The organism is Maricaulis maris, from assembly GCF_049116555.1.
Lineage (GTDB): Bacteria > Pseudomonadota > Alphaproteobacteria > Caulobacterales > Maricaulaceae > Maricaulis > Maricaulis maris_C.
This window is the reverse complement of the sequence record NZ_JAGDYT010000003.1, coordinates 150,012-205,034: the sequence shown is the minus strand read 5'-3', so window position 1 is coordinate 205,034 and position 55,023 is coordinate 150,012. Positions and strand designations below refer to the sequence as shown.

At 63.1% G+C, this 55,023-nt stretch carries 58 protein-coding genes and 1 tRNA gene (1 of these 59 cut by a window edge); 38 read left to right on the top strand and 21 right to left on the bottom strand.

The features are described 5' to 3' along the window. Positions 1-156, top strand: partial view of an RluA family pseudouridine synthase gene (locus tag JXQ94_RS05665; protein WP_421922838.1) — the final stretch only. 837 nt of this gene lie to the left of the window's left edge; 156 of the gene's 993 nt are visible here — the last part of the coding sequence; the start codon falls outside the window, past its left edge; it ends in the stop codon at positions 154-156. Between the two features lie 104 nt (positions 157-260). Then, complete coding sequence (locus JXQ94_RS05660; protein WP_421922837.1) at positions 261-1,001, top strand: hypothetical protein; 741 nt, start codon at positions 261-263, stop codon at positions 999-1,001. Between the two features lie 19 nt (positions 1,002-1,020). Here the strand turns inward: JXQ94_RS05660 and JXQ94_RS05655 are convergent, their stop codons facing one another. After that, on the bottom strand, positions 1,021-1,341 hold the full coding sequence (locus JXQ94_RS05655; RefSeq protein WP_421922836.1) for a DUF1244 domain-containing protein: 321 nt from the start codon (positions 1,339-1,341) through the stop codon (positions 1,021-1,023). A gap of 40 nt (positions 1,342-1,381) precedes the next feature. Between JXQ94_RS05655 and JXQ94_RS05650 the strand changes: the two genes are divergently transcribed. The 4 genes from JXQ94_RS05650 to JXQ94_RS05635 are packed head-to-tail and all read left to right on the top strand — an operon-like array spanning position 1,382 to position 4,181. Then, positions 1,382-2,176 (top strand): HAD-IA family hydrolase, encoded by a 795-nt coding sequence (locus JXQ94_RS05650; RefSeq protein ID WP_421922835.1) that lies wholly within the window; start codon positions 1,382-1,384, stop codon positions 2,174-2,176. Further along, on the top strand, positions 2,173-2,940 hold the full coding sequence (locus JXQ94_RS05645) for an ATP12 family chaperone protein (protein WP_421922834.1): 768 nt from the start codon (positions 2,173-2,175) through the stop codon (positions 2,938-2,940). Before JXQ94_RS05650 ends, JXQ94_RS05645 begins: the two co-directional genes overlap by 4 nt. Before the next feature lie 51 nt (positions 2,941-2,991). Further along, positions 2,992-3,660: a 2OG-Fe(II) oxygenase gene (locus JXQ94_RS05640; protein ID WP_421922833.1), complete on the top strand. Its 669-nt coding sequence runs from the start codon at positions 2,992-2,994 to the stop codon at positions 3,658-3,660. Between the two features lie 5 nt (positions 3,661-3,665). After that, positions 3,666-4,181 carry a GrpB family protein gene (locus tag JXQ94_RS05635; protein WP_421922832.1) on the top strand — a complete coding sequence of 172 codons (516 nt, stop codon included), beginning with the start codon at positions 3,666-3,668 and terminating at the stop codon, positions 4,179-4,181. On the opposite strand, the gene JXQ94_RS05630 is transcribed toward JXQ94_RS05635, so the two are convergent. Then, on the bottom strand, positions 4,174-4,962 hold the full coding sequence (locus JXQ94_RS05630) for a hypothetical protein (protein ID WP_421922831.1): 789 nt from the start codon (positions 4,960-4,962) through the stop codon (positions 4,174-4,176). The genes JXQ94_RS05635 and JXQ94_RS05630 overlap by 8 nt on opposite strands. Positions 4,963-4,975: 13 nt before the next feature. Further along, on the bottom strand, positions 4,976-6,070 hold the full coding sequence (locus JXQ94_RS05625) for a GNAT family N-acetyltransferase (protein WP_421922830.1): 1,095 nt from the start codon (positions 6,068-6,070) through the stop codon (positions 4,976-4,978). 146 nt (positions 6,071-6,216) lie between these two features. Here JXQ94_RS05625 and JXQ94_RS05620 point away from each other — a divergent pair, with 146 nt between their 5' ends. The 3 genes from JXQ94_RS05620 to JXQ94_RS05610 all read left to right on the top strand — a co-directional run bounded on the left by JXQ94_RS05620 (position 6,217) and on the right by JXQ94_RS05610 (position 10,454). Continuing rightward, positions 6,217-7,749, top strand: a complete 1,533-nt coding sequence (locus JXQ94_RS05620) for an acyl-CoA carboxylase subunit beta (RefSeq protein ID WP_421922829.1) — start codon at positions 6,217-6,219, stop codon at positions 7,747-7,749. A 49-nt stretch (positions 7,750-7,798) separates the two neighbouring features. After that, positions 7,799-9,058 carry a hypothetical protein gene (locus JXQ94_RS05615; protein ID WP_421922828.1) on the top strand — a complete coding sequence of 420 codons (1,260 nt, stop codon included), beginning with the start codon at positions 7,799-7,801 and terminating at the stop codon, positions 9,056-9,058. A gap of 142 nt (positions 9,059-9,200) precedes the next feature. Beyond that, a complete protein-coding gene (locus JXQ94_RS05610) occupies positions 9,201-10,454 on the top strand; it encodes a serine hydrolase domain-containing protein (protein ID WP_421922827.1) in 1,254 nt (417 codons plus the stop codon). A 57-nt stretch (positions 10,455-10,511) separates the two neighbouring features. On the opposite strand, the gene JXQ94_RS05605 is transcribed toward JXQ94_RS05610, so the two are convergent. The 4 genes from JXQ94_RS05605 to JXQ94_RS05590 form a co-directional block, all read right to left on the bottom strand. Beyond that, positions 10,512-11,717: an efflux RND transporter periplasmic adaptor subunit gene (locus JXQ94_RS05605; RefSeq protein ID WP_421922826.1), complete on the bottom strand. Its 1,206-nt coding sequence runs from the start codon at positions 11,715-11,717 to the stop codon at positions 10,512-10,514. A gap of 9 nt (positions 11,718-11,726) precedes the next feature. Beyond that, on the bottom strand, positions 11,727-14,105 hold the full coding sequence (locus tag JXQ94_RS05600; RefSeq protein WP_421922825.1) for an ABC transporter permease: 2,379 nt from the start codon (positions 14,103-14,105) through the stop codon (positions 11,727-11,729). 17 nt (positions 14,106-14,122) lie between these two features. Then, on the bottom strand, positions 14,123-14,872 hold the full coding sequence (locus JXQ94_RS05595) for an ABC transporter ATP-binding protein (RefSeq protein WP_421922824.1): 750 nt from the start codon (positions 14,870-14,872) through the stop codon (positions 14,123-14,125). A gap of 75 nt (positions 14,873-14,947) precedes the next feature. Next, positions 14,948-15,889, bottom strand: a complete 942-nt coding sequence (locus JXQ94_RS05590) for a fatty acid desaturase family protein (protein WP_421922823.1) — start codon at positions 15,887-15,889, stop codon at positions 14,948-14,950. Between the two features lie 358 nt (positions 15,890-16,247). On the opposite strand from JXQ94_RS05590, the gene JXQ94_RS05585 reads away from it, so the two are divergent. Together JXQ94_RS05585 and JXQ94_RS05580 are read left to right on the top strand one after the other, a co-directional pair. Further along, positions 16,248-16,766 carry a hypothetical protein gene (locus JXQ94_RS05585; RefSeq protein WP_421922822.1) on the top strand — a complete coding sequence of 173 codons (519 nt, stop codon included), beginning with the start codon at positions 16,248-16,250 and terminating at the stop codon, positions 16,764-16,766. 307 nt (positions 16,767-17,073) lie between these two features. Further along, complete coding sequence (locus tag JXQ94_RS05580) at positions 17,074-17,526, top strand: hypothetical protein (RefSeq protein ID WP_421922821.1); 453 nt, start codon at positions 17,074-17,076, stop codon at positions 17,524-17,526. Between the two features lie 33 nt (positions 17,527-17,559). On the opposite strand, the gene JXQ94_RS05575 is transcribed toward JXQ94_RS05580, so the two are convergent. After that, on the bottom strand, positions 17,560-18,423 hold the full coding sequence (locus JXQ94_RS05575; RefSeq protein WP_421922820.1) for a hypothetical protein: 864 nt from the start codon (positions 18,421-18,423) through the stop codon (positions 17,560-17,562). A 69-nt stretch (positions 18,424-18,492) separates the two neighbouring features. Here JXQ94_RS05575 and JXQ94_RS05570 point away from each other — a divergent pair, with 69 nt between their 5' ends. The 5 genes from JXQ94_RS05570 (at position 18,493) to JXQ94_RS05550 (ending at position 22,811) form a co-directional block, all read left to right on the top strand. After that, on the top strand, positions 18,493-18,948 hold the full coding sequence (locus tag JXQ94_RS05570; protein ID WP_421922819.1) for a potassium channel family protein: 456 nt from the start codon (positions 18,493-18,495) through the stop codon (positions 18,946-18,948). A 96-nt stretch (positions 18,949-19,044) separates the two neighbouring features. Further along, positions 19,045-21,054 carry a biotin carboxylase N-terminal domain-containing protein gene (locus JXQ94_RS05565; protein WP_421922818.1) on the top strand — a complete coding sequence of 670 codons (2,010 nt, stop codon included), beginning with the start codon at positions 19,045-19,047 and terminating at the stop codon, positions 21,052-21,054. A gap of 30 nt (positions 21,055-21,084) precedes the next feature. After that, complete coding sequence (locus JXQ94_RS05560) at positions 21,085-21,624, top strand: DUF805 domain-containing protein (protein WP_421922817.1); 540 nt, start codon at positions 21,085-21,087, stop codon at positions 21,622-21,624. Between the two features lie 90 nt (positions 21,625-21,714). After that, positions 21,715-22,167, top strand: coding sequence for a DUF805 domain-containing protein (locus tag JXQ94_RS05555; RefSeq protein WP_421922816.1), 453 nt, complete (start codon positions 21,715-21,717; stop codon positions 22,165-22,167). A 113-nt stretch (positions 22,168-22,280) separates the two neighbouring features. Next, positions 22,281-22,811, top strand: coding sequence for a hypothetical protein (locus JXQ94_RS05550; protein ID WP_421922815.1), 531 nt, complete (start codon positions 22,281-22,283; stop codon positions 22,809-22,811). Here the strand turns inward: JXQ94_RS05550 and lipB are convergent. Then, on the bottom strand, positions 22,808-23,494 hold the full coding sequence (lipB, locus tag JXQ94_RS05545) for a lipoyl(octanoyl) transferase LipB (RefSeq protein ID WP_421922814.1): 687 nt from the start codon (positions 23,492-23,494) through the stop codon (positions 22,808-22,810). The two genes, JXQ94_RS05550 and lipB, sit on opposite strands and share 4 nt — an antisense overlap. A gap of 82 nt (positions 23,495-23,576) precedes the next feature. Here lipB and JXQ94_RS05540 point away from each other — a divergent pair, with 82 nt between their 5' ends. Both JXQ94_RS05540 and JXQ94_RS05535 read left to right on the top strand, forming a co-directional pair. Next, positions 23,577-23,825, top strand: a complete 249-nt coding sequence (locus tag JXQ94_RS05540; protein WP_041637474.1) for a FliM/FliN family flagellar motor switch protein — start codon at positions 23,577-23,579, stop codon at positions 23,823-23,825. A 63-nt stretch (positions 23,826-23,888) separates the two neighbouring features. Then, positions 23,889-23,975 (top strand) — tRNA-Leu (locus JXQ94_RS05535). An 86-nt stretch (positions 23,976-24,061) separates the two neighbouring features. Here JXQ94_RS05535 and JXQ94_RS05530 read toward each other — a convergent pair. Next, complete coding sequence (locus JXQ94_RS05530; RefSeq protein ID WP_421922813.1) at positions 24,062-25,000, bottom strand: hypothetical protein; 939 nt, start codon at positions 24,998-25,000, stop codon at positions 24,062-24,064. A 229-nt stretch (positions 25,001-25,229) separates the two neighbouring features. Between JXQ94_RS05530 and mgtE the strand changes: the two genes are divergently transcribed. From mgtE to JXQ94_RS05505, 5 genes are all read left to right on the top strand, one after another. Then, positions 25,230-26,621, top strand: coding sequence for a magnesium transporter (gene mgtE / locus JXQ94_RS05525; protein WP_421922812.1), 1,392 nt, complete (start codon positions 25,230-25,232; stop codon positions 26,619-26,621). A gap of 51 nt (positions 26,622-26,672) precedes the next feature. Next, complete coding sequence (locus JXQ94_RS05520; protein WP_421922811.1) at positions 26,673-27,617, top strand: Kelch repeat-containing protein; 945 nt, start codon at positions 26,673-26,675, stop codon at positions 27,615-27,617. Positions 27,618-27,695: 78 nt separating this feature from the next. Continuing rightward, complete coding sequence (locus JXQ94_RS05515; RefSeq protein WP_421922810.1) at positions 27,696-29,729, top strand: glycoside hydrolase family protein; 2,034 nt, start codon at positions 27,696-27,698, stop codon at positions 29,727-29,729. Positions 29,730-29,807: 78 nt separating this feature from the next. After that, the gene (locus JXQ94_RS05510) at positions 29,808-30,980 is read left to right on the top strand and encodes an isovaleryl-CoA dehydrogenase (protein ID WP_421922809.1); all 1,173 of its coding nucleotides are present in this window, start codon (positions 29,808-29,810) and stop codon (positions 30,978-30,980) included. Between the two features lie 111 nt (positions 30,981-31,091). Beyond that, entirely contained in the window at positions 31,092-31,592 is a 501-nt protein-coding gene (locus tag JXQ94_RS05505; protein ID WP_421922808.1) for a lysozyme inhibitor LprI family protein, read from the top strand. Here the strand turns inward: JXQ94_RS05505 and JXQ94_RS05500 are convergent. From JXQ94_RS05500 to JXQ94_RS05490, 3 genes are all read right to left on the bottom strand, one after another. Next, positions 31,577-33,331 (bottom strand): patatin-like phospholipase family protein, encoded by a 1,755-nt coding sequence (locus JXQ94_RS05500; RefSeq protein ID WP_421922807.1) that lies wholly within the window; start codon positions 33,329-33,331, stop codon positions 31,577-31,579. The genes JXQ94_RS05505 and JXQ94_RS05500 overlap by 16 nt on opposite strands. Before the next feature lie 127 nt (positions 33,332-33,458). After that, positions 33,459-34,094 (bottom strand): hypothetical protein, encoded by a 636-nt coding sequence (locus JXQ94_RS05495; protein WP_421922806.1) that lies wholly within the window; start codon positions 34,092-34,094, stop codon positions 33,459-33,461. Positions 34,095-34,282: 188 nt separating this feature from the next. Next, a complete protein-coding gene (locus JXQ94_RS05490) occupies positions 34,283-35,122 on the bottom strand; it encodes a DUF5694 domain-containing protein (RefSeq protein ID WP_421922805.1) in 840 nt (279 codons plus the stop codon). Between the two features lie 130 nt (positions 35,123-35,252). Here JXQ94_RS05490 and JXQ94_RS05485 point away from each other — a divergent pair, with 130 nt between their 5' ends. From JXQ94_RS05485 to JXQ94_RS05440, 10 genes are all read left to right on the top strand, one after another. Further along, on the top strand, positions 35,253-36,860 hold the full coding sequence (locus JXQ94_RS05485; RefSeq protein ID WP_421922804.1) for a carboxyl transferase domain-containing protein: 1,608 nt from the start codon (positions 35,253-35,255) through the stop codon (positions 36,858-36,860). 81 nt (positions 36,861-36,941) lie between these two features. Continuing rightward, the gene (locus tag JXQ94_RS05480; protein ID WP_421922803.1) at positions 36,942-37,529 is read left to right on the top strand and encodes an NAD(P)H-dependent oxidoreductase; all 588 of its coding nucleotides are present in this window, start codon (positions 36,942-36,944) and stop codon (positions 37,527-37,529) included. 139 nt (positions 37,530-37,668) lie between these two features. Beyond that, entirely contained in the window at positions 37,669-38,310 is a 642-nt protein-coding gene (locus JXQ94_RS05475; RefSeq protein ID WP_421922802.1) for an SOUL family heme-binding protein, read from the top strand. A 92-nt stretch (positions 38,311-38,402) separates the two neighbouring features. Beyond that, positions 38,403-38,723, top strand: coding sequence for a hypothetical protein (locus JXQ94_RS05470; protein ID WP_421922801.1), 321 nt, complete (start codon positions 38,403-38,405; stop codon positions 38,721-38,723). A 120-nt stretch (positions 38,724-38,843) separates the two neighbouring features. Then, the gene (locus JXQ94_RS05465; protein WP_421922800.1) at positions 38,844-39,236 is read left to right on the top strand and encodes a hypothetical protein; all 393 of its coding nucleotides are present in this window, start codon (positions 38,844-38,846) and stop codon (positions 39,234-39,236) included. Between the two features lie 198 nt (positions 39,237-39,434). Continuing rightward, complete coding sequence (locus tag JXQ94_RS05460; RefSeq protein WP_421922799.1) at positions 39,435-40,229, top strand: enoyl-CoA hydratase-related protein; 795 nt, start codon at positions 39,435-39,437, stop codon at positions 40,227-40,229. Positions 40,230-40,301: 72 nt separating this feature from the next. Next, on the top strand, positions 40,302-41,099 hold the full coding sequence (locus tag JXQ94_RS05455; RefSeq protein ID WP_421922798.1) for a DUF817 domain-containing protein: 798 nt from the start codon (positions 40,302-40,304) through the stop codon (positions 41,097-41,099). A gap of 42 nt (positions 41,100-41,141) precedes the next feature. Further along, positions 41,142-43,145 (top strand): acetyl/propionyl/methylcrotonyl-CoA carboxylase subunit alpha, encoded by a 2,004-nt coding sequence (locus tag JXQ94_RS05450; protein ID WP_421922797.1) that lies wholly within the window; start codon positions 41,142-41,144, stop codon positions 43,143-43,145. A gap of 200 nt (positions 43,146-43,345) precedes the next feature. After that, on the top strand, positions 43,346-44,302 hold the full coding sequence (locus JXQ94_RS05445) for a hypothetical protein (RefSeq protein ID WP_421922796.1): 957 nt from the start codon (positions 43,346-43,348) through the stop codon (positions 44,300-44,302). 130 nt (positions 44,303-44,432) lie between these two features. After that, entirely contained in the window at positions 44,433-45,188 is a 756-nt protein-coding gene (locus tag JXQ94_RS05440) for a hypothetical protein (RefSeq protein ID WP_421922795.1), read from the top strand. Here JXQ94_RS05440 and JXQ94_RS05435 read toward each other — a convergent pair. Continuing rightward, complete coding sequence (locus tag JXQ94_RS05435) at positions 45,175-45,642, bottom strand: hypothetical protein (RefSeq protein ID WP_421922794.1); 468 nt, start codon at positions 45,640-45,642, stop codon at positions 45,175-45,177. The genes JXQ94_RS05440 and JXQ94_RS05435 overlap by 14 nt on opposite strands. A gap of 95 nt (positions 45,643-45,737) precedes the next feature. Between JXQ94_RS05435 and JXQ94_RS05430 the strand changes: the two genes are divergently transcribed. Then, the gene (locus JXQ94_RS05430) at positions 45,738-46,175 is read left to right on the top strand and encodes a DUF1489 family protein (RefSeq protein ID WP_421922793.1); all 438 of its coding nucleotides are present in this window, start codon (positions 45,738-45,740) and stop codon (positions 46,173-46,175) included. Positions 46,176-46,184: 9 nt separating this feature from the next. Here the strand turns inward: JXQ94_RS05430 and JXQ94_RS05425 are convergent, their stop codons facing one another. From JXQ94_RS05425 to panC, 3 genes are read right to left on the bottom strand one after another with little or no spacing between them, the layout of a single operon-like run. Next, complete coding sequence (locus JXQ94_RS05425) at positions 46,185-46,622, bottom strand: hypothetical protein (RefSeq protein WP_421922792.1); 438 nt, start codon at positions 46,620-46,622, stop codon at positions 46,185-46,187. A 7-nt stretch (positions 46,623-46,629) separates the two neighbouring features. Continuing rightward, positions 46,630-47,400: a glutaminyl-peptide cyclotransferase gene (locus tag JXQ94_RS05420; RefSeq protein WP_421922791.1), complete on the bottom strand. Its 771-nt coding sequence runs from the start codon at positions 47,398-47,400 to the stop codon at positions 46,630-46,632. Between the two features lie 49 nt (positions 47,401-47,449). Beyond that, entirely contained in the window at positions 47,450-48,316 is an 867-nt protein-coding gene (gene panC / locus JXQ94_RS05415; protein WP_421922790.1) for a pantoate--beta-alanine ligase, read from the bottom strand. Positions 48,317-48,340: 24 nt separating this feature from the next. Here panC and JXQ94_RS05410 point away from each other — a divergent pair, with 24 nt between their 5' ends. From JXQ94_RS05410 to JXQ94_RS05395, 4 genes are all read left to right on the top strand, one after another. Beyond that, on the top strand, positions 48,341-49,024 hold the full coding sequence (locus tag JXQ94_RS05410) for an SPOR domain-containing protein (RefSeq protein ID WP_421922789.1): 684 nt from the start codon (positions 48,341-48,343) through the stop codon (positions 49,022-49,024). A gap of 60 nt (positions 49,025-49,084) precedes the next feature. Then, entirely contained in the window at positions 49,085-49,972 is an 888-nt protein-coding gene (locus JXQ94_RS05405; protein ID WP_295693517.1) for a division plane positioning ATPase MipZ, read from the top strand. 92 nt (positions 49,973-50,064) lie between these two features. After that, entirely contained in the window at positions 50,065-50,448 is a 384-nt protein-coding gene (locus JXQ94_RS05400; protein ID WP_421922788.1) for a J domain-containing protein, read from the top strand. A 71-nt stretch (positions 50,449-50,519) separates the two neighbouring features. Then, positions 50,520-50,741, top strand: a complete 222-nt coding sequence (locus JXQ94_RS05395; protein ID WP_421922787.1) for a hypothetical protein — start codon at positions 50,520-50,522, stop codon at positions 50,739-50,741. Here the strand turns inward: JXQ94_RS05395 and dprA are convergent. From dprA to JXQ94_RS05375, 4 genes are all read right to left on the bottom strand, one after another. Further along, positions 50,720-51,883 (bottom strand): DNA-processing protein DprA, encoded by a 1,164-nt coding sequence (gene dprA / locus JXQ94_RS05390; RefSeq protein ID WP_421922786.1) that lies wholly within the window; start codon positions 51,881-51,883, stop codon positions 50,720-50,722. The two genes, JXQ94_RS05395 and dprA, sit on opposite strands and share 22 nt — an antisense overlap. Beyond that, a complete protein-coding gene (gene plsY, locus JXQ94_RS05385; RefSeq protein ID WP_421922852.1) occupies positions 51,880-52,521 on the bottom strand; it encodes a glycerol-3-phosphate 1-O-acyltransferase PlsY in 642 nt (213 codons plus the stop codon). Before plsY ends, dprA begins: the two co-directional genes overlap by 4 nt. Positions 52,522-52,610: 89 nt before the next feature. After that, the gene (locus JXQ94_RS05380; protein ID WP_421922785.1) at positions 52,611-53,888 is read right to left on the bottom strand and encodes a dihydroorotase; all 1,278 of its coding nucleotides are present in this window, start codon (positions 53,886-53,888) and stop codon (positions 52,611-52,613) included. Then, positions 53,885-54,847 (bottom strand): aspartate carbamoyltransferase catalytic subunit, encoded by a 963-nt coding sequence (locus JXQ94_RS05375; protein ID WP_421922784.1) that lies wholly within the window; start codon positions 54,845-54,847, stop codon positions 53,885-53,887. Before JXQ94_RS05375 ends, JXQ94_RS05380 begins: the two co-directional genes overlap by 4 nt. Positions 54,848-55,023: the final 176 nt, after the last annotated feature.

The window sequence follows — 55,023 nt, the reverse complement described above, 5'->3', positions numbered from 1 at the left end:
TGTCTGCACGCGCGCCGACTGGAAGTTCCCCGCCCCGGCGGCAAGTCGCTGGTCCTCACTGCCGATCTGCCACCCGCGTTGAAGAAGATCTATGACACGCTCGGCTTCTCGGTGAAGGAGATAGACGAGGCGATGATCGAGGAAGATCTGGCGTAAGCGGGCCGGAACACATCACGCGGTTTCACAACTTCGCCAATTCGAGCTTTCGGGCGTCGACAGTGCTGCCCACGAGTGGTGTCCTGCGCGCGACAGGGGGCATCATGGCAACATGTTTCACACACACGCTGATCGCAGGGCTGGCTCTGGGGCTGGCAGGCAGCGCATCAGCTGCGGGTCAATCCATCGGCGAACGGGTCAATCGCGCGGAACTGGCCGAGGGCGGGTTCAATCTCGGCCTCTTCAATGATGGTGAGCGTGACGGCTTCATGCGCTATGGCTGGTATTCCGACGATGATGGCGTGCATTTGTGGGATCGCTCCATGATTGTCTCGCGCAGCGATTATGAGAGCTTCTCGGCACGTCTGGACCTTCAGGACCTGACGCCTGAGCATGTCGGGCTGCGGTATCACAGTGGCACTCGCTACTATCTGGTCGACGCCGCGTTCGCAGAGGGCCAGGTGACCGGAATGCGGAGTCTGCACGGTCCCGCGGAGGCCCCCCAGTCTGCCCCGATCGATCATGCCGTTCATGATGGCGCGATGGTCCGGGGCGCCTTTTTCATGCTGGCGCCCGTGCTGGACATGGAGCCGGGCGACAGGGTCAGCTTCGACTGGTGGGTCCCGATGCGGGATGTCTATGAAGCGGTCACGCTGACCGCCATGGAAATCATCTCCATCGACACGCCGGCAGGGCGTTTTCAGACTGTTCGGATTGAGCAGCGCGGCGGAACACCGGCCAATGACATCTATGTCGACGAAGCGAGCGGGCGTGTCGTGCGTATCGATGTGGTCGGACAGCCCGTTCAATATCTCGCTCTGCCGGACCAGGATAGCGCCGGCTAGCGATCGGCGAGGCCGCTGCTCAACCTTGCTTCGCCGCCTGCCTGGCCTTGAAGGCTTCGACCTTTTCCGGGCTGGTCTCGGTCTGGTATTGCGCCTTCCACTCGGCTGGCGGCATGCCGTAGACGCGTTCACGGGCCTGGTCCCGGGTCACGTCGATGCCGCGTTCGGCCGCCGCTTCGCGCCACCAGTCACCCAGGCAGTTGCGGCAGAAATCGGCCAGCAGCATGAGGTCGATATTCTGGACTTCCTTGTGTGCATCAAGGTGCGCCACGAGCCGGCGGAAAGCGGCGGCGTCCAGCGCTGTGCGTTCGGTCTCGGTGATGTTTTCCGGCAAGGTCATGAAAGGGCGTGCTCCGCTTGGCCTGTTACGCATAGCTAGCATGAGGCGGGGCCTGCTTGCCAAGCCGCGCGCAGCCGCCTATGTCGCGGCCAAGCAGACGGAGCCTCGCGGCGTGAGCACACCCCTGAAACTTGCGATCTGGGACATCGACGGCACGATTGTCGATAGTCGCCAGGTAATCCAGACAGCCATGGACCGGGCCTTTCGTCGGGCCGGGCTGGGCGGGATTGAATATGATCGGACCCGCACGATTGTCGGATTGGAGCTGACCGAAGCGGTTACCCGCCTCGCGCCGCCGGACTATCCGGCTGCCAAGGCGGTCGAGCTGGCCACCTTCTACAAGGAAGCCTTCGTCGAGCACCGGGCTGAAGCCGGCTTCCAGGAACCACTCTATGACGGAGCCCGGGAGACGATCGAGCGGCTCGCCGATGAGGGCTGGTTGATGGGCGTGGCGACCGGCAAGGCGCGTCGCGGGCTGGACATCGTCTTTGGTCATCATGATCTGCACCGCTATTTCGATACCTTGCAAACCGTGGATGGCGGTGCCGGCAAACCGCATCCGCGCATGGTTCTGGACGCATTGCGCGAAACCGGGACGGATCCCTTTCAAGCCGTGATGATCGGCGATACCCGGTTCGACATGGAGATGGGCCGCAATGCCGGTGTCCATACGCTGGGCGTCAGTTGGGGGTTTCACACGCCTGACGAGATCGAGGCGGGTGGCGCTCATTCCGTCCATCATGATTTTGCGGCGCTGGACGCCGAGCTGGACGCCTTCGCCGCGCGCGTGACGAGCGGCGAAGCGGCCGGCAAAACTGAAGGAGTTGAGGCGTGACCGAGAATTATGAAACCAAGCCCGGCGTGAAAATTCCGGCGCGCGAAAACTCGCTGCCCAAACGATTCTACAAAGAGGTGAGCATCGCTGAAGCGGAGGGGGGCTATGCGGTACTGCTCGACGGTCGTCCCGTGAAATCGCCGGCCAAGCAGGGCCTGACTTTGCCGACCCGGGCGATGGCCGAGCTGGTCGCCGGCGAGTGGGCGGCCCAGGGCGAGCGCATCGATGCGCCGGCCATGCCAGCCACCCGGCTCTGCTTCGTCGCCATCGACCTCATCCCGGGCGCCCGTGACGCGACGATCGCCGAGGTGACAAAATATGCATCGACGGATCTGGTTTGCTTTCGCGCACCAGAACCGCCCGAGCTGGCGGCGGCCCAGGCGGCATCCTGGGATCCGGTCATAGCCTGGGCCCGGTCAGCGCTCGACGCGCATTTCGTGCCGGCCCCGGGTGTGATGCCGATTGACCAGGACCCGGTGGCCCTTCAGCGAGTGATGCAGCGAGCCGGCGCGTGCGATAATTGGCGGCTGACGACGTTGGCACATGTGACGGCAGTGTGCGGTTCGGCGCTGCTTGGTCTCGCCCTTCTCGACGGCGAGATTGATGGCGACAAGGCCTTCGTCCTCTCCACGCTCGATGAGCATTTCCAGATCAGCCAGTGGGGCGAGGACCATGAAGCCACGGACCGGCTGGCCCGGTTGCGCACGGAATTGCGTGTCATGCATGACGTCCTGCGCGCATTGGACGCGGCGCCGGCGGCTTGATGCCGGGCGCCAGTGGAGTAGGCTGCGCGGCACAGTTTTCGGAGACGGATCATGGCGGATACGGCAACCACGCAAAGCGGCAAGACCGGCCCCGGCGGCCTGCTGGATTTTGACGCTCTGCGAAACGCGAACCTGCGGACGCAGCCGTATAACTATTTCGTCGCGGACGGCGCTCTCAGCGCGGACGAGGCGGGCGATGTGCGCCGGGATTACCCCGCGATCGACAAGCCAGGCTATCTGCCGCTGTCCAAGCTGGAATCCAGCGGCGAGTTCAAGCGCCTGATGGAAGACCTCAATTCGGCCGAGCTGGCGCAGGTCCTGACCGACAAGTTTGGTGTCGACTTCACCGAGAAGCCGCGAATGATCACCGTCCGCAAGGTGTCCCAGCTGTCTGACGGTCCGATCCACAATGACTCGAAATCGAAAATCCTCACCATGCTGACCTATCTCAATGCCGAGTGGGACGGGACCGGTGCTGGCTGCATCCGCGTGCTCAATGGCCCGAAGGATTTCGAGGACTTCACCGAGGAAGTCCCGCCGCTGGCCGGCTATGTCTTTGCCTTCCTGCGCGCCGATAACTCCTGGCATGGCCATCTGCCCTTTGAGGGTGAGCGTTATGTGGTGCAGACAACATTCCTGACCTCCCAGGAGGAGCTTGATCGCAAGGAAAACCGCGGCGGTCTGCAATACTTCCTGAAAAAGCTGAACCCGTTCCAGTAGGTCTGATGACGGTTACCGTCCGCGTCTGGGATCCGCGCTGGCCCGAGCGCTTCGGGCTCGAGCGTGACCGTCTTTGCTCTGTGCTGGGTGAGGTCGCCGGGCGCATCGAGCATGTCGGAAGCACGTCCGTACCGGGTCTGGCGGCCAAGCCCATCATCGACATTCTGGTTGGCACGGACGATCTGGACCTGCTCGACGCCCGCTCTGTCGACATGCGGGACGCGTGCTATCAGGTGAAGGGCGAGTACGGCTTGCCCGGTCGCCGCTATTTCAGGCGTGACGCAGCGGACGGGACGCGGCTCGTCCATATCCACGCCTATCTGCGGCAGAGTGATGATTTCCGCCGCCATCTCGTCTTTCGCGACTATCTCAGAGCGCATCCGGATGAGGCCGGGCGCTATGGCGAGCACAAGCTGGCGCTGTCCAGGGTGGCGGGCCTGGGGAGTCAGCAATACCAGTCAGCCAAGTCTGCCATCGTTCGTGAAATCGAGGCGCGTGCACTGGTCTGGGCGGCTAGATAGCGGCGAGGGTTCGCAGCGGTCCTTCGCGGAAGCGCAGACGGCCTTCATCAAGCCGGTTCCAGATCAGGAAGCCGGTGCCGATAACCGCCAGTTCCGCCAATTCCTGGAAGATGTGGTGACACATCAGAACGCCGCTCAGGACCAGCAGCGCGCGCAGGGGCATCAGGACCCGGTCGCCCCGACGCGCTTCAACGATCGAACCGAGCCGCGCACCCAGCACCAGCAGACCAAGTCCCAGTGCGTAATAGAGCGCTTCCATGGTCGATGGCGGGATGTAGTTGTGCAGGTTGAACTCTTCCTGGAGATTTGTCTGCAACACAGCTTCTGGCGGGGTGAAGCCAAGCCAGTGCTGCCCCCAGCTCACCTCTTCGCCGAAGGCGAGGATCAGGATCAGAGCGGTAATGGCGAGGCTGATGCCGCCGAAGGCCGTGTCGCGATTGCGTTGCCGGATGCGCTCGGCCGTCAGGATCACCGGGAAGAGCATCAGCAGAATGGTGAGATTCTCGATCAGACCTCCATCGCCGACCTCTGGGCGGAAGACGCCAACCAAGGGGCGAACCGAATGATCGAACAGATTGAGGGCGGCGAGCTGCAGCAGCGCGAACAAAGCCAGCATGTCGAGGTTGAAGCTCTGGCGGATCATCCCGACCGGGCCGATCTGGGCGACACCGCGCCAGAGGATTTTCACGGTTATGGCGAGCGCGAGCCCGAGCGCGAATGCAAAGCCGAGTGCCTGCAGAGGCGAGTCGATCGTGCCGTCGGGCGAGAAAAATGAGGTCATCGCAATCAGCCTCCTAGAACGCGTGCACGGCCGCCCACTTGTCGAGGCGGCGGAAGGCCTTGCCAGGCCAGTTGGAAACACGTCCGAGCGGCAGGGCCTGGGCGGTGCGGTCGACAAGCTGACCGGTACGGACAAGGGCATGCGCGAATGAGGGACGCTCCAGGCGCCCCCCGATCACGTCGAAACCGGCATTGGAGAGGCGGCGCTTGAAGTCATAATCACCGGGTCCGAGATGGATCTCTGTAACCCCCCGAGCTTCCAGGAAACGCGCGATCTCGAGATAGAGCGTCAGGCCCGGCCCCAGCTTGGAGAATTCGGGCCAGTAGACCGGGAACCAGTAGTGCAGGGCGCGATCCGAGCGCATGCCGAAATGTGCGGCCGCGAGCTCGCCCTTGATCTCCACCGTTGACAGCAGACCGGCAAATTGAGGTGTGTCGGTGTCGAAAAGGTCCTCGATCAATTGCCGGGCCCAGCTGGCGACAAAGACGTCGAGTGCACCAGTGCGCCGGTATTGCGCGCGCTTGGTCTCGATTACGGCGCGCAAGGCTTCGGGACGACGGTCGTCCAGGCGGAAGACGACATCATCGCCCATATCGGCCAGCTTGCGCTGTCGAGCGCGGATATTGCGCATCGCCTTGGCGTCTTCGCGGGCGCAATCCTCCAGGAAACTGTCATATCCGGCCGACAGGTCCGAGACCCAGGATGTTTCCGGCGCGTGTGTGCCGGCCCGGGCGAAACTGGCCTGTTCGGCGAGGGCGCCGTGGAAATTGAAAATCCCGAACCCGGTCCCGGCCAGCGCGGCTTCGACATCCAGATCCGGCGTGTCGGTAATCAGTCCGTGATGGTCACCGAGGGGGCCACCGATTGGACGGGCAACACCCGAACGGGACAGATGGAGCGGCAGAAATCCGGCAATTGTCCCGTTTCGGTGCAGAATCGCGATGCGCGTATCGGGGCGGGTGCGAGCGACAGCCCGGGTGAATTCGGTGGTGAAATAGGGCGAGCCGAGGGATGGCGTGTTGGCGCGAAACGCGTTCCATGCCTCGCATTCCGACGTGCCAAGCCCGTCAATGCTCACAATCTCGGTCTGCATATTGTGGCCGCCCATGCGTCAGTCCCCGATCCGGTTCTGCCTGTCGAGCTGCAAACCGCACGCCGCGCGGCCTGTGACTGGCGCACCGGCTTGATTGCGCAAGCGTTCGCGGGTCTGCTATCTGGCGCATAACAAGAATCCCGACGGGGGAAGGATTGGCCATGAAAGACGTGATCGAACAGCTCGAAGCCAAGCGGGCTGCGGCTCGCATGGGCGGTGGCGAGAAGCGGATCGCCGCGCAGCACACCAAGGGCAAGCTTTCGGCGCGCGAGCGGATTGAACTCCTGCTGGACGACGGCTCCTTCGAGGAGTGGGACATGTTCGTCGAGCATCGCTGCGTCGATTTCGGCATGGCCGAAAAGAAAATTCCCGGGGATGGCGTTGTTACCGGCCATGGCACGATCAATGGCCGTCTGGTCTATCTTTTTTCCAAGGACTTCACCGTTTTTGGCGGGTCGCTTTCAGAGACCCACGCCCAGAAAATCGTCAAGATCCAGAAGGCCGCCATCCAGAATGGCGCTCCGGTGATCGGGATTTTCGATGCCGGCGGTGCCCGTATCCAGGAAGGTGTCGCCTCGCTGGGGGGATATGCCGACATTTTCCTGCAGAACACACTGGCGTCAGGCGTCGTGCCGCAAATCTCCATGATCATGGGGCCGTGCGCCGGCGGCGATGTCTATTCTCCCGCCATCACTGACTTCATCTTCATGGTGAAGGACACGTCCTACATGTATGTGACCGGCCCCGACGTGGTGAAGACCGTCACCAATGAGACGGTCACCCATGAAGAGCTCGGCGGCGCCTCCGTCCATGCCAAGAAGTCCGGCGTTGCCGATGGCGCCTTCGAGAATGATATCGAGGCCCTGGTCCAGCTGCGTCGTCTGATCGACTTCCTGCCGCTGTCCAATCGCGAAACCCCGCCCAAGCGTCCCAGCCACGACGTCGCCGACCGTCAGGAGCCCAGCCTCGACACGCTCGTTCCGTCCAACCCGAACAAGCCCTACGACATCAAGGAATTGATCGAGAAGGTGGCGGATGAGGGCGATTTCTTCGAGATCGCGCCGGACTATGCCGCGAATATCGTCACCGGTTTCGGCCGTCTCGACGGCCAGCCGGTCGGCTTTGTCGCCAATCAGCCGATGTCGCTGGCCGGCGTGCTCGACAGCGATGCCAGCCGCAAGGCCGGTCGCTTCGTGCGCTTCTGCGACGCCTTCAATATCCCGATCGTCACCTTTGTCGACGTGCCCGGCTTCCTGCCCGGCACGAAGCAGGAATATGGCGGCCTGATCAAGCATGGCGCCAAACTCCTCTTCGCCTATGCCGAGGCGACGGTGCCCAAGCTGACCGTCATCACCCGCAAGGCCTATGGCGGCGCCTATGATGTGATGAGCTCGAAACATCTGCGCGGCGACGTCAACTACGCCTGGCCAACCGCCGAGATCGCGGTCATGGGCGCCAAGGGCGCTGCCGAGATCATCCACCGCAAGGATGCCGCGGACGCCGACAAGATGGCGGCCCACGCAAAGGAATATGAAGATCGCTTCGCCAATCCTTTCGTTGCCGCCGGACGCGGCTATATCGACGACGTCATCATGCCGCACAACACGCGCAAACGCCTGATCTCGGCTCTACGGACGCTTAAGAACAAGAAAGCGGAGAACCCCTGGAAGAAGCACGATAATATTCCGCTTTAGAGCAAGACACACCGGGGGGTGAGCATTGCGGGCCAGAATTGTGATCTTCATGGCTGTGGCCTGGGCGCTGGGTGCTGCGTCTGGTGCTGCCCAGCCCGCGCCAGGACCTGCCAGTGCGGCACTTTCAGCGGATGGCGAGCGAATCGCGATTGTGGTGCACTCTGATGAGCCGGAATTGCTGATCGGCCCAACGGATGCCCCCCTCAGCGCCCTTCGCCGCATCGCGCTCACCGAGCTTGATCTGGATCGGCGTTTCCGAGTCTCAAGCTACAGCAACGGACCAAGCGTGGTGGAGAATGCGCGCTGGTTCGGCAATGTCACCTGGTTGAATGATGACGAAATTCTGCTGGATGTCTGGAGCGAAGCGCGTGTCATCCGGGTGCGGCGGGGCGGCGAGTTCCGGCGCTCCGTCATCCTGTCGACTGACGGTGACCTGATCGCTGAATGGCCTGCGGCCTGGCAGCTTGAATCCCTGATTTCGGGCGATCCTGACCGTGTCCTGATCCGCGAGGCCAGGCTTTTGGACCGTCCCAATTACAATTTCGAAGCCAATGAATTCGGCGTCGATGACGGAACAGGGTTTTTTCGCGAACCCTCCGTGACCGCACGGTACGGGATTCCGATTTATGAGCGTCAGCTATGGCTGGATTTGCCGGATGATGTCGATCCGCATGACGTTGCGACGGGTGTAGACTCGGCCGCCAATCTCGACGCGATGGGAGGTGTTGAGGTCAGCTATGCCCGATCCGCTGCGCGGATGTTCTGGTTTAGCGGGAATGGCCGGGACGTTCTGACACCGGGTTTGATCACCTTGGGCGATCCGGCTGTTTGGCCGGATACCTATCAGTCACATTGGACCGTCCAGGAACGCGGCGTCGGTGGTCTGCTTCGCGATGGAACCGGCATTGTCTTCGCGGCCATTCCTCATGAAGACGAGGTTGCAATCCATATTCACGATGTCCGCACCGGCGAGGTCTCGCAGGTAATGCTTGAAGGCCTTGTCGACGAGGTGTCGCAGATCGGACTCCGGGGCCGCTGGGAAGCCTTCAACGGTTTCCTGATGGACCCAAATACCGGCCGTGCCATTGGCGTGGAATGGCGGGACCCCGTGCCGGTACGCTATTATCTCGATGAGCGCTTTGCTGAAATTCAGCGCCGGGTTGCCGCGCATCTGGCAGGCGACCGGATTGACCTTTGGAGCTGGGATGATGCGCTGGCGCATTTCGTCGTGCGCGCGCGCGGCGTCGAGGGGCCAGCCTGGTATCTCTATAGCGCGGACACCGATGCGCTGCGATCACTCGCTGACTGAGACCGCCTTTCCCGCAGCCATTGCGTGACAGCACGGCAGGTCGTGATGCGGTGCGTCGCCCTCTGCCCCGTATCAATTTGTTGGCGCTAACAACGGTCTGTGACAGGTTTTCCCCACATCAAGGACAAACCGGGAGACGGGCATGCGGATATTGGCGGGAATGGCGATGCTTGTGCTGGCCGCTTGCGGGGGTGGTCCCGGGACAGTCGAGCCACGCATCATCGAGCCGGTTGCCGAGGCGCTTCAGCCCCTGATCGACGACGGCGAGCTCGCCGGTGCCGCCGTCACGGTCTGGCAGGGCGACGCCCTTGTCGGGCGCTGGGGTCAGGGCGTTCGCGACCTTGAAAGCGGCGCGCCGATGGAGACGGACACCATTGTACGCATCTACTCCATGACCAAGCCCGTAACCGCCGTGGCGATGATGCAGCTGTTCGAGCGAGGTCTGTGGCACCCTGATGATCCGGTCACGGCCTTCCTGCCCGAGCTGGCAAATATTGGCGTGTTCCGGGGCCTTGATGAGGACAGCGTGCCGATCATCACGCCGCCGGTTCGCGCGCCGACCATGGCCCAGCTGATGACCCATACGGCGGGCTTTTCCTATGGCTTTCAAGATGGCTGGGTGGATGATCGTTATCGCGCGGCCGAGCTGTGGTCGTCGCCGACGCCCGAGGCCTTCCTTGAAACGCTGTCGACCCTGCCGCTCCATGCCGAGCCGGGCAGTGCGTGGCGCTACTCGCTGTCGATGGATTTGCAGGGCATCATTGTCGAGCGGCTGAGCGGGCAAAGCCTGGCCGATTACATGCGAGATCATATCTTTACGCCGCTGGGCATGCCGGATACCGGGTTTTCGGTCGATCCGGCCGAGGCAGACCGACTGGCCACGAATTATGATTGGCGCGACGGTCGGCTTCAGGTTGAAAACCCGGCCGACGCACTCTTCCTTGACCCGTTCACCCTGCCGGGCTTTGCCTGGGGCGGTGGCGGTCTGTTCTCGACAGCGGATGATTATCTGCGTTTCGGCCGCATGTTGCTGCAGCGTGGCGAGCTGGGCGGCAAGCGAATTCTGGAGGCCGACTCGGTCACGACAATCATGACCAATCATCTCAGCGATGCGGTCGCGGCTGGCGGGTTCGGGATTGGTTTCCAGCAGATACGGCCGGGTTATCAATACGGCTATAATGGGGTCGTGGTCACGGACCCGGAGCGTGGCGGCGTTGCCGTGGGCGAGGGGACCTATCTCTGGGATGGCCGGGCCATGACCTGGTTCTGGGCCGACCCCACGCATGACATCGTCTTTGTCGGCATGGTCCAGCGCAATGCCGGGGCCGGCATGCCGGAACTCCAGCCGCTGACCCAGCGGGCGATGCAGGCGGCGTTCTATCCGGCGGGGGAGTGAGGTCCCGGCGGCGGACAGCAACGCTTTCCAGTCGGCGCGCGGCCTCCCGCCCGACCTCTATTCGATCACGGACCGTTCCCGCACCCCGACGCCGTCGGTAACACCTTCGCCCGGATAGAGAACGACCCGATCGCCCGCGGACAGGCCCTCAAGGACTTCGGCCTGGATACCATTATCCTGGCCGATCACGACCGGGGTCAGGCGGGCGCGACCGGTCTCGATGCGGTACACGGCCCATTCCCGATCATGGCGGAAAAGGGCGGCGACAGGGACTTGCAAGGCATCATCGCGCTGCCAGACCGTGATCGCAGCCTCGACCCGATAGCCATGGCCCAGGGCTCCCCAGTCTTCTGGTGGTCCCGTGAAGTCCAGCACGATATTGACCCGTTGTTCCTCAACGCCCAGAGGGGAAAATTGTTCGAACCCATAGGGTTCCACCCGGCGCACTCGGGCGGGGAGAGGTGGCGCGTCGCGGCGCCAGCCGGTGATGCTGGCTGAATCGCCCGGCTCGGTCTGAACTGCATCTGCCGACAGGAATTCGGCGACAATTTCTAGTCCGGCCAGATCGCCGATCTCGACCAAGGGAGCGCCGGCGGCGACCGGGCCCTCGCTTTCCCGACGGACCTGGAGGACGACGCCATTGATCGGGGAGCGAATGTCGAAAATGGCAGTGGTCTGAGCGCCGGACCCGGCGCCGTGCAGATGGATGCGGGCTGCTTCGATCTCGGCTTCGCGCATGCGGATGGCTGCCTGGGCCCGGTTGGCCGCGGCCTCGGCGCCGCGCAGGTCTGCGGCGGCGCGATCAAGTTGTGCCTGCGAGGCGATCCCGGTTGCGCGCAGTCGGTCAATTCGCGTGTGGTCCTCACGGGCGAGATCAAGCACGGACGCGGCCGTCTGGGCCTCGGCACGGGCTGCCGACAGGGCTGCTTCGGCCAGGTGGATCGCAGCCTCCGCTTCGCCCTGGCTGCGCGTGTCCAGAATGGAGGGTTCGGACGGCAGGATGCGGGCGAGGACATCTCCGGTCTCGATCCGGTCTCCCGCTTCCAGGTCAAGGCGCAGGAGACGTCCGGAGACCGGTGCAGCAATGGCATAGACATCGCGGATCCGGGTTCGGCCCTCATCCCGAATCTCCACCGTCATCGAGCCGGTCGCAGCCGGTGCCGTATCGACTCGGACCGGCTTCGGCCAGAAACTCCAGATGATGGTGGCCAACACGGCCAGGCCGGCGGCGGTCCAGAATACGGTTCGGAAGCGAAGCGTCATGACGGTTTCCTAGTCTCCCGTTTTCAGAGCTGCGACCATGTCGAGCCGGTTGAGTCGAGCCCGGACCATCAGGCCTGAGGACAGGGCGACAACCACGACGACAAGAGCCGAATAGCCGAAGGTGCTGGGGTCGATGATAAAGGGCAGGCGAAACAGGTCCGAGCTCATGGCCTGGGCGAAATACCAGGACAGGCCAGCGCCCAGTGCTGCGCCCAGAGGCAGGGCGAGCAAGGTCAGAAGCGCGATTTCACCGAGCAGGACGTAAGCGACTTCACCGCGGCTGAAGCCGAGGACGCGCAGCACGGCGAGTTCATGCTCGCGCTCGGAAAAGGCGATGCGCACACTGTTATAGACCACCCCGACTGCGATCAGTCCGGCGAATACGGTGTAGATGAAGATTGATGCGCCAATGACCTCGTCCATGATTTCCTGAAAGCGACGCCGGGCCTCGTTTTGCAGCCCGACTTCCGCAACCCCCGGGGCTTCTTTCAGGGCTGAGTAGAGGTCATCGGCGTGATCCGGATCGATCCGGAGAACAGCACCGGTGATCATGTCGCTTTCGCCCATCAGGGCGTTGAGGTCATTGATTTCGATCAGGGCGCCGGATCCGATCAGCGTGGTGACGACATTGCTGACAGGCAGGTAGAGGACGGGGCGGTGGCCCTCGGTAATCTCCACCTCGACCCAATTGCCGGGGCGCAGGCCCAGGGGTGTGGCGATATCGCGCGAAAGAACCAGCCCGCCCGGCGGTGGCATGACCGGCAAACCGTCCGCGCCGATCAGACGGGACAGCATAGCGTCCTGCGGCGACCCGGTCAGCGCGATGCGTTCCTCATGGCCGCCAAAGCGCAGTCGCGCCGGTGCGTGGCGCACCGGCTCGGCCGCGAGCACCCCCGGAAGCCGAGCAATCTCGTGCAGGGCCGCCCGTGACCGAGGCTCGACCAGCGTCACCGAAACATCCTGTCGATTGGCGAGATTGAAATGGGCGTCGATCATCGCGTCCATGGCGTCGAGGAAGTACATGGACGAAACCAGCAGCGCTCCGGATACGGTAATCCCCGCGAGGGTGAAGGCAGCGCGCGCCGGCCAGCGCAGGACATGGCGCAGGATCATGCGCGATTGCTGGTCGAAACGCCGCCAGCGCGCCAGGGTGGCGCCAAGCGCCCGGGAATAATCCGGCGGCTGAGAGGGGCGCATCGCTTCGGCCGGAGAAAGGCGCGCCGTGCGCAAGCCGGCCAGGACAGCCCCGCCGCCGACGGCCGACAGTGTGACGATCAAGGACGAGGCGTAGATGGAGGCAGGCAGTTCGAAGAGCAGGAAGGGAAAGTGGTAGTATTCTATATACATCGCCGCCATCAGGCGGCCCAGCCAAACCCCACCGCCCACACCGAGTGACAGGCCGACAAACCCGATGGCCAAGGCAAATTTCGCGTAGTGGGTGATGACCGCGCGTGAGCTGTAGCCGAAAGCCTTCAGCAGGCCGATCTGGGCGCGCTCCATTGCGATCAACCGGGTCAGCACGACATTCACCAGAAAGGCGGCCACGATCAGAAAGACCGGCGGCAGCAATGACGCCATCGTATCCAGCTGGTTGATCTCGCTTGAGACAAAGGCGTCGGAAAAGTGGTCCTCGCGTCCATAGGCTCCGGGGGCGCCCCACGGAGCAAGTTGCCGGTCCAGTGCATCGAGGATCGCCGGCTCGCTGGCGCCGGGCTGCAGCGTGAAGGCGATCTCGGTGAAAGCGCCGGTCGCGTCGGCGGCCTGTTCCAGAGCGTCGCGGCCCATCCAGGCGACGCCGAACAGGCGCGGATCAGGCACGAGCTGGCCGGGCGCGATGGCATACACATATTCCGGTGACAGGGCGGTGCCGACCACGCGGAACTGTTCGCGTCCTCCACGGACAGTTGCCGTGACCGTGTCGCCGATGGACAGATTGTGAGCGCGGGCGAAACCGTCCAGCAGCACGATCGCGTCGCGTTCGCCGGTAGCGGGGCGACGGCCCCCGGTCAGATGGATCCGGTTGACGGCAGCCAGCCCGGCTTCCGGCAGCGACAGCATGACTCCGGTGGCGGGAGCAGACAGGCCGGGCATATTGAACAGGGCGGCCTCGCGCACCCGGGTCTGGACGCTGGCGATTCCCGGGATGTCCCGTAGCGTCTCCGCGGCACTGTCGGGTGCCCGCACGACCGGAGCCCAGACATCGGCGAACCGGTATCGATCATAATAGGCGTCTCGGGTTTCCTGCAGACTGTCCAGCATGCCGGCAGCGACGACGTGGACGGCCACACCGGCGGCCACCACAAGCGCGATGGCCAGGGCCTGGAGACGGATTGCCCACAAGTCCCGCACCATCTTGCGGTCCAGCCGCGCCGGCAGAGCTGCGGCCATATCCCGACGGCCGCGGCTCACCAGGTCAGGGCTTCCGGGTCGATCGGGTCGTCATTGACCCGTTCTTCGCGCACCTGGCCATCAGCCAGTGTGATGACGCGGTCGGCCATGGCGGCCACTCCGGCATTGTGGGTGATGAGCAGGACGGTGGACCCCAGCTCCCGGTTCACCCGCTTCAAGGCTTGCAAGACCCGCACGCCCGTGGCGCTGTCCAGCGCTCCGGTTGGTTCGTCACACAGCATGACCTCCGGACGCTTGGCGATCGCTCTGGCGATTGCCACGCGCTGTTGTTCGCCGCCTGACATTTCCGAAGGAAAGTGATCGGCGCGGTCGGTCAGATCGACCAGGGCCAGCGCGTCGCGCGCCGGCATGGGGTGGGTCGCGATCTCTGTGACCAGCTCCACATTTTCCTGCGCGGTGAGACTGGGCATGAGATTGTAGAACTGGAACACGAAGCCGACATGGTCGCGTCTGAACCGGGTCAGCTCGGTCTCGCTGATTTGGGTCATGTCCCGCCCGCGGAACTTGAAATCACCCTCGGTCGCGCGGTCCAGCCCGCCGAGAATATTGAGCAGGGTGGACTTGCCTGATCCTGACGCGCCCAGCAGGACGATGACCTCACCGGCCGGGATTGTAAGGTCAACACCCCGCAACGCCCGGACGCGGGTCGGGCCTTCTCCGAAATCGCGGGACAGACCTCGCGTCTCGAAGCAGGGCGGGCCGTCACTTTGGAACCGGTGGGCTGCGGTTGCTTTTGTCCGCGTCACGACCGTACTCCTTCCGGTTTCCGCTACACCCATTGATTGCAGGCTGGTGTAACCGATGCGAGGCGACAAGACGCCTCAGGCAGCCTGCTGCGTTTGTGGTCGCACCGCCTTGGCCAGCATCGCCGGATAGCCGCGGGTGACGCAGGCATAGCCGTCATAATAACCGCCTGACGCCAGCAAGCGGTGCAGTCGCCGCAAATTGTAGGGCGGGACGGCGGCGAACATGTGGTGTTCCAGATGGTAGTTGACGTTGTTGGGCGCCACCAGAAGGCGCTCGAACCAGCGCGCGACGGTGGTGTGGGTATTGAGGCGCGGCTCGGTATTGTAGCGGTCGATGGCGACGCCGTGTTCGCCGATATTCCTCAGCCGCATGATCGCTGGATAGACGAAAATTCGGGCCCCCCACCAGAGGGCGTAGGCCCAGACCGCACCCGCCGCGGCAAGCGATGCGACCAGCACGAGCTGGAAGGTGAGGAAGGGCAGCTTGGCGCGCCAGTCCGGCTTGCGCCAGGCCATGATCAAGTCACGGGTAGCGGTCCGGCCGGTGAGGTCGCGCGTGAATTTACGGCGCAGGCTGTCACGTGTCACCGGATAGGACTTCACCAGACCCTGGTCCGGGTCCGCGTCCGTGCCGGCATGTCGGTGATGGTTGAGGTGGTAGTCGCGATAAAGCTGCAGCGGCACATCGACCGCCGCTCCGCCGATCCACTGCCCCGCGAACTCATTGAGCCCGGGCGAACGGAAGAGCGCGTTATGAGCGCAGTCATGCAGCACGATGGAAAGGCCTAGCTGACGGCCGGCGATGATCAGTATGGCGACCAGAAAGGTCAGCGGGTTGGGCCAGATGATGGCAAGCGTGAAGGCAGCGGCCAGAAGCGCGATATTGCCGCCCAGCATGAGCACCCCCTGCCAGTTCGTCGTTCGGGATAGCGCGCGCAGGTCGTCTCGGCTGACGCAGTCAGACAGTTTGCGGTCATTCCCAACCGGGTGGGGTTGGGCTGGGGATGGGGTGCTCATCGCGTCCTGCTGTTCTCGTGCCCCTTGGCCGGGGGCGTTCCTGCCAGTCTCCCTCAGAATACCGATCAGGAAAAGGCATCGATTGCCGGCCGTTCCTGTGCCGCGCGCAAGGCGCGATGCCATGAGCCTCACCATGGTGCCTTGCCGCGCAGTCGGGCCAACGCCAAGGGGCTCCCGGCGAGACGTATCGGCGAGGCGCGTGCCTGCCGCGAGGCGTCATAGATTATGCATGCAAAGCAAACCCAATTGACTTCATGGCCCATGTAATGACACCGGTGTCAACGAATGGGCGCCGGGTCGCTCGGATCCCAGGTTTTGTGGGCAAGAACTGGGAAGCGGCAAGGAAGGCCAGGATTGCATGGGCAAGCAAAAACAGCAGGGGAAGTGGACAAGCATCAAAGCCGTGGCGGTCTTGGCGACAGTGCGGGCGGTCTATTCGTTCGGGTGGTTGATCGTTGCCTTGCTGGTAAGAGCCGGCGTGGTGGCGCCATGGCTCGAAGTTCTGAACTATGCGTCCCAGGCGTCGCCATGGCTGTTCGTCGGATGGGGTGTTTATGCTGCTGGCTATGCGTTCGCCACCCTATTGGTCTGGCAATCCAGGCTGCGGCTGGCGACGGCGATCTACGTCCTCAGCTATATCTTGAATTCATGCATATGGTTCGCCTTCACATCCTTTGCCCTGACGCTGGTTTACGGCGTTACCCTGGTTGCCATTCTCGATATGATCACAAATACGATCGATCTGGGGCTCATCGCCTGCCTTGTCATGATGCAGCCACTACGGCACGTGTTGAGACGAGAGTCGGGTGTCGAGACGTCCCGCACGGAAACGGGCGCGCCCCGGCAGGCGACCTCGCGCGTGGTTGGTGAAGGTTAGGGGGGTACCGATCCGCTCTGTCAGAAAGCCGTTCGCAATCAGGTTTCCGGTCAAGTCCATCCAACCGGGGGAGGACGTGGGCGATCGGCGCGCGGCGAGCGGAACGGCTTGGGGCGGAAGGCTTGCCGCCACTGCGGGCCATCGGGCGTGCCGGATAGGGTGCGTTCCAGGACACGCAAACTCGCTCAATCCCGATTGACATTGCCGGCGAAGTTTCTGACCACGGTGTCGAAAATGGCGCTGCGAGTTCCTTGAGTTACCGGGACTGCGGGCAAGGATTGGATAACGAAGAAAGGCGCCGGTCGCCATGAGCAAGCAAGCCGGTCTGGCATCTTCGATGAGTATACGGGTCGTGATTACTCTAGCGACGATCCGGATCGTTTATTCTTTTGGCTGGTTGACGGTTGCCTTGGCGGTCCGGGCTGGATTGATGGAGCCGGGGGTCGAGTTCCTGACCTATGCCTCCCAGGTGTCATCTTGGGTGTTCATCGGATGGAGTGTCTATCTGTCCGGCTATGTGATTGCGACCATACTGGTCTGGCGGTCCAGGCTGGCACTGGCGACGACGATCTATTTCGCCAGTGCGATACTCCACGCTTACATGTGGTTTGTCTTCACGTCCTCGGCCCCTGGGCTCGTCTACGGCATCACGATCGGCTCTGTGTCGGACACGATCACAAATGTGCTCGACCTGGGGCTGATCGCTTATCTCATCATCATGCTCTTCCGCCGAAATGCGCTGATTCCCCAGGCGCGCTAGGACAGCGTTTCCCGATGAGGGGCTGCGTTGTCGCTAGCGCGTTGGCTTGGGCCGAATGGCCGGAATCAGGCCGACGACGAAAGTGACAAGCAGCAGGCCGCCCAAGGGGTAAAGCGCGTGTGCGAGCGCATTGCCTTCTGGCATGCCGGCCAGCAGGACCAGCGCGATAACCAGCCGTCCGCCGCGCACGCGGGCCTGGCTGAGCGGTTCGCCGCGTGCATCACAGACACTGGTCGGTTTCGGGCAGAAGAAGGCGCTTGCGAGCCCGATCACGACCAGACCGCCGATGATGCTCATCAATGTCGTCGAGGCGGCTTCCGGCCACAGGAGAGCGACGAAATCGCCTTCCAGCGTGATCAGCTGCCAGACGGTAAAGGAGAGGGCAATCAGGGCCGCAATCAGGGCCAGAGAGCGGGACCGGTCGAGCTGGACATCGATCGCTATGGCGATGGCGGCGACGACACCCATCAAGGCATAGCCTTCCGAGAAGACGGAGAGGCCGGCGAGGATCAGCACCATAACCAGATCACCCGGCTTGGCCGGTTGCCCGACCGTGCGGTTGACCGTTCGCGCGGCCATGAGTGCAAAAGCCAGCGTCCAGACGGCGACCGGCAGGCCGAGCACAAGGGCGTAGAGCACCAGTGCGGCGCTGGCGAAGGCGGTCAGATTGCGATCGGGATCGGCTTCCCGGCCCAGCGCCCAGACGAGGAAACTCACCAGCATCCCTTCCAGCCCTGAGATCACGGCATTCACGGCACCGCCGCCTGCGGAGGCATAGGCATAGATTCCGAGGCCGAGTGCGATCAGCGGCAGCGCAATCAACACGGCGCGATTGGTTGGATATTTCGCTTCCAGCGGCCGGGCGATGGAGGTCAGGCGGTAAAGGGGTTTGCTCATTGATCGATTCCTCTTTGCACCGGAGACTAGGACGACTCGCGCGCGCTGACAGCCTCGGAGGGATTGCGAATGATGGATGCCATGCTCGTCTCGACCGGAATGGCTGTCTGGACCGTGCTGGTTCACATGGTCGGCCTTGGCTCGCTGCTGGCTCTGGCTCGCTTCCGAACCAGTCGAATCGATCCGCGTGGATCGGTTCTGCGGCAGGCCTTGTTCATCCTCATCATCGTTCTGGGCCTGTTTCTCGTGCATGCGGTCGAGATTTGGAGCTTCGCGCTGCTTTATCTCGCGCTGGGGGTCGTTTCGGGCTTTGAGGAGGCGCTCTATTTCTCCACCTCGACCTTCACAACACTGGGCTATGGTGATGTCATCATCGACAATCACTGGCGGTTGGTTTCAGCGATGGAGGGCTTTACCGGATTCTTGATGATCGGCTGGTCGACGGCCTTCCTCGTCTCCATCGTCGGCAAGCTGCGCGCCCTGGAAGCGGACTGGCTGGACCGCCCGCATGACGCGGATGACTGAGGCGAGCCGCCGCCGCCGCTTGCCGCCCGCGGGCAAGCCACGCTAAACCCGTGACAATCGTGCGGTATCGACCCGCACACGGATCAAGGGGCCAGCATGTTCAAGAAGATCCTGATCGCCAATCGCGGTGAGATCGCGGTTCGTGTCATCAAGACCTGTCAGCGTCTGGGGATCGCCACTGTGGCGGTTTATTCCGAGGCGGATGCGGACAGCCTTGCTGTCGAGATGGCGGATGAAGCGATCTTCATCGGCCCGCCGGCACCGGGCGAAAGCTATCTCGTGCTCGACAAGATTCTCGACGCGGTGAAACAGACCGGCGCCGATGCCGTGCATCCCGGCTTCGGTTTCCTGTCCGAGAACCCGGCCCTGCCCAAGGCGCTTGAAAAAGCCGGTGTCGGCTGGATCGGCCCGAATATCCACGCCATCGATGCGATGGGTGACAAGATCCGCTCCAAACAGCTTGCCGCCAAGGCCGGCGTGTCGACGATTCCCGGTGCAGATGGCGAGATCGCCGATGCCGATACCGCGCTGGCAGCCGCCAAGGCGATCGGTTACCCGGTCATGCTCAAGGCCTCGGCCGGTGGCGGCGGCAAGGGCATGCGGATCGCCCGCAGCGACAGCGAGGTCCGCGAAGGCTTCAAGGCCGCCCGCAACGAGGCCAAGTCGTCTTTCGGCGACGACCGCATCCTGATCGAGAAATTCATCGAGGAACCGCGTCATATCGAGATCCAGGTGATGGGCGACAAGCACGGTCATGTCATCCATCTCAATGAACGCGAGTGTTCGATCCAGCGGCGCAATCAGAAAGTACTCGAGGAGGCACCGTCGCCCTTCCTCGACAAGAAAACCCGCGACGCCATGGGGGCCCAGGCCGTCTCGCTCTCGGCTGCGGTTGACTATGACAGTGCCGGCACGGTCGAATTCATCGTCGACAAGGACAAAAATTTCTACTTCCTGGAGATGAATACCCGTCTTCAGGTCGAACATCCGGTCACCGAGCTGACCACCGGTGTTGATCTGGTCGAGCTGATGATCCGGTCGGCCTTTGGTGAGCCGTTGGGTCTGACCCAGCGCGACGTGCCGATCAAGGGCTGGGCCGTGGAAGCCCGGCTCTATGCCGAAGACCCCTATCGCGGATTCCTGCCCTCGATCGGCCGCCTCAAGCGCTTCCAGGAGCCGGCGGAGGGCAAGCTGGGCGAGGGCGAGCTGCGGATCGATTCCGGAGTTCGCGAGGGCGATGAGATTTCGCTTTTCTATGATCCGATGATTGCCAAGGTGATCGGGTATGGCAAGGATCGCGAGACCGCGATCGACACGCTGGCTGCGGCCCTAGACCGGCTTCATGTTGAAGGCCTGCAATCGAATGCTCCCTTCCTCTCGGCGGTACTCGACGAAGCGGATTTCCGCGCCGGACGAATCCATACCGGCTATATCGGCGAGCATTATCCGGAGGGCTTCAACGGCACCGCGCCGCGTGAGGAACAGCTTGTCGCGATGACGTGCGCCGCGGCTTTTGTGCATGAGACCTTCGTGCGCCGTGCCAGCCAGATCGAGGGACGCATGCGCCCCGCCGACGAGCCGGATGTCCGTGAATGGGTCGTGCTTCTGGACAAGCGTCGCATCCCTGTCGAAATCGAGATGACCGCCCCGGGGCGGGCCACCGTCTGGGCGCCTTCGCTGGCGTCGGAACGGCTTGAAGTCGACACCGAATGGCGTGCCGGCGAGCATCTGTTTGAAGCCATGATCAATGGCGAGGCCATCGCCCTGGAATTCGCCGACCGGACCGAAGGCTACAAATTGCGCCATCGCGGCTTCTCCGCCGTGGCCCTTGTCTGCACCGCCCGCGCAGCCGAGCTGCATGCCCTGCTTCCGGAAAAGGAAAAGCCGGACATGGCCAAGCTGGTCGTCTCGCCCATGCCAGGCCTCGTCGTCTCGCTGGAAGTCGAGGAAGGGCAGTCCGTCAAGACCGGTGAGCCACTGGTGATCGTGGAGGCAATGAAGATGGAAAATGTGCTGCGGGCTGAAACCGACGGTACGATCAAGTCCATCAAGGTCGAGCCGGGCGCCTCCGTCGCGGCTGATGAACTCCTTGTTGAATTCGATTAGGCCGGGGTCATCCCGGGGAAGGCGGACGCGATGAATTGGCAATTCCTATTGCTCGACCCGAATGGCCGGATCGCGGCTCGAGAGTACTGGATTGGTGTCGCGATCATTGTCGGCGGGAATATTCTGGCCGATATCATCCCGATCCTCGGCGGTCTGATCTGGCTCGGCCTGATCTGGGTTGGCCTGTGCGTCTACGGCAAGCGCCTGCACGATACCGGCCGCAGCGCTGCCATCCATGCAGTGCCGTGGATCGCCAGCTTTGTGCTCTCTGTGCTGGCCGTGCTCATGGTGGGAGGAGCAATCCTGTCGGGCCTTATGTCCGGCGAAAACGTTGGCCCCGGACTATTCCTGTCGGCGGGTGGCGGCCTGCTCTTTCTGGGTGGGCTGGGCATGCTGATTTGGGCTGGATACACGGTCTGGCTGGGATTGGCGCTGGGGGATAATGGGCCCAATCAATACGGTCCCGAGCCCGTGATCGATATCGCGGCGACTTTCGGTGATGCCACGGAACCCCGGGAACAACAGTCCGATACCGAGACGAAGGCGAACGAAACCGATACGCCGCGCTAACCGTATTTCGCGTGTCGGGCGAAATTGGCGTGGAGAATTCGTGGACTCCGCGTAGACTTGTCCGCCTCATGACAGGGGAGGGTCAAAGCCATGTCACTCGACGATTTCATTCTCAAACCCGCTGAGGCCAAACAAATCCTGTTTGGCTCGGCAGGTAAGCTTTCACCGCAGGACTTCGCCAAGGGCATCATCGCGATCGTGGTGATCAATCTGGTGATGCAGTTCCTGACCTTGTTGCCGGGCATTGGCATGCTGGTCGCGATCATCGGGATCGTGGTCGGACTCGCCTCGATCTATGCGTGGGTGTGCGTCTATTCCAAGCGCTTCCATGACGCCGGCAAATCCGGCTGGATGACCATAGGTGCCTTCCTTGGTGTGGTCGTGGTCGCTGTGGCGGTCAGCTTCATTCTCGCCCCGGTTCTCAATGGTGGGGCTTCATCTACCGGCTTCGGTATGGCGACGACCTTCGGCAGCGTCATGGCGTCCAATCTGGCCAGCGTGATCGCGAACGGTGTGGTCGGATACTTCGTCTACAAGATGTAGGCAGACCGGCCCGGTGTGCCGCGAGCCGGTTTTCGCGCTGAATTCTGCTTGATTGAGGCCGGTTCCCGGGTAGATACGGGGGCCGGCCATTTCTCTGCCCACAGGATGAATCCATGAACCCGCTCGCCATGCTCATGCCCACTCACCGCGCGTCGGTCTCAGCCTTTGTGCTGGGACTGGCTGCTCTGGCTACGATCGATGCCTTGCGGCTGGCCTTCGGGACTGCGCCGATTCCGGGTTTTATCCCGCTCTTCGTGATCTGGTGGGTGTGCTTCTCGCTTTTCGCAAACAGGCGGCGCCATGCGGGCCGTGACACCGGGCTGGCCCTCTTGCCAATCCTTCTCGCCATCCTCGCCAAGGGTGTCGGGGCGATAGTCGGGATCGGCCTGCGATCGTTCGAGGCGATGATGACCTTCGCCGAGGAGCAAGGTGTCGATACAGCGGATCAGATGGCCTTGAATGAGGCCATGATGGATCCCGGCTTTCAGCCGGCTTTTCAGGCTTGGCTCGAGGCGGATGAGGCGCGATTGCTGGAAATGCTCAGCGCCGGCGCCTGGCCGTCATTCATCGGATTCTGGGTTGTCGCGGGTGTGTTCGGTCTATGGTTCGCGACCTTGCAACGCAACGGATCGGCGAACGCTTAGAGCGCTTCGACCGCAAGCACGGGCGGGTCGACCCTCCGGACATCACCGAAGGCATCCGTCCAGGCGAGGTGTAGCGCCACATCGAAATCCGCCATCGCGACCTGGTGCCCGAGATCGGCCAGCGACGTCACGCCGTAGAGCGGGTTTGAGATGCCGCACGGCGTGATTCCGGTGAAGTGCCCGAGCTCGGGGTCGACATTGAAGGCGATGCCGTGGAAGGACACCCAGCGACGCAGGCGCACGCCAATGGCTGCGATCTTGTCTTCGCGGCCATCGCTGCGATTGACCCAGACACCGACGCGCCCCTCGCGGATGCCCGCCTCGATGCCGAATTGCGCCGCGGCACCGATCAGCCAGGCTTCCAGCGACTGGATGAATTTGCGCACATCGCGACCGCGGCGTGTCAGATCGAGCATGACATAGGCCACGCGCTGGCCTGGCCCGTGATAGGTGTATTCGCCGCCGCGCCCGGTCTCATGGACCGGGAATCGGTCCGGTGCGAGCAGGTCATCGGGCTTCGCGCTGGTCCCGGCCGTATAAAGCGGCGGGTGTTCCAGCAGCCAGACGAGTTCTTCCGCCTCGCCAGCCGCAATCGCGGCGGCCCGCGATTCCATGAAGGCGAGGGCGGGTTCATAGGCCGTCAGGCCGGGCGAAACAGCCCATTCGACGTTTTGTAATGCCATATCTTGAAGTCTTAACGCTGCGGAAACCGTATTGGCCAAACATCTGCCTCGCGATGAGGATCCGCAAGTCCTGGAGTGCGACGTGAGTCAGATCAGTTCGGTGGAAGTGGAAATATCAGTCCTGTTGGGCCGGTCGAAGATGCCGATCCAGCAATTCCTCCGCATGGGACGCGGTGCGGTGATCCCGCTCGATTCGGGCGAGGACGACCAAGTGTGGATATTGGCCAATAATCATCCCATCGCGCGCGGGGATGTTGTCATCCAGGGCGATCGCATTGCCGTGTCCATCACAGGGCCGGCAGATGCCAATGAATTCTTCGCAGCTGCATAAACCGTTGCAATACCCTCTTCACAAGGTGCGGGGATGTTGCTATCTCCCGCGCCTCCATGACGTGCGGTCGTGGCGGAATTGGTAGACGCGCAGCGTTGAGGTCGCTGTGGGGTAAAACCCGTGGAAGTTCGAGTCTTCTCGACCGCACCATCACTCTCCCGAGCGAGAGCGATACCCCTCCTTGAGATTTGCGTTCCTTGAGATCGGCCCGCGTCGCGGTGTCGGCCTGCGATCGCTCAGCTGTGCCGGCTGTCGGTCTTCACACGGATGGGGGCCAGCACCGCCAGGCGATAGGCTGCGGAGACGCAGGCGATACTGCCCAGGCAATAGGCGACAATCAGCAGGTTGAGCGGCAATTCCTCGAAGACCAGCGTCGCCCAGTAACGTGCCGTTCCGAAATCACCCGGTAGTTCACCAGGCCCGGCAGGCATATTTTCGGCGATCACGTCAACGAGCGCGCTGGACCACAGCATCACCGGGATGACGAGCGCCGTCGCGGCGAGGGCGAAAATCCAGAGACTGGTTGCCAGGCCGGGCCCCACACCGGCCGAACGCTGCAGCGCACCGCCGAACCAGTCGCGCTGCCCAAGCACGCTTGCAGGGTAGAGAAAGCTGAGCCGGGCAAACAGGACGCTCAGCCGGATCGCTGCAAGGCCGGCCATCGCGCCGACGAGATAGAGTGGACCATCGCCGGTTATGCCGGCATAGCCGGCCAGCGCCACCAAAAGTGCGGCGCCCAGGAAGACGAGGGCGGCTGCAGCGAGGCCCAGAAGGCCGAAGACGACAGAGCGCAAAAGGATGCGCCAATAGCCGGTCTCCGGCATTTCTATCCCGGCGTCACGGGCGGGTCGGTCGAGTAGGGCGCGATGTCCCAGAAAGATCAGGACTGCCGTCATCATCGTGTCGAAGAGAGAGGTCGAGCGTCCGATCAGGCTGTAGAGCAGGCTGACCACGGTATAGCCGACGCTGACGCTGATCCACAGCAGCACCAGGCTCCCGGCACGCTGACTGGCGGTCTCCACGGCCAGGGACAGTATCGCCCGGGCGGAGGCCGCGGACGGATTGGTCGGGGGGCGCAGGAAGCTCAGGAGGAGGAGGCTCGCAAGGGCAAGGCCGCCGCCAATGCCCAGCCCGATCAGAATCGGCCAGTTTTCTTCCCGAAACAGATCGAACACGCAGCGCCCCCGCAAACCCCGTCTTTTTGTTTATCCTGTCATCTCGGGGCGTCAATGTGGCGGTCGGCGCTGAGCAGGGCAGCAATGGCGCCCGAAATCCGCCATTGAGTGCGTGTAGATGCGGATTCCCAAGGCGGTCGATTGAGCTTGTACCGACAGGCGGTTAAGACTGCCGGGTCCGAGCGCTGACAGCGAGCGGTCGAAACACCGAACTTCCACGGAGGCCTGCATGGGCGAAGCCGCTTTTGATGACGACGTCCTGATCGATTCGCCTGCTCGGGCGGATACGGATCCGGAATTTGTCGCCAATCTGCGGCAGGCCATCGCGGATGCGGATGATGACCTCGTCCGACGCATGCTGATGCCATTGCACGAAGCTGACATTGCCGACGTGCTCGAACAGCTCTCGGGCAATCAGCAAGCGACCCTGGTCGAGCTGGCCCCGGACATCTTTACCGGTGAGGTTCTCGCCGAGCTCGAGCCGGATGCGCGCGAAGTCGTGATGGAATATCTGGACACCGCGCATCTGGCGGCGGCGATCCAGGAGCTCGATTCCGATGACGCGACAGAAGTCGTCGAGGAGATGGATGATGAAACGCGTGCCGCCGTGCTCGCGGAAATCTCCGACAGTGATCGCGAAGCGGTTGAGCGAAGCCTGTCCTTCGAGGACGAGACGGCCGGTCGTCTCATGCAGCGCGAATTCGTGGCTGCGCCGGAATTCTGGTCCGTGGGACACGCGCTGGACCATATGCGGGATGCAAGCGAGGATCTGCCGGACACGTTCCACGACCTTTTCGTGATCGATACCGGGTTTCGCCCGGTCGGCGAGATCCCTGTCTGCCGCTTGTTGAGTGCGCGCCGGGATGTCGCCCTGAGCGATCTGATGGAAACGCCGCGCATCCTCGTCGAGCCGGAAACCGACCAGGAGGAGGTCGCCTATCTCTTCCAGAAATATCACCTCGTCTCGGCGCCGGTCGTCGATGCTGCCGGACGGCTGACCGGCATGCTGACGCTGGACGATATCGTCCACGTCATCCAGGACGAGAACAAGGAAGACATGCTCGCTCTTGCCGGGGTCAACGACGCCGGTCTGGCCGATACCGTCTATCGCTCGGTGCGCTCCCGCGCGCCCTGGCTGCTGGTCAATCTGGCGACGGCCATTCTGGCCTCGGGTGTCATTGCCCTGTTCGAGGGCGCCATCTCGCAGGTCGTGGCTCTGGCGGTTCTGATGCCGATCGTCGCGTCGATGGGGGGCAATGCCGGGACCCAGTCATTGGCTGTTGCCGTGCGCTCGATTGCCGAGCGTGATCTGACCGCAGCCAATGCCTTGCGGGTCGTCTGGCGCGAACTGGCCACCGGAATGGTCAACGGGATCATCTTCGCCATCGTGATGGGCGCCGTGACAGTCGTGTGGTTCCAGGACTGGCAGCTCGCCGGTGTCATCGCGGCGGCCATGGTGCTCAATCTCGGATGCGCCGGCCTGTCTGGCATTCTGATCCCGCTGGGCATGGTGCGGGCCGGCGCCGACCCGGCGGTGGCATCGTCCGTCTTCGTGACCACGGTAACCGATGTTGTCGGCTTTCTCGCATTCCTGGGGCTGGCGACACTCGTCCTCTTGTGATGATATTCCGGTGTGGGTCGGCGAGGACCTGACCAATCGAATGGTGAACACGTGCGTTATATTGCCCTTATCCTGAGCCTTCTGGCCTTGGTTGCCGGACCTGTTTCTGCCCAGGGAGGATGGGAGACCGCCGCCCGGCTGGACGCCTCCCGCGCCGGGCTTGGCGTTGTCGTGCATGAGGGGCGCATCTATGCGGCCGGCGGATCCGGGCTGACCGATCCGCGCGACGAGTTTGAAAGCTATGATCTGGAGCTGGACCGCTGGTTCCCGGAAACACCCTTGCCGCGTGGCCTGGAACGTTTCGGAATGGCCTCGATCAATGACCGGATCTATGTCGCTGGTGGCTATGCCCGCGGCGAGGATGGCGTTGCGCCCAGCGCCGGTGTTTGGTCCTGGTCTTTCGCGGGCAATATCTGGCAGAGCGAGGCGGCCATGCCGGCTGCCAAGGCGGACATGGCCCTGGTTGCCTTCGGCGACGCGCTCTACGCCTTCGGTGGTCTGAATGATGATGGAAATGCCTTTGTCTTCGACCCTGAAGCACGCAGTTGGGAGACGCTTGATGTGCCGGTCGGCGTGACACGCCGAGGCATGGCGGCTGCCGTAATCGAGGGGCGCATCTATCTGGCCGGTGGCCGGCTTGATGGGGAAACCGTAACCCGCTTCGATGTGTTCGATCCGGAAACCGGCGCGTGGGCCCAGCTTCCTGACCTGCCATCTCCGCGTTCAGGCGCTGCGGTGGCGGCGCTCGATGGACGAATCCATCTGCTCGGTGGTCGAGGCGCGGATGCGCGCGAAACGCTTCAGACGCATGTCTCCTGGCAACCGGGTGAAACTGCCTGGCGCGAGGAAGCGATGCTGCCCGCTCCGCGAACCGGGGGCGGCGCGGCCGTGCTCAATCACGAGATCTACCTGATCGGCGGCGGGTCCGGGGGTGGTTTCCTGGCGCCATTCACCGCCCTTGATACAACCGATGTGTTTGATCCGGGGCGTGAATAGGGCTCCGGCGTCAGGCTTGCAGAGGTCGAGGCATTCTTTGACGCGCTGTCCTGAAACGGAACACGCATGAAACCGCGATTGAAAACTTCTCCGGCTGCCCGCGACCTGATCAAGCGGTTCGAGCCCTTCCGAGCTGAGGCCGTCCAGAGTGAGGATGGTCGCTGGGTGGTTGGTTATGGCCACCGCGCCGCCGCCAAGGCGGGCGTGACAGTGACCGAGGATGAAGCAGCACTTTTGCTCATCTATGACGTCATGCGCGCCGAGGAAGTCGTTGATGACAGCATTACCGGCCCGCTCTCGCGTGGCCAGCGGGATGCGCTCACCTCCTTTGTGCATGATGTCGGCGTGGACCGTTTCCGCGGGTCCGATGTCGCGCGCTATCTCTTTGAGGGACGGGCGCGCGCTGCCGGTGAGGCGCTGGCGATCCATGGCGATGATGCCTCCGCGCGACGCGAGGCCGAAAGCACGCTTTTCCTTGATGCCCTGATGCCGGCCAAGCCGGGTCAGTCCCGCAAATCCGAGCCGGTCGAGCTGGTCATCAAGATCGAGCATCCCAGCGAGGAACGCGTGCTGGAAGGCGCGATCGGTGGCGGCGACACCCCGCCGCCGGACGCCTTTTCCGATCTGCCGCCACCGCCGCCACCGCCGGATGCCGGTCTCGCGCGTCGGCGGGAAGCCGAAGACGAGATCGCCCGCATCCTGGCCGCCGTCGAAGCGCTGCCGCCGGACGTGCGACAGGACCTTACCGAACCGTCGATGGAGCCCGTGGCCGAAGCGGTCTCCGACATGCGCGACGACCCGATCGAGGCCGAGTATCAGGCTGTCGAGCCGGACGTGTCGGAGGTCGATGCCGAGTGCGATACAGCGCTGGCCGACGCCCCCGCGACCGCGGATGAAATGGCCGATACCGTCCCGGTAGAGGATGAGGCCGCTACCGAGCCAGATGTCGCGGCCGTCGATGCGCCGCAGGCCCAACTGGACCCGGAAACGGCTGCGGACCGCGTGATCGCGCGTATGGACGAGGAAATCGGCGAGGCTGCGACGGCGCAGGCTGAAAACGTCGCTGACGCTGACTCTGAGGCGCCGGCCGCCGAAGTCACACCGAACGTGCCGACGCGCGAGCCTGAGGTCGCGCCTGAGGTCGAGCCGGAACGCCCGGTCGCCGCGGCCCCGATCGCCGCTTTCGATCTTCCAGAAGGCACGGGGCTGGGTTTCGTCCTGGCCAACCGCCAGCCGGTCGCCGATCCGGAAGCAAACGCATCGATTGCTGAAACCGAGCCCGAGGTCGCGCCTGAATCAGAACCGCAGTCGGCGGCAGCTTTGCCGGAGCATTACGCGATGGCGCTGCCTCAGGGCATGGGGCTGGGCTATGCGCTGACCAGCGTCATGGAAGGGCGTTTCCTTACCGAGGACGAGGCGGAAGTCGCGCCTGAAGCCGAACCGGAAGCCCAACCGCAAGCCGAGCCTGACGCGGAGCCGGAGTCTGCTGAGGTCGTCGACGATTTAACTGCGCCGGATATCGACGTCGATGCCGAGCCGGTGGTCGAACCGGCTGCTGCGGGCGATTCCGGATCCGAATCAGAACTGCGCCCCGCGGACGAGGCCGATATCCCAGCGGAGATCATTGAGCGGGCTGTCAGCCTCTCTGGCGATGATACACCACCGCCGCATCCGGCAGACATGCCGGCCGAGGCTGCAGGAGCCGTCGGTGAGGTCGAGGGCGAGCCTGGCTCGCCGTCGGACGCAATCGAACCGGGGGCGGATGCTCTGGCGGCGGAAGATCCGCTTATGGACGGGGCTGACCCGATGTCCGATGCCGACGATGATTTCTCACCCCGTGACCTGGCAGCCGATGTGCACGCCACGGATGATCGCCCGGGACCGAGTTCCGACGACGGGATGTGGACGTTCCTGGCGGTCCTGGTCGCTGGCTTGTTGCTGGCAGGCTTTGGCAGCGTGCTCGCTGCGGCCGAGTGGGACTACATCATGGCCCAGCGAGAAATGACGCTGAACTTCGGTATGGCCCTCGCGGGATTTTTCCTCGTGATTGTGGCTGGATGGCAACTCGCGTCCATTTGGCTGTCCAAGTTGAAACAAAAGGCCGGCAACTAGCCGTTTTCGCGCCATTCTGTTTCGCGGCCCGCACCGGTCTCTCTTGACCCGGTCGCGGGCCGTGATACATCGCGCGGCATGATACCGAACCAATACCCCTCGCTTGATTTCAACCTCGGTGACACGGCCGAAATGATCCGTGACACCGTCCGTTCCTTTGCCGCTGACGAGATCGCGCCGCGCGCTGCCGAGATCGACAAGAGCGATGTCTTCCCTGCCGACCTGTGGCAGAAGATGGGCGAGCTCGGTCTGCTGGGCATCACGGTCGGCGAAGAGGATGGCGGCACCGGGCTGGGCTATCTCGAGCATGTCATTGCGATGGAGGAGATCTCCCGCGCTTCGGCATCGGTTGGCCTGTCCTACGGTGCGCACTCCAATCTCTGCGTCAATCAGATGCGGCGCTGGGGCAATGCCGAGCAGAAGACGAAATACCTGCCCAAGCTGATCTCCGGTGAGCATGTCGGATCGCTGGCCATGTCCGAACCGGGTGCCGGGTCGGACGTCGTCTCCATGAAGCTCAAGGCCGAGCGCAAGGGTGATCATTTCGTGCTCAACGGCTCGAAAATGTGGATCACCAATGCGCCGGCCGCGAACACGCTGATCGTCTACGCCAAGACCGATACCAGTGCGGGCTCGCGCGGAATCTCCGCCTTCATCATCGAGCGCGGCATGAAGGGTTTCTCGGTCGCCCAGAAACTCGACAAGCTGGGCATGCGCGGCTCCGAGACGGGCGAGCTGGTCTTCGAGGATTGTGAAGTGCCGGTCGAGAACATGATGGGCGATGAGGGCAAGGGCGTCGAGATCCTGATGTCGGGTCTCGATTACGAACGCGCCGTGCTGGCGTCGGGTCCGGTCGGGATCATGCAGTCCTGCATGGACGTGGTGATGCCCTATATTCGAGAGCGCAAGCAATTCGGCAAGTCGATCGGCGAATTCCAACTCGTCCAGGGCAAGCTGGCTGACATGTATGTGCGCATGAATGCGACGCGCGCCTACGTCTATGCTGTCGCCCAGGCTTGTGACCGAGGCCAGACCACGCGCAAGGATGCCGCCGGCGCCATTCTCTACGCCGCCGAGGGGGCAACCCAGATGGCGCTGGACGCGATCCAGCTCTTGGGCGGGAATGGCTATATCAATGAATATCCCACCGGTCGTCTCCTGCGCGACGCGAAGCTCTATGAGATCGGTGCCGGTACCAGCGAGATCCGTCGCTGGCTGATCGGGCGCGAGCTGTTCGACGAGACGAATTAGTCAGCCTGTCTGATCGCTGAAACATGAAGAAGGCCTCGATCCACCCGGATCGGGGCCTTCTGCATGACCGCGCCTGATACAGCTGCTAACCTCACGCCAGGAGGACGCATAATGAGAGCGGTATTGGTCTTCACATTGGCCCTGGCAGGTCTGCTGGGATGTTCTGCGGAAATGTCGGCAGCCCAGCCGGGCGGCATGGACCGACTGTCGGCCTATGACACGATTGATGCCTGTCTTTACCGCGAAGTCGGACGCGAGGGACGCCAGAGCTGTATCGGCGAGTACCGCGCCGTTTGTGAGGAATTGTCCGTCGATGGCGAGACCATGGCCGGCATGATGATATGTGCGGGCGAAGAATATGAAGCCTGGGATCGCTGGCTCAATGACGCCTATCGGGAGCTGCGCGAAAGCCTGCCCGAAACCTCCATCGCCGATTTGCGCGAAGCCCAGCGCAGCTGGATAGCCCATCGCGACCAGGATTGCCTCTTCCTGTCTGGCCTGTATGCGGGCGGATCAATGCAATCGCTCGAGCAGGCGGCCTGTCTGACCCGCAAGACCGCCGAGCGAGCGATCGAGCTGATGCACTGGGATCGCGACTATCCGCCTTTTTGAGGCGGCGCCTTCAGGCCCAGCGTTACCCGCATTTCGTCATCAATGCCGGCCAGCATGCCCTGGGCGGCGTCATAGCCGGCGTCGCGAACTTCCTCGAACTTCTCCCATTCACGGATATCGATCGAGGTTTCCGGCAGGATGAGCAGGTCGGCGGCTTCGCGGCCGATATCGCGGTGATCGGCGACGCCGATCGTCGCAGCCCGCATCAGCAGGGAGGCAATTGGCGGCGGTGATTTGAGGCCGTTCTTGCGCACCCATTCGATGAAGCCGGGCGGGTCCTCGAAATCGGCCGGATTCAAGCCCTGGGCGCGGGTGACGTCAACGCCGACCACCGGTCCGCGATGGAAGGCGCGCATTTCGCGGGCCGGAAAATTGGTGAAAACAGCGCCGTCGACCAGGATCTGACCGTTCACCACGACCGGTGGCAGCAGGCCCGGAATGGCGATCGAGGCGCGCAGGGCATGCCGCAGGGAGCCGGTTCGGTGCACTTCGGGGCGACCGCTGGCGAGATTGGATGACAGGCAGAAGAAGGGGCGTACCATCTCGGCAATCTCGACATCGCCGAAATGTTCCTTCAGACGGGCATCGACCTTCTCGCCCTTGGCCAGCGAGACCACAGGCAGGGTCCAGTCATCAAGCGGATTGGAATCGACAAAGGCCTTGCGGATGCGCCGTTCCAGCTCGTCATCGGACCAGTCCAGTGCGATTCCGGCGGCAATGATTGCGCCCATCGAGGCGCCGCCGACGAAGTCGAAGGGCATACCGGCCTCCCGCAAGGCGCGGATGGCGCCCATATGGGCATAGGCCCGGGCGCCGCCACCGGAGACGACAACCCCGACCGAGCGCCCGGCCAGTGTGCGCGCGAGGCGCGCGGTATCGGCGACATGCTGGTTCTGGCGCCAGTGAAAGACCCGCGCCGCATCTGCGGCATTGGCCCAATCCTGCGGGCGCGAGGCGGCGGTGACACCGCCGGGGTGCAACAGGACGACATCGAGGAGTTTCAGCCGCATGGCGGGTGAGGGGTCGTCAGGCAGGAGCGGAGTTGAGGGGCGCGCATCCGCGCGCGCCAAAAGCCACATCCGGTCGGCCCGCCCCATTGCCCGCCTTGCCCAACCCGGATTGGAGAAGCGGGCAGCCAGCAGCACGATGTCGCAATCCTGCTCCAGCGCATCCAGCTTCTGTCCGCTCCAGTCGGCACAGGTCTCGTCCGCGATTCCGCAGCTGACTCCCATGGCCTGCAAGGTGGATGCGAGTTCCTTGGCCCGATACTCGACATCGATCGTCGGCGATGTGCTGATCAGGGCGAAAACCCTGGGCTCTGACCCGGCCGCGCGCCGCGGTCCGCGAAGCCGGGCCAGCATCATGCGCGACAATTCCCGCATCAGGCTGGCATGCTTGTTGGTCAGGCGTTCGAAACTGGCCTTGGGCAGGCGCACAAGTTCGCTGTCGCGCAGGGCATAGACGCTGGCCTGGTGGGGCGTCTCGTCCAGCATCGACATTTCGCCGACAGGCTCGCCGGCGCGGATATAGCCCATCAGGTCGGGCCGACCCAGTGCACCGCTCCGGAAAGCGGCCAGGGCGCCGGAGCGGACCAGATAGATCGCATCAGCCTCATCGCCTTCGCGGAACAGAAGCTTGCCGGCAGGCAGGCAGAACCACTCGACCTCATGTTCGACGGCGTCGAGCACGGATTTCTCGACCCGGTTGAGGAAGGGAAGGAAGGAGAGGTTGAGGGCCATGGGTCCGCCAGCGGCTTGAATCGGCAACCAGTCTAGGGCCGCTCGGCGGGCTTGTGAAAGGGGGATGGGCCGCGTGCGGCTTCCCCTGTCGATCGGGAGTCAGAAACGGCTGGTCAGGAAAGGCGGATCAGAAGCGGCGCCGCAACACCAGATGGCCGACAGGCCGCACCGTGCGGGACTGGCTCTCGCCAATCGCCTCGGCATCCATGCGATCGAGATCCTCGAGAAGGGGCATGTGTTCGCCGGTATCGGGATCGAAGAGGATCATCTGATCCTCACTGGAGTCCTGGAAATAGGCGCCACCTTCCATGGTGATGCTCCAGGCGTCCATCGTGCGCACGGTAATCCCGGCCCCGAAATAGCGGGTGAGGGTGTCGATATTGGACCGGGTCAGCTCTTCCGAAAGCTCGGCATGGGGAAAGGCTGACCAGGCAGGCGCATCGGCCTGCCGCATCCACGCCGGAATGGCGCGGTCGCTGCGCGGGGAGATGGTACCGGCCGACAGGTAGAATTCATCGCCAAAGGGGTGCACGTCGATCTGACCGGAAACGGCCGAAATCTCGGACAGGTCAGCTCGGTCGGTCCCGATCAGGACGGGAACGCTTGAGGTACTGGAAGTATTAATGCGCCAGCGCAGGACGGACGCCTCACCGGCGTCACTGATTCCTGCCACCCAAGCCGCCGAATCATTGACGTCCTGTGCTTTGGCAATACTTGATGCGGACGCACAAAGTGCGGCAACAACAATAACTTGTACGCGCATGGGCACCTCCCACAAGAACCGGAGCGAGTTTAGCGCATTCCGGCTCCAATCCCCATCAGCCTGTGAGGGAGGACTGAATCATGTCTTAACCGGATGCGGGACTCATTAAGAATTCGCGCCTTCAGTTCGACATCGCAACCTTACGCGGTCGCATCCTCCCTGCCAAGCAAGGTCGGACCACTTTCGGGCTATTCCGTGGCAGACGCCGGGGACGCCAGGAGATAATCAAGCGGTTCCACCCACGTGATGTTCGGGGCGCCCTGGAAATAGTCATCGAGCAGGGCCTTGTGTCCGGAGCCGTAGAGGACAAGGACGCGTTCTCCCGGCTCCGCAATGCGGGCAACATTCGCGAAAATATGCAGGTTGCGACCCCACCAATTGGTCATTTCGCGAGCACCGGCGGGATTATCCGCGCCGCCCATCTGGGCGAGGATGAGGTAGAGATTGTGCATCTCGCGAACTTCGGCGGAGTTTTGCGAGATCATCCGCTCGAGAATGCTCCGGTCGAGTGACTCGGTTTCGGCCATGAAGGCCTGGACCTCACCGATATAGATTTCCCACTCCGCCATCAGCGCCGATTGTTCGGCCGAAGCGGCGGCGGACATCATCGCTTCGAAGTCCATCCCGCCCTGCGAGTCGACCGCATAGAGGCGATCATGGCCGAGGCGTGCGGCAAGACGCATGCCGATCTGCTGGCGTTCGTTCACCCCGAGCGCGCGCTCACCGGCGACGAACGCGTCGTAGCGGGCATTGAAGGCGGCCTCGTGCTCAGGCGTGAGTTCAACGGCAATGCGGGTCGGGGCCCAGGCTTCCAGACGATCCAGAACTTCGGCGATCTCGGCCTGACGGTTAGGCGCGAGGAAGTCGTCAACCTCGGGATTGATCATATCCTGACCGCCACCGGTGAAGTGGAAAGTGCCAAGCACCATGACTTCGGCATGTGGGCGGGTCTCCGCGTCCTGGGCGTGGCTGATTGGCGCCAGGCTGACCCCGACGGCGAGACTGATGGCTGTCACGATTGCGCGCATGATTTTCTCCCCTGCGTCTGCATTCCCTGAAACAGGATGCGACCGGTGCAGGGTTTGGATGCATGATTGTTTGCGTTCGACGCGGTGTGCGGGTTAATCAGCCAGCACGATTGCAGCTTTCGGGGCCTCCATGACCAAGATTGTTTCCGCGCTCGATACCCAGGCCGCCAGCTTCCAGGAGAATGCGGCGGCGATGGGCGGCCTTGTGGCTGACTTGCAGGTCCGCACAGCGGCTGCGGCGGTCGGCGGGTCGGAGCGCTCGCGCGAGAAGCACTTGTCACGGGGCAAGCTTTTGCCGCGCGATCGCGTCGAACGCCTGCTCGACCCCGGCTCGCCCTTCCTCGAGATCGGCGCACTGGCCGCGAATGGCATGTATGAAGGCAATGTCCACGGGGCCGGCATGATTGCCGGTATCGGCCGCGTCTCCGGTCGCGAGGTGATGGTGGTGTGCAACGACCCGACCATCAAGGGCGGCGCCTATTATCCGATGACGGTGAAGAAGCACCTGCGGGCGCAGGAAATCGCCATGCAGAACCGGCTGCCTTGCGTCTATCTGGTCGATAGCGGTGGCGCCAATCTGCCGCACCAGGCCGAGGTCTTCCCGGATCGCGACCACTTTGGCCGCATCTTCTACAACCAGGCCAACATGTCGGCCGAGGGCATTCCCCAGATCGCGGTTGTCATGGGTTCCTGCACGGCGGGCGGTGCCTATGTGCCAGCCATGTCCGACGAGACGGTGATTGTCCGCAAGCAGGGCACGATCTTCCTCGCCGGTCCGCCGCTGGTGAAGGCCGCCACAGGAGAGGTGATCTCCGCCGAGGATCTGGGCGGAGCCGATGTCCATGCCCGCGTCTCGGGCGTCGCCGACCATTACGCCGCCAATGACGAACACGCCCTGTACACGGCGCGCCGGATTGTCGGCACGCTCAACTCGGTCAAGCAGGTCGATCTCGACCTCACCGATCCGCGCGAGCCAGCCTATGACCCGTCCGAGCTGGATGGTGTCGTGCCGGCTGATATCCGCGCGCCCTACGATGTCCGCGAGGTGATTGCCCGCCTGGTCGACGGCTCGGAATTCGACGAGTTCAAGAAACTCTATGGCGAGACGCTGGTGACAGGCTTCGCCCGGCTCTACGGCATGCCCGTTGGCATTATTGCCAATAACGGCATCCTCTTCTCCGAGAGTGCCCAGAAGGGTGCCCACTTCATCGAGCTCTGCGCCCAGCGCGGTATCCCGCTCATTTTCCTGCAGAATATTACCGGCTTCATGGTCGGCTCGAAATATGAGGCCGGTGGGATCGCCAAGGACGGCGCCAAGCTTGTCACCGCCGTTTCGACCTATCGCGGCCCGAAATTTACCGTGATCATCGGCGGCTCCTATGGCGCCGGCAATTACGGCATGTGCGGGCGCGCCTATTCCCCGCGCTTCCTTTTCATGTGGCCCAATGCCCGCATCTCCGTCATGGGCGGTGAACAGGCCGCCGCCGTTCTGGCCACGGTCAAGCGCGACGGCATGGAAGCGCGCGGCGAGGACTGGTCGCTGGACGAGGAGGCGGCCTTCAAGGCGCCTGTGCGCGAGGCCTATGAGGCCGAGGGCAATCCCTATTTCTCCACGGCCCGCTTGTGGGATGACGGTATCATCGCCCCGTCCGACACCCGTCGCGTGCTGGGCCTGTCCCTGTCGGCCGCCCTGAACGCCCCGATCGAGAAGACCAAATTCGGCATTTTCCGGATGTAGCGGCGGGCCCGGCGGGCCTGTGACGCGCTGCCGCGGTGTTGCAGGGCAGGCGGCATGCTAAATCACACGTGGAGTGTGGTTATGCCGAAGTCTATCTGCATCATCAACGGCCATCCCGACGGCGCGCCGGTACGTTTCGTGGCGGCACTGTGCGAATCTTACGCGCATGGAGCGGTCGCGGGCGGGCATGACGTGTCCCGCATCGATATCGCCGGCCTGCCGGTCGACGTCCTGTCGAGCGAGGCTGAATTTGCCACAGCACCCGGCGCGGAGGTCATCGCGGCGCAGGACATGATTCTCGCAGCGGACCATATGGTTCTGGTCTATCCCCTGTGGCTGGGGACAATCCCGGCCCGGCTCAAGGCGTTTCTGGAGCAGGTTGGGCGGGCAGGCTTTCTGCTCGATACGGGCGGTGACAGCAATAAATGGCCGGTACGGCGCATGCGCGGCAAATCGGTCCGCATCATTGTCACCATGGGCATGCCGGGTTTCGCCTACCGCCTCCTGTTCGGTGCCCACAGCCTGAAGGGGCTCGAGGCGGGCATTTTCCGCATGTCGGGCTTCAGCCCGGTCCGCCACACCATTTTGGGCGGTGTCGGCGCATGCGGACCGGACGGGCGGCAGGCCATGCTCGACCGGATCGAGCGGCTGGGACGCCGGGCGCGCTGACCGGATGGGTCTCCGCCCGCCTGACGGCAGCGCTCGACCGGCCGATCATGATGGCCCGGTTCGGAAACTTCAGGACACAGCCCGGTCACACCAATCCGTTCGGACGGGGCGGGCGTACACCCTTCAAAGGAGATCGTTCATGAGCTCGCCCTATCTGTTTGCTATTGCCGTATCGATCGCGACACTCAGCGTCGCCGCACCCGCCCGGGCCGCCGAGGAGCCTGCACACACCTTGGTAATGCGCGACGGCGCGATCGAGATTCGTGACTACGCCCCCCAGATCACGGCCTCGGTCGAGGTGGACGGGTCGATGGCGCGCGCCGGCAATAGCGGGTTTCGGCCCCTCGCCAATTATATCTTCGGCGGGAATACCGCCCGCAATGGAGCCGGGTCCGACGAGATCGCGATGACGACGCCGGTGACCCAGACGCGGTCGCAGGAAATCGCCATGACCTCTCCGGTCACACAGTCAATGCAAGGCGAAGGTGCCTGGCGAGTGGCCTTCATCATGCCGGAACAGTGGGGCATGGACACCCTGCCAATTCCCGATGATCCCCGGGTCCAAATCAGTGAAATTCCCGCGCGCCGCATGGCGGTCATCCGCTTTTCGGGCGGCGCATCCGATGCCCGGTTCGAGACGAAGTTTGAGGAATTGGTCGCCTATCTGGACGCCGAGGGCTATGCGCAGACCGGTGACCCGGTTTATGCGCGTTATGACCCTCCCTGGATCCCGACACCGTTTCGCCGGAATGAGGTGATGGTCGAGATCGCCCCAAGCTGATCCGTTCGCGACCGAAACACGCTTCGCGTGACATCGGACTTGTTCATGTTAACCTCGTCATTTGTTGATTGACTGTCGGGGGGCAGGATCAAGTGCCGGAGTTGCTGGAACAATTTCTCGGCTATGCCCGTGAGGGTTTTGCCGAGGTCAATGCGGTCCTGGGGCTGTTGATTGCCGCAGTTGCGACGCTCATCCTGTCGAAATGGGCGCGCTTGCCGGTCATGGCCGGTGGCGCGGTCATCGCCCATATCGTACTGGAAAGTCTTGCTCCCGTTATCGCGGAGGTCGGGAACTTTTACCTGCCTCCGCTCCTGGAAGCGCATTTCTGGCGCGAGGTCGGGGCGCTGTTCGTGGGCTATCTCGTGGTGATCGGCATTCTCTTTGCGATCAAGCGGATTGTCACAAAAAGTTAACAAAACTCGCCTGTCAGGAGAACCCGCTTTCCAAGACGAAAAATTCACTAGAACGTTAACACCGTGCACTCATCTTGGGGTAAGGTGCGGGCAGCGTTTTTTGCGGAAGGGGACCGCGTAATGGAATTTCTCGATCAGATCATGGGCTATATCCAGCCCGCCATTGACTTTTTCATGCCGGGTCTTCTGGCCAATGCCGGAGACGGAACAGTGGTGCACTGGATGCCGCTGGGTATCCAGATGGGCGTGATTGCGCTTGTCCTGGCGCTTCTCATGCGTGAGTTCGGGGCCATCCTGATCTTCACCGTCGTCGGCGTGATCATCCATGTGATCGTTGATGTGGTGATGCCGATGGTGCGGGGCGGTGGAGCCGGCGATTTCGATATCGCGGCCTTCGGCCAGCTCTTCACGCAAATGCCATACCTGCTCTATCTCGGCGCATTGGCGATCGGCTATTTCGTGGCCATCATCGTGCTGTCAATCATCAAGGGCCTGATCTTCCGCGGCGACTGACCGCGTGATCTTCCGGTGCCGTAGGGGCGGTGCCGGGCTGGGGGCAAGAACGGGCTGTCGGGAAACCGACGGCCCGTTTTTCTTTGCGCTTCGCCCGGGGAGGGCGCGTGTGCGGTGATGTGACCGCTTGTTGCCGCCTCGTCACGGGACTAAGCCTAGGGGATAGAACACCTGACCCGCTTGCCTGTGGAGCTGCCCATGTCCGACGCCCCCGTCCTGCTCGATGTCAGCCCGGCTGGTGTGGCCGTTGTCACGCTGAACCGGCCCGACAAGCACAATGCTTTCAATGCCGAAATGATCGAGCAGCTGTCCGACACGTTCGAGACGCTACGCGCCAATGGCGATGAGGTCCGCATCGTCTTCCTGCGCGGCAATGGCGGGAGTTTCTCGGCCGGAGCCGATCTCGACTGGATGAAGGCGGCGGCCCATTACACGGAAGCCGACAATGAAGAGGATGCGATGGCGCTCGCCACCATGCTCAAGCGCCTCTACGATTTGCCGCAACTGACCGTCGCCCTGGTCCAGGGCGCGGCCATGGGCGGCGGGGCGGGCCTGTTGTCGGCCTGCGATGTCGGCATTGTCATGAAGAATGCCAAGATCCGCTTTTCTGAGGTACGCCTGGGTCTCACCCCGGCCACCATCTCGCCCTTTGTCATTCGCGCCATCGGCCCCCGTTGGGCACGTGCCCTGTTCGCATCGGGGGAAGGCTTTGACGGCAATTTCGCGCACCAGATTGGTCTTGCCCAATACGTTGTCGAGAATGAGGACGAGATGGCGCTGATGGAAGAACATCTCGCCAAGCTGGCCTTCTCCGCCGCTCCGGGTGCTGTCGCCGATGCCAAGGCGCTGGTCGATGACGTCACCGGCAAGGCGATCGATCACGGCCTTGCCGTACACACCGCCAAGGCGATCGCCCGACGTCGGTCCTCCGAAGAGGGCAAGGAAGGCCTCAGCGCTTTCCTCGAACGCCGCAAGCCGGTCTGGGCGGAGTAGGACGCCCTGAGCTCGCTCCGCGACCCGCGCGCTTTCCTGCATGCGCGCCGTGCGGCGCTGCGGGCCTGGTTCGTGCGCGGGCCGTGGACGCTGGGCGTGTTCGAATTCGTCAGCTTCGGCATCAAGCAGGCTTGGGCCTGCCTGTTCGGCGGCCTCATGCTCGCCCTGCTGCTGGCGACCTTTCTGTGGTACCCGACCGATAATGCGCTGGCGCGTTACGACTTCATCACGCTGGCGGCGCTGGGGATCCAGCTCGCCCTGCTGGTGACGCGGCTGGAAACGCTTGAAGAGGCGAAAGTGATCGCCGTTTTCCATGTCGTCGGCACGGTGATGGAAATCTTCAAAACCTACGCCGGCAGCTGGGTCTATCCGGAGGAGAGCGTCCTGCGGATTGCCGGTGTGCCACTCTTCTCAGGGTTCATGTATGCAGCGGTCGGATCCTATCTCGCACGGGTTTGGCGAATCTTCGAATTCCGATTCGACCGATTTCCGAATCTGTGGCTTCAATTGGCTTTGGCTACAGCAATTTACGTCAACTTCTTCACTCATCACTACGGCCCGGATATCCGGCTGTTTCTCTTCATCGCGACAGTCCTGATCTACGGTCGCTGCGTGGTCTGGTTCCGGCCGGATGACGCCCACCGCCCGATGCCGCTGGTGATCGGTTTTCTGCTGGTCGCGCTTTTCATCTGGTTCGCGGAAAACCTGGGAACCTTTGCCCGCGCCTGGTCCTATCCGGGGCAGGAGGCCAGCTGGCACATGGTGTCGCTGGCCAAGCTCGGCTCATGGTATCTTCTGATGATCATCAGTTTCGTGCTGGTGGCGGCTGTGCAATACCGGCGCAAGGATCCGTCTCGGGTCGATGACTGATGCAAAACTGACCACATTACTGCCCACGGGGATAACAGGCTCATGATCAAGACGCTCCTGATCGCCAATCGCGGCGAGATTGCCCGCCGCGTTATGCGCACCGCAAAACGCATGGGTATCCGCACGGTCGCTGTCTATTCCGAGGCCGATGCCAACGCGCCGCATGTGCGCGAGGCGGATGAGTCAATCCTGCTGGGGCCGGCACCGGCGTCCGAGAGCTACCTGCTGGGCGACAAGATCATCGAGGCGGCCATTGTCACCGGCGCCGACGCGATCCATCCCGGTTATGGCTTCCTGTCCGAGAATGCGGCTTTTGCCGAAGCGTGCGCCAGAAATGACATCACTTTCGTCGGTCCGTCTCCGGACGCCATCCGGGCCATGGGTCTGAAAGACCAGGCCAAGGCGTTGATGGAAAAGGCGGGCGTGCCGGTCACGCCGGGCTATCACGGCGAGAATCAGGATCCCGATCACCTGGCCGCAGAGGCCGGGAATATCGGTTTTCCGGTTCTGATCAAGGCGGTTGCCGGCGGCGGTGGCAAGGGGATGCGCAAGGTCGAAGCGGCCGAAGACTTTCTTGCCGCGCTGGACAGCTGCAAGCGAGAGAGCTCGAAGAGTTTCGGCGATGATCGCGTCCTGATCGAGAAATTCATCACCAATCCGCGCCATATCGAAGTCCAGATCTTCGGCGACAGCCGCGGCCGGGTCATCCATCTCTATGAGCGCGATTGCTCGCTGCAGCGCCGCCACCAGAAAGTGATCGAGGAAGCCCCGGCGCCGGGCATGACGCCGAATGTGCGCCAGGCCATGTGTTCCGCCGCCATCAATGCCGCCCGGGCGGTCAGTTATGTCGGCGCCGGCACAGTGGAGTTCATCGTCGACGGATCTGGCGAGCTGCGCGAGGATGGCTTCTTCTTCATGGAGATGAATACCCGACTCCAGGTCGAACACCCGGTCACCGAAATGGTCACAGGCCTTGATCTGGTCGAGCTGCAGCTCAAGGTCGCTGCCGGTGGCTCCGTGCCTGAGCAGGACAGTATCCATCTTTCCGGGCACGCCATGGAAGCGCGCCTGTATGCCGAAGATCCGGTGGCTGGCTTCCTGCCGTCGACCGGCCCGCTGGAGCGTCTCGAATTCCCGCAGGCTGGAACTGGCCGTCGCGTGGATACGGGCGTCGAAGAGGGCGGTGAAGTCTCGCTCTATTACGATCCGATGATCGCCAAGCTGATTGCCCACGGCGATACGCGCACCGAGTCGGCTCACACCCTCGCCGAGATGATTGACGAGCTGGTCGTCTATCCGGTGCGGACCAATGCCGCTTTCCTGCGCCGTGCAGCGGTGCATGACGAGTTTCTGGCGGCACGCTTGTCGACCGGTTTCATCGAGACGTATCTGGATGACCTCATTCCAGCCCCCGTAAGGCCGGTGGACGCGGCGTTTGCCCTGCTTGGTGCGCTTGATCTGCGCCCGGTCCTGGCAGGGGCCCTGGACCCGTTCGAAGCCGCCGATGGCTGGCGTCTCAATTCTGACCCGCGTTTGCGCCACCGGTTCGAGGTCGGCGATGAGATTGTGACGGTCGTGCTGCAGCGGGTCGGTCACGCCCTGGAAGTGACGGTTGGCACCGAGACAACCCGGATCACCGATCTCGCGATCGAAAGCCATGATCGTGGCTGTAGTTTCGGTGCGCGCGCTGATGGGCTCGGCCTTCAGGCGGTCTGCGAGGCCGTGGATGGTGGCGTGCTTGTCGCCTGTCGCGGCCGGGCGACGGTCTTCGCCTTCGAAAATCCGGAAGCCGCTGCGGACGCGATGGAAGCGGGCGATACCGTCAAGGCGCCAATGCCGGGCAAGGTGCTTGCGGTCAATGTGAAGGCGGGGGACCGCGTTACCAAAGGGCAGGCTCTTGTGGTGCTGGAAGCCATGAAGATGGAGCACGCCCTGGCCGCGCCGCGTGATGGCGTGATCGGCGAGCTCAGCGTGACAGCCGGCGGCCAGGTCGCCGAGGGCGATGTCCTTGTGGCCCTGGAAGCGCTGGAAGAGGCGGTGGCTTGATCAACTGTCCGATCCAACTCTCCGAATGGGCCTCGGGAAGCCCGGTGAAAATTGGGCGTGAACGCAAGCTATGAATGGTGGGGACTGATCGCGGATCGGTCCATCATCAAGCGCTAACGGCGACCTCGACCCGCTCCCCCCACACGCGAAACCGGCACATCTCTTGCTCCTTCCGGGGAGACTTCACGGGAGATGGTTCAATGCGTGACACCTATATGGATCAATTCAGCTCGACCTGGTCGGATGACGCGAAGCAGAAGTTTCGCCATGAGCCGGTCACGGTGCGCCACAATTACCACGAACATCATGCTTTTTCCGACGTGGCCCTGGCTGCGCTGGTCGAGCGCCATCCGCGTGACCTGATCGATTTTTGCACAATGGGCGACGACGCCACCGATCATGACAGCTGGCGGGCCGGAGATCCCGGCGCGCTGACCGGTCTCGAACTGATCGAAGCGGTCCGCAAGGGCAAGCTGTGGATCAATCTGCGACATGCCATGGACCAGGATCCGGAATACCGCCCGATCTATGATGCCATGCTGGCCGACATGAAAAAGGCTGATCCGTCATTTCGCCCGTTGAGCGCCGAAGCCGGTATCCTGATCTCCTCGCCGACGGCGCAGGTTTTCCTGCATTCTGACGTCTCCGAGACCATGTTGTGGCATATGCGCGGTGTGAAGCGTTTCCGCACCTACCCGGCCACGAGACCCTATCTCAATACCGATGACGTCGAATCTGTCCTGCATCACGACAAGACCGAGGACATCCCGTTCGATCCGGCCTGGGACAAGGATGCCTTCACGGTTGATCTTCACCCCGGCATGGCTGCCAACTGGCCGCTGCATGGTCCCCACCGGATCGAGAACCAGTCCGGCGTCAATGTCTCGGTCCCCTTCGAGATTTCGACACCGCAATCGCGCCTGCAAAATTCCATTCTTTTCGCCAATGGCGTGCTGCGCCGGCAATTCGGTCATGTGCCGACCGAAACCCGCACCGACGGGTTGGGGGCGCTGATGAAACGCATGCTGACCTATGCGATCAAACTGAAGATCAAGCTGTTCGGCGAGGCGGCGCGGCCGATGCCGAAATCCGAGCGGACCTTTGATATCGATCCGGATGCGCCGGAAGGCTTCGTCAATCGCGAAGCGGCGGCCTGAGGCGATTGGTCCTCATCGACATGACAATGTTGTAAGGCGAGGGGATTTCCGGTCCCCTCGCTTTTGCGTTTGTGGCACAGATTCCAATGGGGGTTGATTGTTGAACCATCCAACCTGTCGGGAACACATCATGAAGTCTGTATCTTTCTGGGCGGCCGCCGGCGCCGCCTGCGTCTCCGCCGGCCTGGCAGTGGCTCCTGTGCATGCGCAGGACGCGCTCCATCCTGTTCTCATCGAAGCGTTCGCCAACAGCGACCTTGCGGCCCGTGAGGAGGATTGGCGGTTCACCCTTCGCGTCACCAATGATGATGGTGAATTGGTCGGTCGTTTTGACGGCAGCCTTGCCGATGGCGAGCGCTGGCACCTTGTCTCGCCGCCCGAGGAAGAGCTGAGTGACATGCAGGCCGGCCTGTGGGCGGGCTTTGCCGAAGACGAAGACGAAGATGAGGATAATGAAGCCGGTGATGACGACACGGGCAACGGCCTCTTTTTCTCGCTTGCCGAGGCCGATATTGCGCCGGGCAGTTTGAGTCTCGCTGAGGAGACAGGCTCGGGCTGGATCTTCGATTTCGAGCCAGAACTCGGTGATGCAGAGATGGATGTTGCGGGGCATTTGCGGGGCCGCCTGACGATCGGCGGTCGTCCGACAGAAGTGCAAGAGCTCAGACTTTGGGCGCCGGAGAGCTTCAAGCCCCATTTCGCGGTCCGTCTTCATGCCTTTGAGATGGTGCAGGCCTATGAACGTGTCGATGGCGTGCCCGCGCCAGTCCTGACGCGGCTCAGCCAATCCATTTCCGGCTCGGCCGCCTTCCAGGATTTTGACCAGAGCTTCGAGCTGGCATTCAGCGACATCGAGTTTCTCGGCGAGGCTGTCAGCGGTCGCTGACAGAGACCGAACTGGCCCGGGCCGCCGCTTCGGCGCGCGGCCCGCGTAATCGCGGATAGCGAAAGAGCAGATAGATCCCGGCCGCTTCCAGAGCCAGTGTCAGATAGCCCGTCGGGAGCGTGAAGTAGGCGTTGCTCAGAATAATGATCCAACTCACCAGGTGGATCAGCGTTGCGATCATGAAGACCACTGCCGTCCAGTTCGAGCGGCGCAGCAGCAGGATCAGCACCAGCCCGATGAGCGAGGCCCGCAGGAAGGGCGCAACCAATGAGAACACCGGTGTGTGGGCAAGGATATTGCGACCCTCGGCGCCGAAGGGACTGATCTCCGGGAGGCCCAGTACACCCAGTATGATCTGGCTGATGAAAAAGAGCGGTGCGATCAGCAAGAGTGCACAAATCACCGCAAAGGCTGGACGCGCATAGGCCTGCAAGGATCGATGTGATAGCGTCATGAAACCCCCTTACGAGGCCTTGTCCGCCCTGTCCAGACAATCCCGAATGCCGTTCCCGCTTTGACCCCGGGCCTGAGTCGGCCTAACTCCGGCTCATGGTTGTTCACATCGTCAAACTCTGTGTCGGCGTCTCCTCGGTCGAGGATCTCGAAGCGCATCGCGACCGCGAAATGGCGGCGCGCCGTGCGGCCGGCGAACCGGAGGTGGCGATGCATGTCACGCGCATGTTTCCGGCCCGCAAGGCTGAGGTTGAAGCCGGTGGATCACTCTATTGGGTCATGTCGGGTGCCATCCAGTGCCGCTCTGACATCATCGGCCTGGAGCACGTGACGGGCAGTGACGGGATCAAACGGTGTGCGATCATCATGTCACCGGAAATCATCCGGACATCGGCCGCGCCGCGCCGCCCCTTCCAGGGGTGGCGATACCTCAAACCGGAAGACGCGCCGCGCGATCTGGGTGTCAGCGGGGAGGGCGGAGACGAGCTGCCCGATGAATTGCGGGCCAAACTGCTGGAGCTGGGCGCCTGGTAGAGCGCCGTGTCAGATTTTCCGGCCCATGTCCCAAAGTCGCAGGATCAGCATCAGGATGAGGATTTCGAGTGTGATGACCAGAAGTCCGATGGATGCATCATAGACCGGATGGGCGGTCAGTCGGATCCACAGTGTGATGTGTAACAATACGGCCGCCATTAGCGGGATCGCGCAGGCTGCGTGACGCATGGCGAAAAGCGTGACAGTCACGAAGGAAGCCGCGACGATTGCGAGGCAAAGAGCCAGATCGGTCGCGGTGAGGTGGTGCAGAATTTCGCGCACGTCCGCATTGAACATTCGGCTCGGATTGTCAGTGGTAACCGCGAGCAGCACGGCCAGAAACCAAATCGCCATATAGATAGCCAGACAGCCTGCCAGCGCGAGCGTGAGCCAGTAAAGGCGAGGTTTGGTCGGCAGACGTGTTGCCAGAATCTTGATGGCGATCACCCATCTATTACGGGGTGCTCTCAGGTAGCCGGATTTCATAAAGGGTCGGCCAGAGCTTTCCGGTCACGTAAATCTGGCCCGTCTCCGCATTCCACGCAATCCCGTTCGCAACAGCATCCCGGCGGCCGGCCACGGAGGGCGGGATGAGGGCGCTGAGGTCTATCATGGCGTCCACGACACCACTTTCCGGATCGATGCGGACGATGGATCGGGTCTCCCAGATATTCGCCCAGATCATGCCATCAATCCATTCCAGCTCGTTGAGGCGCCGGACCGGCCGACCATTGAGCGTGACATTGATGGAATGCGACAGCGTCATCGTCTCGGGATCGAGGAAGCGCAGCTCGGGTGTTCCGTCGGACAGGATGAGGTGATTGCCGTCATAGGTCAGGCCCCAGCCTTCGCCGGGATAGCTGAAACTGTCGACCTGCTCGAAGGTGTCCGCGTCGAAGATGAAGCCGCGTTCCGACACCCAGCTGAGCATGAAAATCTCATCGCCGATGCGGGCCGAGCCCTCGCCGAAAATCGGCGGTGCGATGGCGACGCTTTGCTCGACGAGGCCGGTCTCTAGCGCAACGCGCCGCAGTGTGGATTGCCCAACCTGCCCGGTGCTTTCGAACAAATCCCCGTCGTGGATGAAGAGGCCTTGGGTGAAGGCGTTGGCATCATGCGGGTAGGTCGCGACGATTTCCGGTCTGATGACCTCTGGCGCCTGCGCGCAGGCGATGAGGGGCAAACTGGCCCACAGGGCGAGGGCAGCAAGGTTTCGGGCAATCATGCGGGTCTCCCGGACAAGTGTCTCGCGCAGCTTAGCCGGTATTCCGGCATTACAAAGGCGGCTTGGCGGCCATGTTATCGATCAGGCGAGTTGAACCCAGCCTGACTGCGGCGAGAATGCGGGTTGGTCCGGTGATCGGACCAGGGTCAAGCACGGCGAGGGTGTCGGCGCAGCGGGCCTCGACATAGTCGATGCTGTCGAACACGTCCTGGCAAGCCTTGAGCGTCTGGGCTTCCGCGGTTTTGCGATCCGTGCCGGTCTCGAGCGCCCTGGCGAAGTTCTTCAGGATGATATTGAGCTGGCCGGCCCGGGTGCGTTCATCGGCAGTGAGATAGGCATTGCGCGAGGACAGGGCGAGCCCGTCGCGGTCGCGACCGGTGGCGCCGGCGAGGATATCGATCGGAAAATCCAGATCCTTCACCAATTGCCGGATCACCAGCAATTGCTGGTAATCCTTCTCGCCGAAAAACGCCATGTCAGGGCGGACCTGATTGAAGAGCTTGGCCACAACTGTGGCGACGCCGTCAAAGAAATGCGGACGTATATCCGTTTCGAGCCCCAGAGCCGGGCCCTTCAGGGCAATCGTGGCGGAGAAGCCGTCAGGATACATGATGTCCGGGGTGGGCAGGTAGATCAGGTCACACCGGGCACTGGTCAGTTTTTCAGCGTCGTCCATGAGTGTGCGGGGATAGGCATCGAGATCCTCACCCGGCGCGAATTGCTTGGGATTGACGAAAATACTCGCCACCACGCGGTCGCACTGGGCCTTGGCCAGACGAACCAGCGACAAGTGGCCGTCATGCAGGGCGCCCATGGTCGGGACAAACCCCACAGTCAGGCGGTCGTCACGCCAGCTGCGTATGCGTGTGCGCAGGGCGGATATCGTGGCGGCGTGGGGGATTTGCTGGGTGATCATGCAGGGGTCCACAAAACGGGTCGCTTGGGGATAATCATAAGCGATGATACAGGCAAGCAATCCTATTTCGTCTACGGTAATGACATGAAACGACTGACCGTTTTTCTGGCTGCCTTCGCCCTCGCGGGCTGCGCCTCCACCGCTGACCCGGCCAGCTCGGCCCTGGATGCGGAGCCGCAGGTCGCGGTCGCGCCGACTCGCACTGCCCAGCTTGCTGACGCAATGTCGCGGGAATTGGCGCATCTGGCGCGTTTCGACCCGGATGCGCTCGAGCGTGTCGAGCCGGAATTGCAAGCGCTGGCCAATGCGATCGTTGGCCTTAATGCGCCAGGCGAGACGCCGGACCTGCCGGTGGCAATGTCCGTCGAAATGGGCGATTTTCCACCTCCGCCCGCGGACATGGTGGACGCGCCCAGCCTGCAACATGCGGTTCACCTGGCCTCCTATCGCCGCGTCGAGACCGCGCAACGCGGCTGGACGGAATTGATGGCGGCCCATCCCGAAATTCTCGGCTCACTGGATGCCCGGCTGAGCGAGGCCAACATAGCCGGCCAGGGCCGGTACCTGCGTCTCAAGGCCGGGCCGTTCGACACCGCCGGCGAGGCGCGCGCCGTTTGTCAGCAATTGCAGGCGAGCGGCGCCTATTGCGCGGCGGTTGACTTCTCCGGGCGGCGCATGGCGGATATGGCCTCGACTGCAGGGCAATAGCATCATTGCCTGCGCGCGGGGATTTTGCGCGCCTCAAGCGTGGTCTAGATTTGAGGCAAGATGACAAGTCAGACCGGTTTTCGTTTGCCAACCAGGCCGCTGGGCCGTGTCCGCGAGGGTGTTCGCGCGGCGCATATTCTCGTGGTTGGCAATGAGAAGGGCGGTGCCGGCAAGTCGACCGTGGCCATGCATCTTGCCGTTGCCCTCCTGCGCATGGGCAAGACTGTTGGTGCCATTGACCTCGATCTGCGCCAACGCAGCTTCGGGCGCTATCTCGCCAATCGTCAGCGCTGGTGCGAGCGTCACGGCCTCTCCCTGCCACGCCCGAGCGAAGAAGTCCTCGCGCCCAGCGCGCACCGGGATCTCGATTTGGTCGAAGAGGAGGAGACCGAGCGCTTCTCCGAGGCCTTGTCGCGCCTGAAAAGCAGCTGCGACTTCATAATTATTGATGCCCCCGGGGCAGATACGCTCTATTCCCGGCTGGCCCATTCCAGCGCCGATACCGTGATCACGCCGGTTAATGACAGTTTTGTCGATTTCGATTTGCTGGCCGAGATTGATCCGGAAAGTTACGAGGTCGGCAAGCCGAGTGTCTACTCGGAGATGTTGTGGGAATGCCGAAAGCGCAAGGCCCAGCTTGAGAAACGCTCGATCGACTGGGTCGTCATGCGCAACCGAATCTCCATGCTTGATGCACGCAATAAACGACGCGTGGGCGAGGGGCTGAAAATGCTTTCCCAGCGGATCGGCTTCCGGCTGGCTCCCGGCTTCGCCGAGCGGGTCATCTACCGCGAACTCTTCCCGCTGGGACTGACCCTGCTCGATCTGACCGAGAGCGGTTCGACGGTGACCTTCACCATGAGCCATGTCGCGGCCCGCCAGGAGCTGCGCGACCTGTTGATCATCCTCAAACTGCCCGGCCTCCAGGGCGAGACCATTCCGTTCTGATGACCCCGTTCGTGCTCGGAACCCTCGCTTTGCTCGCCCTTCTTGGCGCGGCATGGTGGTTTGCTCGCCAGAAAACGGCCAGGGCTGCCAAAATGGTCCGTATCATCCTGGGCGGTGGTGCCTTGCTGGCGGGGATTGTGATCAGTCTGCGCGGTGCGGTCATTCTAGGCGGTCCGGTCGGCGTGTTCGGACTCGGCATGCTGGGCGAGGCGCTACGGCCAGGCAGTACCCGGCGGCCTGGCGGCCCGAGGGGCGACCAGGCTGGAAGCGGCCGACCTCCGGCGAGAGGCGGCATGACACTGGCCGAGGCGCGCGACATTCTCGGTGTGGATGAAGATGCCGATGTCGAGACCATTCGGGCCGCGCACCGCCGACTCATGAAGAAAGTCCATCCGGACACGGGTGAGGGCTCAGCTGCGCTGGCGCGCCAGGTTCAGGAAGCGCGCGATTGCTTGCTGGCTGAATTGGGCGAGTAGCGCATCCATTATACTCAAGGTTGTATTTGTGTTTTGACTGTTTTACCGTTCCATTGAGGTGGGAGGGTGAAATGGCGCGCCGGATAAAGCCTGGCCATGACTTGTTCGGGCATCCCTTGCCCGGCGTGCAGCCCCTGGATGGCGCATCCGACCATCTGGCTCGCAAGCTGCGCTCCCTGTCCGAAGATGCCTTCCATCATGGCTATGGCCAAAGCGCCTGCCTGATCGAACTCGCTGCAAATTACGTCGAGATGGAAGCTGTTCGCCTAAATCAGCTCTGGCGCCGGCGTTGAACCATCCCGCCTGGCAGGCTGGCGATCTCGCCACTCATCTCCATTTCCAGCAATAGTGCGTGCACCGTGCCGACGGGAAGCTGTGCCGCCCGCGCGAGCTCATCGCCCGACACAGGTGCCGGGGAGAGCAAGGCTCGCAACTGATCGAGCGGCGTGCGGGCCAGGATTGTTTCGGGTTGGTGACTTGCTTCATCGATCTCGTCCCCGGCCTCAAACAGGTCAGCGCTGGCGGGTGCAGGGCCTTCTTCCAGCGCCCTGGGGGATGGCATGGGTGGGCGCGCATCGGCGAGGATGGCGAGGACATCATCCACGTTCTCAATCAAGTGCGCTCCATCGCGCAGGAGCTGGTTTGAGCCACGGGCGCGCGGGTCGAGAGGCGAGCCGGGCACAGCCATGACTTCACGGCCCTGTTCACCAGCATAGCGGGCGGTGATCAGGGAGCCGGAGCGCAGCGCCGCTTCCACGACCAGGCTGCCCAGGGCAAGACCGGAGATGAGGCGGTTGCGACGTGGGAAGTCCCGCGCTGTTGGCGTCCGGCCCAACGGCATTTCGGAGAGCAGCAAACCGGTTTCGCCGATGCGTTCATGAAGCGCCGCATGTTCCGGCGGGTAGATGTGATCAATGCCGCCGGCCAGGACCGCTATCGTTCCGCTCTCGATCGCGCCGGCATGGGCGGCGCCATCAATCCCGCGCGCAAGGCCGGAGACAATCACGAGGCCCTCGCGGCCAAGCCCGTTGGCCAGTTCGCGGGCAAAGCGCAATCCCACGGCGGAGGCATTGCGCGCTCCGACCATGGCGCAGGCGGGACGGGTGAGCAGGGCGGTGTCGCCGCGCACAATGATGGCGGGTGGCGGTGCGGGTATGGCGACAAGCAGGGCCGGGAAATCGTCGTCGAGGCCGGTGATCAGTCGCGCGCCGACGCGCTCTATCTGTTCGAGTTCGGCTTCGATCCGGTCAGCAGGCGGAATGTCCAGGGCGCGGCGGCCGGCATTGCGGGCGCGGCGGGGCAGATCGTCCAGCGCGGCGTCCGCCGACCCATAATGGGCAATCGCGCGGGCAAAGCCGGTTGCGCCCAGGCCTCTGGTCCGCGCGAGGCGCAGCCACATCACCCTGTCGGTGTGGCTGGGCCCCGTCATTGTCATGTCGCGGGTGTGTCCGGATCTTCGGTGGGCGTCTCGGCCTTGGCCTTCTTGCCGCCGATGCGCGGTTCCTCGCCCTTGAAGAGACGCTGTATATTGGCGCGGTGCAGCCAGTAGATCAGCACAGTGAGCCCCCCGGCCATGATCGCGACATCGAGGCGACCCCAGGCGAAGGCAGCAAAGGGCGCTGCCAGCGCAGCGGCGAGCGCCGCCAGGGAGGAAATCCGGAAAATTGCCGCCATGACCAGCCAGGTCGCAATCACGGTCACACCCACCGGCCAGAACACGACCAGCATGGTACCGACAAAGGTGGCGACCCCCTTGCCGCCCTTGAAGCCGAGCCAGACCGGGAAGCAATGCCCGGCAAAGGCAAAGGCGCCGGCGACGAGGCCCGCCGTGGTCCCGAGGAAGTAACCGAACACGGCGGCGGCGATTCCGGCCTTGCCAGCATCGAGAATGAGGGTGAGGGCGGCGAGATCCTTGCGGCCAGTGCGCAGGACATTGGTCGCGCCGATATTGCCCGAGCCGATAGCGCGGATATCGCCGAGCCCGGCCAGGCGCGTCAGCACCAGTCCGAAGGGAATGGAACCGAAGAGGTAGCCACCGGCGGCAGCGAGTGCGATCAGGAGGCCACCCAACATGCTGGTCTGCCCGTCTGACCATGCCAGGCCATAGCTCCCGGCGGACTGGGCCGCGTCTTGGATCAGGTTTGCGAGCATCATGTTTGCACCTATGGGTTGTAGAGTGTGTCTCCGGCGACGATGGTTTGCAAGACCCGTCCCTGGAAACGGCGGCCGGCCCAGGCTGAATTGCCGCGCGCCGAGGCGAATGCGTCGGGCTGGCAGACCCATGGCTTGTCGCCATCGATGAGAATGAGGTCGGCCGGCGCGCCGACCGCGATACGTCCCTGGGGCAGGCCGAGCAGGTCGGCCGGGCCACTGGTCATCACCCGCAGCGCATCGATCAGCTCCAGCTCTCCGTCGTGAACCAGACCCAGCATGGCGCCCAGCATGGTCTCGAGGCTCAGCGTCCCGGCCATCGCCAGGGCAAACGGGTCGGCCTTGTCGTCGAACGGGGTCGGGCGGTGATCGGAAACGACCGCATCGATCTCGCCGGCCGTGACGGCCTCGACCAGGGCCAGCCGGTCGGCTTCCCCGCGCAGTGGCGGATCCATGCGGAAGGCGCTGTCGAGCGCGCCGCCATCCACTTCATTGAGGGTCAGGTGGGCAACCGCGACCGTGGCGGCGATCTCGAGGTCGCGGCTGCGGACATGGCGCAGGGCGTCGAGGCCGGCCGCGGTCGACAGCCGGTCGATCATCAGCTTGCCGCCGGACAGTTCCGCCAGCGCGGCGTCGCGCTCGATGGCGATGCGTTCGGACACGGCCGGTTCGGAGGGCAATCCCATGCGGGCCGACCAGTCGCTTTCCATCACGACACTGCCGCGGGACAGGCCGGCATCGGCCGGGCGGCAGGCGAGCCATATATCGAACTGGCTGGTGTAGGACAGCAGGCGGCGCATCAGCCGCGTGTCGGCGATCGGTTGATCCCCCTGGCCGGCATAGACAGCGCCGCCGCGGACCATCAGGCCGATCTCGGCCATCTGTTCACCGGCGAGCCCCTGGGTCGCGCCACAGGCGGACAGGATGCGGACGCTGCGTTGGTCCAGCCCCCGCGACATGCCGGCAAAACCATCCGCCTTGTCCAGCGGCGAGCGGGCATTGGGTGCCAGGACAAGGGTGCCGAAGCCTCCGCTCATGGCGGCCGCGCACAGTGTGTCGATCGTTTCGCCATCAGGCGTCAGCGCGGGTTCCTTGGCACATCGCAGGTCGATGAGGGCAGGCGCGAGGATGCGACCTTTGGCGTCGATGACCTCGTCCGCGGCATCGAGGTCCAGCTCATTGCCCATCTGGGCGATCACGCCGTCCTCGATCAATACCCCGCCCGGGCCGTCATGACCGGAGGCCGGGTCGACAAGGCGGGCATTGGTGATGGCCAGGCTTGTACTCATGCCGAGGCCTCCTTGCGGATATTGGCGCCAATCAGTTCGAGGATTGCCATGCGGACAGCGACGCCGCTTTCCACCTGTTCCAGGATCACGCTCCTGTCGGGATCGTCGGCCAGCTTGGTATGGATTTCGACGCCGCGATTCATCGGACCGGGATGCATCACCAGCACGTCCGGCGAGGCGACCTCCAGGCGCTCATGCGTCAGGCCGAACAGGTGGAAGAATTCCCGCTCGGACGGTACGAAACCGCCCGACATGCGTTCACGTTGCTGGCGCAGGGCCATGACCGCGTCGCAACCCTTCAGTGCCTCGTCGAGATCGTGGAAGACATCACAGCCCCACTGGTCGACATCCGAGGGCAGCAGGGTTGGCGGGGCACACAGGCGGATCTCGGCGCCGAGAATGTTCAGCAGGCCGATATTCGACCGGGCGACACGCGAATGCAGGATGTCGCCGACGATCAGGATGCGGCGGCCGCCTACCGATCCCCAGTGCTGTGACAGGGTGAAACTGTCGAGCAGGGCCTGGGTCGGGTGCTCATGCATGCCGTCGCCGGCATTGACCACCGACAGTCCGGTCCGCTCGGCCAAGAATTGCGGGGCGCCAGTCGCCGAGTGCCGGACGACCATGATGTCGGGCTTCATGGCCGCGAGGGTTCGCGCCGTATCGGACAGGCTTTCCCCCTTGGAGGCCGACGAACTCGCGACCGCGAAATTGACCACATCGGCGCCGAGCCGCTTGCCGGCCACTTCGAACGAGCCCTGGGTCCGCGTCGAGGCCTCGAAGAAGAGGTTGAGAACCGTCAGGCCCCGCAAGGCATCGCTGCGCTTGTCCGGCGTCCGGTTGGCCGCCAGATAATGCGCGGCGCGCTCGAATATGATCTGGATATCAACGGGGTTGAGGTCTGCCACCGAAACGAGGTGGCGGTGGGGGAAGTCGTAGGAAAATTCCGCGCGGCTCATCCCGTCTCCTGGGTCGCCAAGGGCACACAGATACGTCTTGCGGCGGTATAGGGGGAGTTGAGGGCGGGAGCAAGGGAGGGAGTTGACGCACGGTGGATGTGCGAATGGCGCGATGGCGCAAGTCAACCCATTCAGCGCTTGCCGAGAGTCCGCCGGATAGGCCTTGCTTGGTCAAG

What these genes read in the sequence shown, in the direction of transcription:
- JXQ94_RS05660 (WP_421922837.1), top strand. Translation starts at nt 261, where the DNA reads ATGGCAACATGTTTCACACACACGCTGATCGCAGGGCTGGCTCTGGGG.
- JXQ94_RS05655 (WP_421922836.1), bottom strand. Translation starts at nt 1,341, where the DNA reads ATGACCTTGCCGGAAAACATCACCGAGACCGAACGCACAGCGCTGGAC.
- JXQ94_RS05650 (WP_421922835.1), top strand. Translation starts at nt 1,382, where the DNA reads ATGAGGCGGGGCCTGCTTGCCAAGCCGCGCGCAGCCGCCTATGTCGCG.
- JXQ94_RS05640 (WP_421922833.1), top strand. Translation starts at nt 2,992, where the DNA reads ATGGCGGATACGGCAACCACGCAAAGCGGCAAGACCGGCCCCGGCGGC.
- JXQ94_RS05635 (WP_421922832.1), top strand. Translation starts at nt 3,666, where the DNA reads ATGACGGTTACCGTCCGCGTCTGGGATCCGCGCTGGCCCGAGCGCTTC.
- JXQ94_RS05630 (WP_421922831.1), bottom strand. Translation starts at nt 4,962, where the DNA reads ATGACCTCATTTTTCTCGCCCGACGGCACGATCGACTCGCCTCTGCAG.
- JXQ94_RS05625 (WP_421922830.1), bottom strand. Translation starts at nt 6,070, where the DNA reads ATGGGCGGCCACAATATGCAGACCGAGATTGTGAGCATTGACGGGCTT.
- JXQ94_RS05620 (WP_421922829.1), top strand. Translation starts at nt 6,217, where the DNA reads ATGAAAGACGTGATCGAACAGCTCGAAGCCAAGCGGGCTGCGGCTCGC.
- JXQ94_RS05615 (WP_421922828.1), top strand. Translation starts at nt 7,799, where the DNA reads ATGGCTGTGGCCTGGGCGCTGGGTGCTGCGTCTGGTGCTGCCCAGCCC.
- JXQ94_RS05610 (WP_421922827.1), top strand. Translation starts at nt 9,201, where the DNA reads ATGCGGATATTGGCGGGAATGGCGATGCTTGTGCTGGCCGCTTGCGGG.
- JXQ94_RS05605 (WP_421922826.1), bottom strand. Translation starts at nt 11,717, where the DNA reads ATGACGCTTCGCTTCCGAACCGTATTCTGGACCGCCGCCGGCCTGGCC.
- JXQ94_RS05600 (WP_421922825.1), bottom strand. Translation starts at nt 14,105, where the DNA reads ATGGCCGCAGCTCTGCCGGCGCGGCTGGACCGCAAGATGGTGCGGGAC.
- JXQ94_RS05590 (WP_421922823.1), bottom strand. Translation starts at nt 15,889, where the DNA reads ATGAGCACCCCATCCCCAGCCCAACCCCACCCGGTTGGGAATGACCGC.
- JXQ94_RS05585 (WP_421922822.1), top strand. Translation starts at nt 16,248, where the DNA reads ATGGGCAAGCAAAAACAGCAGGGGAAGTGGACAAGCATCAAAGCCGTG.
- JXQ94_RS05580 (WP_421922821.1), top strand. Translation starts at nt 17,074, where the DNA reads ATGAGCAAGCAAGCCGGTCTGGCATCTTCGATGAGTATACGGGTCGTG.
- JXQ94_RS05575 (WP_421922820.1), bottom strand. Translation starts at nt 18,423, where the DNA reads ATGAGCAAACCCCTTTACCGCCTGACCTCCATCGCCCGGCCGCTGGAA.
- JXQ94_RS05570 (WP_421922819.1), top strand. Translation starts at nt 18,493, where the DNA reads ATGATGGATGCCATGCTCGTCTCGACCGGAATGGCTGTCTGGACCGTG.
- JXQ94_RS05565 (WP_421922818.1), top strand. Translation starts at nt 19,045, where the DNA reads ATGTTCAAGAAGATCCTGATCGCCAATCGCGGTGAGATCGCGGTTCGT.
- JXQ94_RS05560 (WP_421922817.1), top strand. Translation starts at nt 21,085, where the DNA reads ATGAATTGGCAATTCCTATTGCTCGACCCGAATGGCCGGATCGCGGCT.
- JXQ94_RS05555 (WP_421922816.1), top strand. Translation starts at nt 21,715, where the DNA reads ATGTCACTCGACGATTTCATTCTCAAACCCGCTGAGGCCAAACAAATC.
- JXQ94_RS05550 (WP_421922815.1), top strand. Translation starts at nt 22,281, where the DNA reads ATGAACCCGCTCGCCATGCTCATGCCCACTCACCGCGCGTCGGTCTCA.
- lipB (WP_421922814.1), bottom strand. Translation starts at nt 23,494, where the DNA reads ATGGCATTACAAAACGTCGAATGGGCTGTTTCGCCCGGCCTGACGGCC.
- mgtE (WP_421922812.1), top strand. Translation starts at nt 25,230, where the DNA reads ATGGGCGAAGCCGCTTTTGATGACGACGTCCTGATCGATTCGCCTGCT.
- JXQ94_RS05510 (WP_421922809.1), top strand. Translation starts at nt 29,808, where the DNA reads ATGATACCGAACCAATACCCCTCGCTTGATTTCAACCTCGGTGACACG.
- JXQ94_RS05505 (WP_421922808.1), top strand. Translation starts at nt 31,092, where the DNA reads ATGAGAGCGGTATTGGTCTTCACATTGGCCCTGGCAGGTCTGCTGGGA.
- JXQ94_RS05500 (WP_421922807.1), bottom strand. Translation starts at nt 33,331, where the DNA reads ATGGCCCTCAACCTCTCCTTCCTTCCCTTCCTCAACCGGGTCGAGAAA.
- JXQ94_RS05495 (WP_421922806.1), bottom strand. Translation starts at nt 34,094, where the DNA reads ATGCGCGTACAAGTTATTGTTGTTGCCGCACTTTGTGCGTCCGCATCA.
- JXQ94_RS05490 (WP_421922805.1), bottom strand. Translation starts at nt 35,122, where the DNA reads ATGCGCGCAATCGTGACAGCCATCAGTCTCGCCGTCGGGGTCAGCCTG.
- JXQ94_RS05485 (WP_421922804.1), top strand. Translation starts at nt 35,253, where the DNA reads ATGACCAAGATTGTTTCCGCGCTCGATACCCAGGCCGCCAGCTTCCAG.
- JXQ94_RS05480 (WP_421922803.1), top strand. Translation starts at nt 36,942, where the DNA reads ATGCCGAAGTCTATCTGCATCATCAACGGCCATCCCGACGGCGCGCCG.
- JXQ94_RS05475 (WP_421922802.1), top strand. Translation starts at nt 37,669, where the DNA reads ATGAGCTCGCCCTATCTGTTTGCTATTGCCGTATCGATCGCGACACTC.
- JXQ94_RS05465 (WP_421922800.1), top strand. Translation starts at nt 38,844, where the DNA reads ATGGAATTTCTCGATCAGATCATGGGCTATATCCAGCCCGCCATTGAC.
- JXQ94_RS05460 (WP_421922799.1), top strand. Translation starts at nt 39,435, where the DNA reads ATGTCCGACGCCCCCGTCCTGCTCGATGTCAGCCCGGCTGGTGTGGCC.
- JXQ94_RS05450 (WP_421922797.1), top strand. Translation starts at nt 41,142, where the DNA reads ATGATCAAGACGCTCCTGATCGCCAATCGCGGCGAGATTGCCCGCCGC.
- JXQ94_RS05445 (WP_421922796.1), top strand. Translation starts at nt 43,346, where the DNA reads ATGCGTGACACCTATATGGATCAATTCAGCTCGACCTGGTCGGATGAC.
- JXQ94_RS05440 (WP_421922795.1), top strand. Translation starts at nt 44,433, where the DNA reads ATGAAGTCTGTATCTTTCTGGGCGGCCGCCGGCGCCGCCTGCGTCTCC.
- JXQ94_RS05435 (WP_421922794.1), bottom strand. Translation starts at nt 45,642, where the DNA reads ATGACGCTATCACATCGATCCTTGCAGGCCTATGCGCGTCCAGCCTTT.
- JXQ94_RS05430 (WP_421922793.1), top strand. Translation starts at nt 45,738, where the DNA reads ATGGTTGTTCACATCGTCAAACTCTGTGTCGGCGTCTCCTCGGTCGAG.
- JXQ94_RS05420 (WP_421922791.1), bottom strand. Translation starts at nt 47,400, where the DNA reads ATGATTGCCCGAAACCTTGCTGCCCTCGCCCTGTGGGCCAGTTTGCCC.
- panC (WP_421922790.1), bottom strand. Translation starts at nt 48,316, where the DNA reads ATGATCACCCAGCAAATCCCCCACGCCGCCACGATATCCGCCCTGCGC.
- JXQ94_RS05405 (WP_295693517.1), top strand. Translation starts at nt 49,085, where the DNA reads ATGACAAGTCAGACCGGTTTTCGTTTGCCAACCAGGCCGCTGGGCCGT.
- JXQ94_RS05400 (WP_421922788.1), top strand. Translation starts at nt 50,065, where the DNA reads ATGGTCCGTATCATCCTGGGCGGTGGTGCCTTGCTGGCGGGGATTGTG.
- JXQ94_RS05395 (WP_421922787.1), top strand. Translation starts at nt 50,520, where the DNA reads ATGGCGCGCCGGATAAAGCCTGGCCATGACTTGTTCGGGCATCCCTTG.
- dprA (WP_421922786.1), bottom strand. Translation starts at nt 51,883, where the DNA reads ATGACAATGACGGGGCCCAGCCACACCGACAGGGTGATGTGGCTGCGC.
- plsY (WP_421922852.1), bottom strand. Translation starts at nt 52,521, where the DNA reads ATGTTGGGTGGCCTCCTGATCGCACTCGCTGCCGCCGGTGGCTACCTC.
- JXQ94_RS05380 (WP_421922785.1), bottom strand. Translation starts at nt 53,888, where the DNA reads ATGAGTACAAGCCTGGCCATCACCAATGCCCGCCTTGTCGACCCGGCC.
- JXQ94_RS05375 (WP_421922784.1), bottom strand. Translation starts at nt 54,847, where the DNA reads ATGAGCCGCGCGGAATTTTCCTACGACTTCCCCCACCGCCACCTCGTT.